Raw genomic sequence first — 56,374 nt, forward strand, 5'->3', positions numbered from 1 at the left:
TCCCGGGCTTTGCGGGTCTTCTGCGCGAACCGGGACACGATCAGGTTCCCGGCGCCGGGCAGCACCGCCTTCTCGAGCGCGGCCCGGTCCTCCGGGGTGAGCGTGAACGTCTGGTCGGCGAGCACGGTGGCGTGCCGGTAGCTGATCTGCCCGGYCTGCAACGCGGCGAACGTGTCCGGCAGGGTGTGRATGAGCGCCTGGCCGATCGCGATCTGCGTCTCCATGGTGCGTTCCGGMAYGCGCAGCGCGCAGGCGAGTTCGGTCACGAGTACTCGTCGGTTCGCCCAGCGCTGCCGCAGGGTCGACTCGGTGACCGGGAGCGTGGTCAGGTTCTCACTGAGCTGCCGCGCCCGGTCGATGGCGACGGCGGTCTCGGCGGCCAGCACGGCCTGCCTGCGGTGTAATTCGGCGACGAGATCGACCTGTTCGCCGAGACGATCCAACAACGGGTTCATACCTGAACTCTTCCAGGCACCACCGACATCGCACCGACACGAAAGGCCTGTTGACCGGGGGTTGTGGACAACTTTCCGACCCGGCGCCTGTGGAGGGCGGGTCGACGAGAGGGCCGAGTCTGAAGGCTGGGTCACGGGGTCTCGACAGGCTCGACCACCGTCGCGGCACGTGCCCGCGAAGCCGGCGCGGGCTATCCCGCTGGGCGCGCAGTAGAAACCGCGCCGATGGGGATACCACGCGCCCAGATCGGGTCGCGGCTTCAAGGTCAACTCACGGGGTCTCGACAGGCTCGACCACCGACCACCGAGCACCGATCCCTACGACGCGACAAACCTCGCATCGACCGACGCCGACACCTCGATTCGCTGCGGCGTCAGCGCGATCCCCGACCGGCCCGCACCGCTGTCCGCCATCATCATCGCCCCGCGAGCCAGAGGAACGGGCGCCGAACCGTGATCGCCCAGCATCCCGGGATCGGCGAGTGCGATGGCTCGCACTGTTTCCAGGCCCAGACTGCGCGCGAAGACCGTCGCCCGAGTGAGCGCATCCGTCACGGCCAGCGATTGCGCGTCTGCGAGAACTGCAGCCTTGCGCGCGGCGGTCAGCGACCACTCGATGCCGCCCACGGTGACGCTGTCGACGGCCGCGACGGCGTCCAACCAGTGGGCCATCACGTCGAAGTCGCTGAACCGAACGGTGAAGGTGATGGCGGCGTGAAAAACCAACGGAAGCTGTTTGCCTTCGTTGTTCCACGGGCGCTCGCTCCAGACCGAGACCGAGTCAGACGACCAGCGGCTGATCGGGCTCGACTGCGCTTCACTGAGTGCGACGACCATCGAGCGCACGGTTTCGGCGGCGCGAGTCGTGGCCTCGAAGACTGATTGCCGGTCGGGGCCGTCGAATCCGATACCCAGCTGCACAGTGGCGCGTTCGGGCGAGTACCAGGCGGCATCGTGCCCTTGTACCGTGATCACTGTCTCGTTCATGGCGCTCCAATCGGATCGATCGTGATGCACATTCTGACAGGCGGCTAGTGTCGGGAAGCTGCCTCCGCCGCATCCAAAATGACACCGACACCCATCTGAAAGATGTCGCGGTCCCGAAGCGACGCGAGTTGCTCACGAGACGCCGCCACCTCGGGAAACCGATTCTCGTCGACTATTCCGACGTCGCCCAGCCAGACCCCGTCCGGCTCTTCGCCATCRCTGGCGGCGTCGAGCCGAGCACTGGCCAGGGTGGCCCCCACCGACGTCAAGTAGTGCGAAAACACAGCATAAAACCGTACGGCATCGGTGCGATCGAGGCCGGCATCCCGAAAACCTTGCAGGAAGAATTCGACTCCCTCGATCTCGCCCGGCCCTCTGGTGATGAGCGTGCGCCCCTCCGCACCGACCGAGGGATAACGCTCACAGGCGTCCCAGTAGTGCTGAGCGGCCTCGCCCAATCGCTTCCGCCAGGGATCCCGTGCATTGGTGCGCTCGTTGACCTCGACGAGAAGACGATCGAACATCGCCTGAACCAGGTCGCGGCGAGTCGCAAAATGACGATAGAGCGCTGTCGGATCGGCGCCGAGTTTTGCGCCCAACGCCCGGATGGTGATCGGGGCTCCGGATGCCGCAATTTGCATCGCAACGGTCAGGATGACATTTCGATCCAGCTGGGGACGGGCACGTCCGCCGCCGACCGTGCTCTTCACTGCGGTCATCCACTACTCCCTGCGCCGTCGATTCGCTGCTGAACCGGCTCTTAGGCTAACCCAGTCCGCCTCGCTCGCGTGCCCACCCCACCCAATGTCAGCGCCGTTGACTTAAGCCCGATCCTGCCCCTAGTCTCGACCTCAGCGCACCGAGAGATCACTCACAGAAACTCGCTCGCAACGACTCCCCCGCCAGACGGCATCCTGATTGGAATCTACGTGGATCTTCACAGCATCACTGCCAGCACCGCCCGCTCCCTCCTTCTCAGCCGCGAATTGTCGCCGGTCGAGCTGCTTGATGCCGTTGTCAGCCGAACCGCGCAGGTCGAGCCGAAAATCAACGCGCTGACCGAGCAGATGCTGGACGAGGCCTACGCAGCGGCGCGTGAATCAGAAGCTCGGTTCGCCGGCGATCAGGCAAACCTTCGTCCGCTCGAAGGAATCCCACTGCTGCTCAAAGAGGAGCAGCCGATTGCGGGGCGTCTGAGCGAAGAAGGCTCATTGACCGAAAAGGGCAACATCGCTGACGTTACCCACCCGATCGTCGACCGCATCTTCGCAGCGGGAGCTGTCGTGCACGGCCGCACGACGACACCGGAGTTCTGCTGTGCGCCGTACACCCACAGCAAGCTGTGGGGAGTGACCCGCAACCCGTGGAACACCGAGCTGACACCGGGCGGCTCGTCGGGCGGCTCAGGCGCCGCTCTGGCTGCCGGAGAGACCATCTTGGCGACTGGTTCCGACATCGGTGGATCGATTCGCATCCCCGCGTCGTTCAATGGTCTCGTCGGCTTCAAACCGCCGTTTGGCCGCGTGCCCGGCATGGCGCCGTTCAACTCGGACACCTATTGCGCCGACGGCCCGATGGGCCGCAGCGTCGCCGACGTCGCCCTGCTGCAGAACGTGATTGCCGGCCCGCATTGGGGCGACCAGGCATCGCTTCGCCCCGCCTACGTTCTGCCCACCCCGAAGGCTGCGGCAGCAATCGGTATGCGCGTCGCACTCTGCGTCAACCTCGGTAACTTCGCGGTCGACCCGGTGGTCGAAGCGAACACCCGCGCTGCGGCTGACGCCCTCCGCTCGATGGGTGTGACGGTTGACGAGGTGACGCTGCCCTGGAAGACCGAAGAGCTCACCGAAATCGCCTGGGCCCACTTCGGTGCGATCATGGGGCCGTTCATCGAAGAAATCGCCGGCACACACCAAGACCTGCTCATGCCTTACACGCTCGACTTCGCCAAGAAGGCGGCGGCCGCGGGCTCCTACCCCGAGGGTCTCGCCGCGGAGACCGCCATGTACGAACCGCTCGGCCGGCTCTTCGAGAGCTACGACGCCCTCCTCTGCCCGACTGTCGCGGTGCAGGGAATGGCCGCCGACTTCGACAGCACCACGTCCTCCGTCATGATCGGCGACAAGACAGTGGGCTGGATCGAATCGGCAATGACCATCCCCTTCAACATCATCGGTCGCGTGCCCGTACTCAGCGTGCCGTCCGGGATCGCGCCGAACGGCGTGCCGACCGGCGTGCAGATCGTGGGCCGCACCTACGACGACGCCACGGTCTTCACGCTCGGCGCCGCACTCGAAGAGGCCCTGCAGCTATGGACCTCCGCCTCCTGGTGGCCCACGGTCTAGTCCCCGTCCTGCCCTGCCCCGCACCAACCTGAGGGAAGACGATTCGACGATGACCGAGCACTCCGCACCTTCACCGGTCGCATCCGTCGGCATCCCCAATCGGTTGGCCACGGGCACGCTGAGCACCGGCGACATCGTCTTCTTCGTTGTCGCCGCCGCCGCGCCGCTCATGGTCGTCGCGGGCGGCTCCCCGCTGGCATTTCTGATCGGGGGTATCGGCGCACCCGGCAGCTATGTCGTGGCTGGAATCGCCTATGTGCTCTTCGCGCTCGGATTCACCGCGATGGCCCAGCATCTGCCGAACACCGGTGCGTTCTACGCGTTTATCAAGCGCGGCCTCAGCCCATCCACCGGCATCGCCGCCGCGTGGGTGGCGCTGGCCTCGTACAGCCTGATCTGTTTCGGGTTCTATGGTGCGCTCGGCTTCTTTGCCGAATCCACGGTGAACAACCTGCTCGGGATCAGCGTGCCGTGGCCGATCTGGTCGCTGGCCGGGGTGCTCGTCGTCGGGTTCATCGGATACCGCCAGATCAACATCGGCGCGCGGGTGCTCGGCATCCTGATGGCTGCCGAGGTTCTCATCCTCGTCATCCTCGCCGTCGCGATCCTGATCGACGGCGGCCCGGAGGGGATGTCTGTGGCGCCATTCCTTCCGGCCAACGTCTTTGCCCCGGGGTCAGGCGCCATGTTTGTGCTGGCGCTCGGTGCATTTCTCGGCTTCGAGAGCACGGCGATCTACTCGGAGGAAGCGCGAGAACCGCGACGCTCGATCCCTCGTGCCACCTACATTTCCGTCGGCTTCCTCGCGTTGTTCTACGGATTCGCCACGTGGATCGCCACCGTGGGATTCGGCGCGAACGGCATCCTCACCGTGCTGGCCGGCGACGACTTCGGCACCATGTACTTCATGATGGCCAACAGCTATCTCGGCCACGCTGCTCAAATCGTCATGGAAGTGTTGATCGTCACGAGCGTGTTCGCCGCCATCATCGCCTTCCACAACGCGAGCACCCGGTACATGTTCGCATTGGGGCGCGAGCGCATCCTGCCCCGCCGGTTCGCGCTCACTCACCCCACCTACAAGTCGCCCTACATCGGCAGCCTGGTGATGAGCGCGTTTTCTGCGGTGGCGGTGATCGCCACCCTGGCCCTGGCCGGCGACCCCTACCTGCATCTGCTCCTCTGGACGAACGGTGTGGGAATCGTCGGCATCGTGCTCCTCCAGATCCTCTGTGCCTTCGCCATCATCCGTTTCTTCTGGGCGTCGCGTCGCGGTCACAGTGTGTTTCGCGTGGCCATCGCGCCCGCCGCCTCTGCGCTGCTGCTGAGCGGCGGGCTCTACCTCATGCTGGCCAATTTCGAGCTGCTCACCGGGTTGAGCGGATGGATCAATCTCGCCTTGGTGGCACCGCTGATCGTTCTCGGAGTGGTCGGCTTCTGCTACGGCTGGGTGACCAGGGCCGATCAGTCTGAGCTTGATGACGAAACGGAGACGGAACCCGTCAGCGGCTAGCCGTGGGCACCCCTGCTTGCCAAGCCCTGCTCCCTGCGCACCGGTCCCCGCGCCCCGCTCATCGCGACCGGTGCGCTCCGCTCACGCTCAGGCTGGCTCGTTCGTTCAGCTCGGCAGCAACGAAGCCGCCGGCAGCCTTGTAATCACGGGCGATCTGCTCACGCTCAGAATTCGGCACCACGGTTTCAATGTCGGCAAACCCGTCGGGTGCACGCTCGTAGGCCAGCTGCATCACGCGCTCCGGCCCCATCGAACGGTTGCTGCGGATCAGCGCCGTGGTGCGGGGGCGACGGATGTCCTCGTAGGCGGCGACCCCGTCAGCGAGCGTTGCTGCGTTGGCCAGCTCATAGGCGAGCGTGCGCGCGTCGATGATGGCCTGCGAGGCACCGTTCGACCCGATCGGGTACATCGGGTGGGCTGCGTCTCCGATCAGGGTTTGCGCTCCGAAGGTCCACTGGTCGAGGGGATCCCGATCGACCATGGGGTATTCGAGGATCTGTTCGGCCGTGTCGATGATCGTCGGAACGTCGAGCCAGTCGAACGTCCAGTCGGCGAAGCGGGCGGCAACCGCCGCCGGGTCGGCCGCGCGGTTCCAACTGCTGACCCCGGGGTTCGGCTCGTCGGAGCGATACTCGGCGATGAAGTTGATGCGCGCCCGGCCATCGTCACCCGGCAGCGACAGCGGGTAGGCGACGAACTTTTGGAAGGCATCCCCCGCCATGATCATGCTGCGGCCGTCGAGAAACGAGTCGACGACGGCCGTGCCGCGCCACAGAATGAGCCCATTCCAGATCGGTTCGCCCTGGTCGGGGTAGCGCTGCTTGCGCAGTTCGCTGTGGATGCCGTCGGCCCCGATCACGAGATCGGCCACCTCGCGCCGGGTCTCACCGGCGGCCGTCGTCACGCGCACACTCGCACCGTCGGCGCGGTCCTGCACATCGTCGATCGTCTCGCCGAGGCGCACGGAACCGGCCGGGAGGCGATCCGTCACGGCGTCGAGGAGCATCATCTGCAGCTCGCCGCGGTGCACCGAGTACTGCGGCCAGTGGTAACCGGCGGCGCGGCCACGAGGTTCGGCCCAGATTTCTTGGCCGTGCCGGTTGTAGTAGCGCAGCGAACTCGTCGCCACGCCCATTGCTTCCAGCTGATCGGCGAGCCCGAGCTCGGTCAATTCACGCACCGCATGCGGGAGCAGGTTGATCCCAACGCCGAACGGCCGGATCTCAGAGACCGCCTCGTGGATCCGGATGTCGGTGAAGCCCGCATCGTGGAGTGAGAGCGCGGTGGCGAGCCCGCCGATTCCGGCTCCGGCGATAATGATCGTCATCGATCAACCTTTCTGGGTGGTGCTGGTGGTGAGGTCGGCAGGACATCCTCGGCGAACGCGATGACCTGTCGTTCGACACGCTCGACGAGCCCGATGAATGCGGCTGCACGCTCCGGCGAAGCAATCCACTCGCGCTCGAGCTGCTCGAATCGATCGCGGGCACCCGGAACGCTCACTGCCCAGACGAACTCGCTTCGCTCAGCGATCGCATACGCGAAGTCGACGGTGAACCCCGCTCGTTCGCGGAGCGCCGGCATGGTGGCTGCCCACCAGGCTGCGAAAGCGTCGAGTTCTCCCCGGGTGATGGAGTAGCGACGAAGCTGAACGGTACGCATGAAATGCCACAGTACAACACCGCTGACATCGTTGCTGACTCGGGGCGACCCGGGCGGCAGACAGTTCGTCAGGAAGACTGTTCGTCAGCAACCACATCGGCTGAGTGCTGTCAGCAGCGTGCCACTCGCAGCGACCGAATCAGCGCGCCGAAGCGTCTTCGACGCGCGCAGCGACGGCGTGACTGGCGGCGATGTGGCCGTAGACGAGGCCCTGCCCGATCGTGGCTCCCGCGCCGGGGTAGCTTTCGCCGAAGACATTGGCGGCCGAGTTGCCGATCGCGTACAGGCCCGGAATCGGGGTGCCGTCGGCGGCGAGCGCCCGGCCATCGGCGTCGGCGGTGATGCCTCCGCAGGTGCCGAGGTCAGAAAGCACGATCTTGATTGCGTAGAGTCCAGTCGACTCGAGCGGGCGGAGATTCGGATTCGGCGTGATTGTGGGGTCGCCGTAGTAGCGGTTGTAGGCACTGTTTCCACGACCGAAGTCCTCATCGACCCCGGCCGCAGCGAGCTCGTTGAACCTCCGCGCACTCTCGCTGAGAACGCCGCGCTCCACCCCGATCTGCTGTGCGAGTTGCGCCCACGACGAGGCCCGTACCGCGATGCCGTTCTCGTACCAGTTCCTCGGAATGGCCATCCGCGGAAAGACCTGTCCGCCCAGCAGATAGCTGTTGCGGTAGGTCTGGTCGAAGATGAGCCACATGGTGCCGACCGGGCGTCCCTCACGCTCGCGCTCGAGCACGTGATGGCCGAACGACATGTAATCTTCCGCTTCGTTCAGAAACCGGTTACCCGTTGAATCGACCATGAACGAGCCCGGCAGCGAACGCTCAGCGAGCATCACGATCGGCTTCTCGCCTGGCAGCGGCGAGATCGCGGGGAACCACCACGCCTGCTCCATCAGAGCAACATCGGCACCGACCGACTGGGCGGCACGGATGGCGTCACCGGTGTTGCCGTCGCTGCCGAGGCTCCAGTTCTCCAGGGACTCCGACTGCACACTGCGCCGCAGTGCGAGGTCGTGGTCGAATCCGCCGGCGGCGAGAACTACCCCGCGCTTTGCCGTGATCGTGATTTCCTGGCCCCCACGAGTGACGACCGCACCGGTGACCGCGCCGGCATCGTCGACGACGAGCCGTTGCAGGCTCGTTTCCGTCCACACCGGGATGCCCGCCCGCACGACGCCGTCGAAGAGACCCGCGGCGAGCGCACGCCCGCCTGCTGCGTACTCCCGGCCGATGATCTTGCCGCCGATCCCCTGAATCGCGCGCTTGATCGCGACGCCGAAGCCGCGAATGGGCTTCTTAGCCATGAGATTCAACCACTTGTAGTCGGCGCCGGTCACCGGCATCGGCAGGGGTGCCTCCATGACCGCGGGCCGCAACCGACTGCGCTCCGAGCCGAGCTGCGCCACGTCGAACGGGCGGCACTCGCAACTGCGGCCGGCGGCCGAGCCGCCCGGCAGTTCGGGGTGATAGTCGGAGTAGCCCTCTGCCCACATGAACTGCATGCGGGTCGTGCGTTCGAGCATCCGGACGGTCTCCGAGCCGTGCTCCAGAAAACTCTCCCAGCGCGCCTGGGGGCCACTGCCATCCACGACCGCGGTCAGGTACTCGTGAGCCCGTTCGGGCGAGTCGTTCGCGCCGTCCTTGGCGAGCACCGGATTCGCGGGGATCCAGAATGCTCCACCGGATCGCGCCGTCGAACCACCGACGAGTTTTGTCTTCTCGATCACGAGCACGGTGGCGCCCTGCTCATGCGCGGACAGTGCTGCTGCGAGCCCGGTTCCCGATCCAACTACCAGCAGATCAATCGTCATGTTCTCGGTCATCGTCGACGCAGCTCCAATTCGTGGGCGGGCTATGGAGCCATCCTGCACGACGGGCACGTTATGCACAATAGGCACATCGTGCCACCTATGGAATCGGTCGTCCGGTCGCACCGCTCACGCGGACCGGGCGGTAAGTCCTCTACCCCTGTGCGCTTCGAACCAATTCAATGATCGTCCTGGCGATCGTTTGCGGACTGACTCGGGATCAACCCAGTTGCAGACGTAGACACGACCCCTGAACGAAACAGGCAGGTAAACTCCTAAGCCGCCAAATCTACGCCCGAATTAACGTCAGCGATCTGCAAACCGTCCTCGAAAATTGCGCCCATAACGACGCGCAGTTCTTTCTCGATAATCTCAGCATTCTCTCCGAGGTCGGCGACGTAGTTGTCGAGTGATTCGCAGGCAGAACGGTAGCTAATCGCCTGCTTGACCTTGTCCCGGGACTTCGAAGTGCTGGCGTAGTAATTCTCGATGGCACCCAGCGAGAGCACGTTAGTGCGTGACTCTCGCAACAGATCAATCAGCTGATCCCGCTTTGTCGCAATAACACCAGTCGCCGATTCCAGCACGGCAAGGCGGTCGTTCTTTCGTCGGAACGAGAAGAAGTGCCCAACCGCAACGTTTAAGGCCGCATATGAAGCCTCGGTGCCATCAAGCGCGAGTCGTGCTTCCTCGGCGGCTCCCCAGAGGGCACGTGCTTCTCCGCTATCGACCAAAGTCTTCGCATCGCCTTCTGTGATCTCGGTCGCATCTGCCAGTTCCGCGTCAACGAGCCGTAGAAGATCTTCACGAAGGACTTTCGCGCGATCATTCGGTTCGAGTTTGTCGAAGCCCCCGATCAAGGCGTCAAGGTCGCACACGACGTGGATTGGAATATCGAACTTACTGAAGAATGAACGGTAGCTTGCGATGTTTCCTTTGCCGTTAGTCCGAGCGAACGAAATATTCTTCTCGACGCTATCCCAGGCAGGGTCGAGCAGCTTGGCAAAATGAGGCAGCAGCAGAGCATCGCTGTCGCCCTCTACGAGCACTACCTGCTTCGCGAAGAAGCCAATGCTGTTGTTTTCGTGGCAGATGATCTGAAATGCGGTTTTCGTCGATAGATCGTCACCAATGACAATTGGATGTACCTCAGTAAACGGTGGCTTTGAGGTATCCGGCCGAACTTTGCGGAACTTCACAAACGACTGGGTAGCATCTGCATCGAAGAAGACCGGAGAATGCGTGGTGACCATGACTGGAAAATCATTGGAAAACACGTCCAGCGCCGAGAAGAGTTGTCGTTGCGCCCGTGGATACAGATAGAGCTCGGGCTCCTCAAACAGCAGCCAGTAGTGGCCGATGGCGCTACCAGAGCTACCGATCCCCGAGGCACGGAGGTTCGTGTATGCCCGCAGTATCGCAAATGCAACAGCCCTTTTCAGGCCATCACCCTTCGAGACAACAAGTCCGTCATGCCCATCATCAGCAGAAATCTCAGCAGATGAGAGGATCGTCTTCATCTTTGGCACAGGGACGGTGATTGTTAGGTTGACGTCCGGAAAGCTCTCCTGAACGAAGCTATTGATCATCGCCTCGACAGTACGAACTTCTTTGATGCGCTCGTCCACGACGACGCCATCTTCACCAATTACACGGCTCAACTGCTTTTGTATCGCCTTGAACTGCTCCTCGACCCCAGCAAACTGGTCTTGAACTTCCTCGAGCAGTAGACCGAGCAACTTCCCGAAGGTTGCGCTATCTGTAGTCTTAACTTCATCCGCGACATCCTTGACTGCCTCAATATAGATGGGCTCCGGCAAGAAGTTCTTGATGCCGGCGTCAAGTCCAGTACCAAGCGGCTCATCCCGAAATGTCTTGTGATCGTTTGGCATTGCAGCGACAAATTCGTCCCGAAGCGCGTTCACCTCTTTTTGCGTAGGTTTCGCCGATAGATTCTCACCCAACTCCGGCAGGAGCTCCAGCACAGCATTCCGAAGGGCAGCGCCTGCGTTGCCCTTCATAGTCGGGGCCAGCTTTTCGTCCGTCCAGCGATCCTCCGCCGGCCCAAGGCGGGAGATTAGTAGTTGTGACTTCGACACGGAACCTGCCTCGACCATCCTCACGAATCGCACGGAGCCATCAACAACGTCTGATTCGAAACTGGCGCGATGCTGATCATTCTCAATTCGAGCAAGGTCCGCAGCGTCGACATCATCAACACGAAGTTCAATTCGAATTGGCTTTGAGCTGTCGAAAAAGTCGGACAGAGCCGGCTTCTTACTCGAGCTCGGCAACAGCAAGAGGATCGCCTGCAATGCCGACGACTTGCCAGAGTTGTTTTCCCCGATTAGGCAACCAAATTGTGAAAGCGGGATCGTGACGTCCTTGAGTCCCCTGAAGTTCTGAATTCGCACGTCAACCAGTTTCAAATGCAACCCCCTTGTATTCACCTCATTGTGACAGACCCCACTTCCTACAAGCACTGGCAGAGCGACCATCGGGGGCGTCCATGGCCTTGCCCGGTGTCGCAGAGCTGCAGATTCAGAACCCAGACGAACGTTCTACCTGCTCGCTGCGACAACGGACGGGGCGCTGGCCACGCCCTTCACTCGTCTAGCGAAACCCAGTTCTCGTCCTCATCCCGATACTGCATCTGCCGCTTGTTCGCCGCGATTGCTGCAGGAATCGAGTCGATGGCGTGTTTTAGCACCTCGACCGAACCGGTTTCAATGTAGAACTTTGAGGTCGTTCCGTCGTTCTCGTCGGTGAATTCCATGCTCACTTTTGAAAGTGGTGGAGCCTTTCGTAGGAGTCGCTTCAGCGAGTCATAAACGAAGTTTGTAATCAAGCCGACCGCCACCGAGGTAAGTTGCGGCACGACCCACTGCAGGACAATGAGCGTGTCCGGCTCATAGGCAAATTGATAGAGGTGTCCCACACTTGCCGACTGATTGCTGGTGTTCAGCTCGGCGAACGCCGTGAGAAGGTCGTCCTTTGAGTACCAGTGCGCGTCCGCCACCAATTCAATTGCCGCTTCGCTCTCGCCTACGATCGTAGAAGTTACACTGATCGAGAACCCGCGCATCTGGTCGGCATTGTGCTTTTCCCACTCGCCATCGTCGATTTCCCAGATCGCGACTGCTTCTAGTTCTCCGTCTTCGCGTTCCCTGGTGTAGGCATCAATCACAGTTGCGTTGAATCGCAGTCGAGGATCGTGTCGGACCCCAAGCGGGATTCGGCCACTCTTCACCATGTCTGGGACCGACTCCACGAGTTGCCGGGATAGGGATACCCCTCCGTACGCTTCAACAGCCTGAGTGGTTACTAGCACTCCCTCTACGCGTACCATTTTCTTCCTCCAGCTAGTCGCACGTCATCGCTTCGTCGCTCACGTTACCGACTCTTCGCAACTTTCCTCGGAGCCTCAATAAAGCTGTATTGGAAACTGGGCAAACGCAAAGCCAATTCAACCAACGATGGAAATCGCGAGTGCGCAGACGCTGCGGCGGCGACCAACGACGACGATTTCTTAACGAGTACGGAAAATAGCTAAAAGTAGGCATGGACTTGGCCGATGGTTCCAGCAAACGTGGAAGTGTGCCCCTGGAGGGACTCGAACCCCCAACCTGCTCCTTAGGACGGAGTCGCTCTTCCATTGAGCTACAGAGGCTGACCCAGAAAGTTTAGCGGCTAATCCGGCACCGGGTCGTCAGACGCTGCGCTAGCTCGGCGGGTACAGATACAGCGGCACGTCGCCGATCGACACCGTGCGCGTGTGGTACGCGTGGCTGCCCATCCAGTTGTATTCCTCGAGCACGACGGTTCCGTCGCCGGGGATCGACTGCACATAGGCGACGTGGTTGTAGTTGAACCAGGCCACCGAGCCGACCACCGGCGTCGCGCTGGTCACCCAGCCGTGGCTCGCCCAGGCATCCGCCCAGCCTGAGGCGTTGCCGTTGCCCGGCGTCATCTTGCTCCAGGTCCACTGCCACGGGCTGCTGCCGGAACCGGCATCGCGGTTGAGGCGCCAGGCGACGAAGTCGACGCATTCGCGGTAGTAGTAGCCAAGCGGCGACAGTCCGCCGCCCTCGTTGTCGGTGGCCTCAAACGGCCACGGATAGTCGTCACCCTCGGCACGGATGCCACTGGTTGCGAACTCGGCGGCCGACGCACGCGCCGCAGCGGCAGCGCCCTCGCGGCGCAGTTCAGCGGAACGCTCGGCGAGCTCCTCGGCGGTGCTCGCCGAGAATCCGTCGCGCGAGACGACGGTGTGTGCCGCGGTCGCTGCCACGACGACGTCCTGCGCGTCGGCTTCGAGCTGTGCGTGAGCCGAGACCCCGGTAGCTGGCGCAGCCTGCGGGTCGAAGGCGTAGGCCGGCAAACCAGCGGTGAGAAAAAGTCCGGGGATGGCCATGATCGCGACCAGCACGGTGATCGGACTGCGCGAACGGGAACGGCGACGCGGGCTAGTGGACGGCGAGGCCTTCGCGGCGGGGGCCTGAGACGAGCGGGCCTGGGAAGGGGAGGCTTGACTAGCCGAGCGTCGACCGTGTGGCTGCGCTTTTACGACCCGCGGCTGAGCTTTCAGAGCGCTTGGCTTGGCCGGAACTTCAGCGTTGGGCGCGAGCGGTGCAACAACTTCGGCTGGCACGATGACGTCGAGGACGCGCGTCGTGGCGACATCCAGAATGCTGGTGGCAACATCCGTTCCGCTCGCGGTGACTTCCGCCGTGCTCGCCGAGGTGACATCCGCGATACTCGCCGTGGCGACATCCGTCGGCTCGACCGAGTCGGGCACGATCGCCGCCGCAGACTCGATGCTTTCGGCTGCCGCTTCTGCGGCTTCCCGCTGCGCACGCAGGGCACGCCGCGAGGGCAGGACGTCAGCGTTCTCGGGGGAACCGGACGGGCCGGAATCGATCACGTGACAATCCTCAACACTGGGTTAGCGGGCGGGCAACTCCCCCACCCTACGTGAGAATTTCACGAAAGTCGCCCCCACTTCCGGGGACGCTCAAGCTCCCCTTGAGGGTTACCCCAGTGCTCGAAACGGGGTGCGGATGGCGCCGCGCGGGTCGGGCGCCTCCGCGCGCGTTGGACCCAACCCGCGTCGCGGCGCCCGACCCGCGCGATGCCGCACGACACCGCGCACGGCGCTTAGCGCGCTAGGGCCTGTGCCTTGAGCGTCTCGAACTCCGTCTCGGTGATCGCACCGGAATCGAGGAGCTTTTTCGCCGACTCAATGTCGGATGTGGTGGTCGCGCGGGCCCCGACGGTGCCGATGTCCGCAGCTTGGCCGGCGGCGCGTCCTTGTGTCTCTGCGCCCCGCCGCCCCATCTTGCCGCCGCGGGCAATGAGGTAGACGAAGGCACCGAGGAAGGGCACCACCACCAGGAAGAGAACCCAGAGTGCCTTGCCGCCGCCGCCGAGTCCCGGGTCGCGGAACACATTGACGAAGACGATGACGAAGATCCAGATGCAGGTGAAGAAGATGTAGGCCCAAAAGAACGAGGCGAAGAGTTCCCCAATGCTCACGGTGCCCTACCTTTCGCGATGTGTGCCGTGTGTGCGGTTAGTCGGCGTCCGGCGTCGCGAACTCGCGGCCGTGCGCCGTGATGGCGTAGATGACAAGAACATCGATCGCGATGACGATGACGGACCACCAGGGTTGGGCCGGGACGAGAAGCATTTGACCGATAGCGCTGAGTGCGACGACGATCACAGCGACGATCCGGGCCCAGGTCGCGCCGAGGAACAACGCGATGCCTGCGAGTCCGAGCAGGAGACCGATGATCAGGTTCCACCAGCCCCAGCCGGTGACGTCGAAGGCGAACAGGCCGCCTTTCGCGACGACGTAGTACGAACTCGGTCCGATCAACGCAATGAGTCCCTGAATGACGCCGAAGACGCCGTTCATGATGAGAATGACACCGGCGAATCCGATCCAGCCGACCCAGCCCGTTGGTGCTTTGACATCGCTCACAGGGTTACCGCCAATCTCACTCTTTGGCTGCACCGACACTGTGCGTGGATGCCGCCGCCCCCGGGTATAACTCGCCCGTGTGCTGAGTATGTCGATCAGATCCCAACCCAGTCAATAGTCAATTGCGCCTCGGGGCGGCTGCGTTCCGCTCTGCACCGACCTTCGACAGTGCTTCACCCGAGCAGCATTCCATCCACCGCTTCGTCGGGTTTCGGATCGGGAAGACGACGCATCCGAAATCCGTTGAGCAGTCCGATCCCGCCCGCGAGGATCGGAATGAGGAGGGCGATCTGCAGGGCGATGGGTCGCGCGTCCGTATTGATCCTGATGATCTCCGCCTGGATCGCTTCCGGCTGGCCGACGAGGAGCTCGGCCAGGGCGGTGTTGGACATGAACTCGGCGTCTTCCTCCAGCACCTCGGCGACCTGCTGCTGCTCGTCGGCGGGGAGCACCTCACTGGCCATGGCCATGCTCGTGAAGATGAGAGAGAGTGACGCGAGCATGATCGCACCGGCGAAGGCGAGACCGAACGACAGACCGAACGAGCCGGCGGCCGAGTTCACCCCGGCGGCCTCGCTCACGCGCTCATTGGAGATCGGTGACAACGTGTAGGCATTCAACTGCGACACCAGCAGCCCCAGTCCCACTCCAGAGACAACCAACGGGCCGAGGAGCCACCAGCCGGAATCGGCCCGGGGGACGATGGGGATGAGGATCAGCAAGCCCGCCGTCAGGAGCACGAAACCCCAGAGGATCAGCGTTGCCGGGCGACGCCGGCCGACGCGCTTCCCGGCGAGCATCGCGACCCCGAACATGGTCAGCGACAGCGGCGCGATCGACAGGCCCGCCTGCAACGCGTTATAGCCGAGCACCATCTGCAGGTAGATGGGCAGCACAATCATGGTTCCGCCCAGTGCGATCTGCTGCATCATCTGTCCGGTGACGCCCAGCCGGAACATCTTGGACTGGAACAGGTCGGGGTCGATGAGGGTCGGCTTGTTCTGCCGCTTGCGTCGCACGAGCCAATACGCCAAGGCGCCGAGTCCGAAGATGCCGACGGCGAGCAGAATGCCGACGGCCTCGCCGCCCTCCTGCCAGACCAGGATGCCGATGACGATTCCGCCCATACCCAAGACGGACAGCAGCGCGCCGAGAGTGTCAACCTGACGGGGTCCGGTGTACGGCACGTCACGCACGAGCTTGATGCCGCTCAGAACGACGACGATGATCAGCGCCTCAAGTCCGAACGCGACCCTCCACGACAGGAAGGTCGTGATGAATCCACCGATCAACGGACCGACAGCGGCCGCGATCGCCGCCGACGCCCCAACCATCGCGTAAACCCGCGCCTGGTTCGCGCCCTCGAAATTGCCGTGGATGAGGGACTGCATGGCGGGCAGGAGCAGGGAGGCACCGAGCCCGCCGATCACCGCCCAGAAAATGATGATGGGCAGGAGCGACTGCGCCAGCATCATCGCCACGGCTCCCGTCGCGTAGCAGAGGAGGCCGATGACATACGCTCGCTTGCGCCCGATGAGGTCGCCGACCTTGCTGCCGATCAGGATGAACGCGGCCGACACCAGCGCTTCGAGCGCGATCGCCGACTGGATGCCACTGACGGTGGCATCGATATCTTTCACGACAGCGGAGATCGAGACGTTCATGATCGACGTGTCGACCACGAGCACGAACATCGCCATCGCCAACAACAGCGCCAGCTTGCCGTTGAACGGGGTGCTTTCACCTGACCCGGGTGCGCTCACGGAGGCCTCCCTTCCGATCAACGGACGTTGTCGTAGTAGAAACGTAGACCCAACCCGGCGGAATGTCATTCATCCGTGTCGTCAGCCAGCAGCATCCGCCCGAGCGACGCGCCCCGAATGAGAATCAGGCCGCCGGCGCCAAGTACTCGCCCCACTGCGGCATCGGGCTCTCCACGCCGCGCACGACCCAGTTGCCGCCGTGCGGTGCCGCGGGGTTGAAGCGCATCCCCCAGCCCATCTCGGCCGGCGTCAGGTTGCTCTTGATGTTGTTGCAGCGCAGGCAGCAGGCCACCAGGTTGTCCCAGGTGTCCCGTCCGCCCCGCGACCGCGGCAGCACGTGGTCGATCGTCGTGGCCGACTTACCGCAATAGCAGCACCGGTGGTCGTCGCGGCGCAGCACGCCCCGCCGGCTGACCGGCGAGATCCGCGAGCGCGGAAGGCGCACGTACCGCGTGAGCAGAATCACGCTCGGCCGCTCCCAGGCTCCGGAGGCGGCGAAAACCGGATGCCCCCGATCGCTTTCGACGACCGTCGCTTTGTTGTTCATAACCAGAATCAGTGCCCGCTTGAATGACACCACGGCGAGGGGCTCGTACCCCGCGTTGAGAACCAGTGTGCGCATGCGCTCCCTTTCGAAAACGGCTGGACGGCTTCCAGCCATTCGAACTGCTATCTACGGTGTGATGCGATACGAAGTGAGCAGGCAAACAAAAAAGGGCGCTGTCACAATGACAACGCCCCCGGGGCCACGGTGTGGCTCTGGTCTATTTGACTGCTGTGCCGCCGCGCGAAGCAGCCGCGCTGATCCATGGTGTGGATCGTGCGTTGCTCGCTCATTGGCTCTCCCGATCTTTCGATCTTCCGCAAAACATCAGGGCATCAGGTTAACTCACAATTGGCGCGTCACGAAGTCGTGGCGCGCCAATCAAGAGGGCTGTTACCGAATGTTCAGACTCACGTCGTCACATCCTGATGCCTATATGCCGAGGCGAACGATGTAGTAGTCGCTGGTCCAAATCGGCTGGATGCGCACGGACGCTCCCTCATAGGGCGCGTGCAGGATGTTGCCGTTGCCGGCATAGAACCCGTCGTGGCCATCCATGATCACCAAGTCGCCCGGACGAGCGTCGGCCTCGGAGATGCGCACGCCCGCTGCTCCCTGACCCGTCGACGAGTGCGGCAGGCTGATGCCGAACTGCGCGTAGACATACATGACGAAGCCGGAGCAGTCGAAGCCGGCCGGGGTGGCACCGCCGTAGACGTAGGGCACGCCCTGGTACTGCGAGGCCACGCTGAAGACCGAGCCGAGATCGTAGTTCGGGTACGACGGGTTCGCGAGGAAATCGGAGACCGACGGACCGGAGTAAGAGGCTGCGTACGAGGTCATCGCGGCGGCAGCGCTCTGTCGGCGTGCTTCGGCGGCAGCGGCTTCCACTGCGGCAGCCGACGCTGCGGCAAGCTCGGCTTCGGTGGTCGCCGTGAATCCGTCGCGGGCGACCGTGACACTGGCCGCCTTCGCATCGACAGTGACGTTCTGAGCTGCAGCCTGGCTGAGCTCCGTCGACGCTGTGGTGCCGAACTGGGTTTCGTTGCTGCCCGGCGCGAATGCGTAGGCGGGGAGCGCCATGGTGGCGACGAGGCCGCCGGCCAGGGTCATCACAACGAGATTGCCGAGGCTTCCGCGTCGCCTCGAGAGGCGAGGGCGAGCCTTCTGGGGCGCAGCATTCGTAGTCGCTGCCGCGCGGGTGGTGTCGGGTTTTTCAGTTATCGCTGTTCCACGTCGGGACAGGTTTTTACCTAATTCAGCCAAAGTTGTAACCTCCGGCGCCTCTGCAACACTAGGTAGTTGCCCCGTCCAATGCGCTAATCGCGTGTGTTTCCGAGATTCAAGAGACGGGCCGAGGAGGCGTCTTGATTCGGGTCCTTTGACCGGCTTCTGGTCTGTGGGACATCCAAGAGGCTACGGGAGCTACACCGATTTGTCACGTTCATGGGCTAAATCGCTCACGGAATGGTAACGAATTGACACCAATTCGGGGGCCGAAGGCGACTGGCTAGACCGTTTCAGGGGTTGTTACGAAGATGTGACTTGCCATCTCATTGGGCAGTTCCAGCCCCTCGCCGAAGCCGTCAACCTGCACCAGCACGTAGGAGCCCGCTGCCGAGAACACGCCCGTCGCACCGGGGAGAACTCCCGACTGCTTGAGCTGGGCTAGAAGTTCCGATTCGAACTGCACGGGTTCGCCCATGCGACGGATGACCGCGGTCACGGGGCCATCTGCCGCCGCGACGACACTGACCACGTTGGTGACGCCGCTCATGAATGCCGACGCAGCAGGCTGCCCGAGCTCTTCGAGACCCGGAATCGGGTTGCCATAGGGAGATTCGGTCGGGTGGCCAAGAATCTCAAGAATCTTGCGTTCGACCTTCTCGCTCATCACGTGCTCCCAGCGGCAAGCCTCGTCGTGAACGAACTCCCACTCGAGGCCGATGATGTCGCTGAGGAGTCGCTCGGCGAGACGGTGCTTGCGCATCACGTGCACCGCTTTGCTGCGGCCCGCCTCTGTCAGCTCAAGGTGGCGGTCGCCGGAGACCACGACGAGGCCGTCGCGCTCCATACGTGCAACGGTCTGTGACACGGTCGGACCCGAGTGTCCCAGGCGCTCTGAAATGCGAGCGCGCAGAGGAATGATGTTCTCTTCCTCGAGATCGAGAATTGTACGCAGGTACATTTCAGTCGTATCAATGAGGTCTGTCATCCCCAACCTCCAGCTTTGTTAAGTCCACGCATACCCGATAGCGCAACGTATCAAGCTTAGCCGCCGCGTGTGGGCAACTAGAATCGCGGTATGCCGGATCTGACCATTCCCTCTGAACTGCTGCCCATCGACGGACGATTTGGCTGCGGCCCGTCCAAAGTTCGTCCCGAGCAGCTTCGCCACCTGACCGAATTCGGTGCCAGCATCCTCGGCACCTCACACCGTCAGGCGCCGGTCAAAGACCTCGTCGGACGCGTGCGCACCGGTCTCTCCGACCTGTTCCGCGCCCCCGAAGGCTACGAAGTCATCATCGGCAACGGCGGGTCGACCGCGTTCTGGGATGCCGCAGCCTTCTCCCTGATCGAACGACGCAGCCAGAACCTCGTCTTCGGCGAGTTCGGCGGCAAGTTCGCCGCAGCGGCCAAGACGCCGTTCCTCGAAGCTCCCGACGTCATCAACGCCCCGGCCGGCTCGCGCAGCGAGTTCGTCGTGACCCCCGGCGTCGACGTCTACGCCTGGCCGCAGAACGAAACCTCGACGGGCGTCATGGCGCCGATCACCCGGGTGGCCGGCGACGAGGGCGCTCTGACCGTCATCGACGCGACGAGCGCCGCCGCCGGAATCGACTTCGACGCAGCCCAGGCGGATGTCTATTACTTCGCCCCGCAGAAGAACCTCGCCTCCGATGGCGGGCTCTGGTTCGCGCTCTTCTCCCCCGCCGCCATCGAGCGGGTCATGCGCATCGCGGCCAGCGGACGGTACATTCCGGAGTTCCTCAGCCTCAAGAACGCCATCGACAACTCACGCCTCAACCAGACGCTGAACACACCGGCACTGTCCACGCTGCTGCTGCTCGAAAACCAGCTTGACTGGATCAACGGCAACGGCGGACTCGCCTGGGCGTCGGCTCGCACGCAGGAGTCCTCGTCGATCCTCTACGACTGGGCCGAGCGCGTCGACTACGCGACCCCCTACGTGAGCGAGAAGGCCCACCGTTCGCAGGTCGTCGTCACGATCGACTTCAACGAGAGCATCGACGCCGCAGCGATCGCGAAGACGCTTCGCGCCAACGGCATCGTCGACACCGAGCCCTACCGCAAGCTCGGCCGCAACCAGTTGCGCGTTGCAACGTTCACCGCGATCGACCCGTCAGATGTGCGAAAGCTCGTCGGCTCGATCGAATACGTCGTCGACCAGCTGGGTCGTTAGGCAGATCGGGACGCCTCATGCGCTTGTGGTTGAAAGACAGCGAGAGACGTCCCGATCCCCTGCCCGCGCGTACTGACGCGCGCAAGGCTTACTTCGCCGGCACGGTGGCCTGGCTTGTCGCCGCCGCGATCGTATTCAGCGTGCGCACCGAACTCGACGCCGCAGGGCTCGGCTGGTGGCTGTGGTGCACCCTGATCGGTTTGGGACTCGGACTAGCCGGGCTGGCCTGGGTTCAGTTCCGTCGACGATAGTTCGGCTTCACTGAAATCGATTCCGTCGAGAGCGTCGTCACCATCGTCGTCGAAGTCGTCGTGATCGAGAGCGTCCTCATCGAGGGCGTCGTCCGCGTCATCGTCGTCGTCGTCGTCGTGACTTTCGTCGTCGAAGTCATCAGATTCGTCAGAATCCTCGTTCTCAGAGTCGTCGTCAGCATCATCGTCGTCTGCATCGTCATCGGCGCCTTCCAGCGCCTCCTGCGCGGCGGCCAGCTCCTGCGCGGTGCGGTGCTCGGCCAGTCGGTCAGACCACGGCACCCATTCCGGCGCGAGCAATGCGTCGTTGCCGGGCATCAGCTCGGTCTCCAGCACCGTCGGAGCGGCATCCTGATCGATGCGCGACAGCGTCACCGTCCAGTGCCAGCCCGGGTAACCGGTCAGCAGGCAGTCGAACAGCAACGACAGAACATGCTCGTCTTCGACGATGTGGCCGACGGGCTCGCCGATCGTGTCGGCCGGCGTGATCTGGGTCAGCGCGGCGCGCGCGACATCGACGGCGGCAAGAAGTGCCTCGTCGGCAACGATCGATGCCTGTTCGTCATCACGCATCGAGTTCCTCGGCAACCTTGCGCAGCATCGCTGCGATCGTGCGGCTGTGCGCGCTGTCGGGGTAGCGACCGCGGCGCAGGTTCGCGCCGATGCCGTCAAGCAGCTTGACGAGGTCTTCGACGATGATCGCCATGTCGTCGGCCGGCTTGCGGCTCATCTTGGCCAGGCTCGGCGGTGCTTCGAGCACACGCACAGACAGAGCCTGAGCGCCGCGCTTTCCGTCGGCGATTCCGAACTCCAGTTTCGAGCCCGCTTTGACGGTCACTCCCGCAGGAAGCGCGGATGCGTGAAGGAAAACTTCCTGGCCGTCATCAGAACTGATGAAACCAAAACCCTTTTCCTCGTCGTAAAACTTGACTTTGCCGGTGGGCATGTGAACCTCGCTGAAATTCGGGCGCGCTGAAATGCACGTCTTCTTGACCCAGCTTATTCGCCTTCCGCGGCTCTGTGCCCGTTATCCTTGGACTGTGACCAATCAACCCCCGCCGAGTCCGCAACGGATCGACCGCATCATGGCCTACATGGTTGCGGGTGTGGTCGGTGTGTCGATCCTCGCCTTCTTCGCCATGATCGCCGGTACCGCCGCAGGCGTCGGAGCCAACGACGGCTTCAGCCAGGGAGTGTGGCCGTTCGTCATCATGCTTCCACTGTTCGGTCTCCCCCTCGGCTTCGTGTTGATCATCGCTCTCCTGGTGATCAGCACTGTTCGCCGCAGCCGCCACACTCGAGCGAACAAAAACTAACGGCCATGCTCACGCTCGCGTCGCGTCTTCGTGCATTGGATGACGCGGCGTTGCGCCGTGCCATCGAGGCCCGCATGGTCTCCCCCACCGGTATCAAAGACTTCTTCGACCTGGCCGAGGCGCTTCTCGATCCCGTCGCCATCCAGAACGCGCTCGCCCATCTCGACCGTTCGACACTCGCGGTGCTCGCCATCGCCGGCGAGGCTCCCGTGTCCGATGACGGCGCGAGCGAGGAGTCGGCCGGCGCTGCGCTGGCAGGCCCCGTGATGGCTGCCGCCGACCACGCCGACGCCACCGCCTTCGCCCCGACGACAGCCGAGATCGCCGCCCGACTCAGCATTCTCGGCGAGCGAGCGATTCCGGTCGTCCAGGTCGAGGCGGCCGCCACCCAACTCGACTCCCTACTGTTGGCGATCTATTCCGACGGACGCCTGAAACCGTATGACGCGGTGAGCGCCCACCTGGCGAGCTGGCCGGCGCAGGGGTTGCCGAGTGCGCTGATGCTCGCTTCCGTCGCGGCACCGCCATCATTCGCCCCGCCCACCGACACCGATACCGCGTTCACCACAAATCTGGCCGCCGAGCGCGCGTTCACCGCGGTATCGTCACTCGCCGAACTGGTCAGCGAGATCTCCCGCGAGCCTGTGCACGAGCTCAGTCGCGGCGGGCTCGGACTGCCCGACACCAAGCGTCTGGCGGCAGCGGCCGCCGTCGAGGTCGAAGCCGTTCCGACCCTGGTCGCTCTCACCGCACGCGCCGAACTCATCGCCAAAGAGCTGGGCTATTGGCGTCAAACTGAACTCGGCGAGGCATGGCTCATGGGCAGCACCGCCCACCGCTGGTCGACCCTGGCCGCCTCGTGGCGTGCGTCGTTGCCGACCGACGTGCTCGACATCCTTCCCGCTCAGGCCGGTGTCTTCTGGGACGGCGAGTTGCGCGACTTCCTCGGCTGGCTCTACCCAGCCGGCGGAACCTGGCTCGACGACCGCGTCACCGCCGTGCAGGCGGAGGCCGAGTTCATCGGAATCACCGCGCATCACACCACCAGTGCCGCCGGCGGCGCCGTGCTCGCCGGCGCATTCGATGAAGCAGTCGCCATCATGGAGGGCTCGCTGCCGGCCGAGGTCGGCGCCGTCTACCTGCAGCACGATCTTTCAATCGTGTCGCCCGGCCCCCTGGCCCCGTCGATCGACGCCCGCTTGCGCGCGCTGGCCGATGTCGAGAGCCGCGAACTGGCCTCGAGCTACCGCATCACCGCCGCATCGGTGAATCGTGCGCTTGCCGGCGGCGAGACCGCCGAAACGCTTCTGGAATTCTTGCGCTCCATCTCGCTGACCGGCATCCCCCAGCCGCTCGACTACCTCATTCGAGAATCGGCGTCCCGCTACGGTCGCGTTCGGGTGCTGCCGGCCTCGGCCGGCGACGCCCCGGTGCAATCTGTCGTGCGCTCGGATGATCCGGCACTGCTCGGCACTATCGAGGTCGACCAGACGCTGACGCCGCTCGGGCTCCATCGCATCAGCTCCGACCGCCTGGGCAGCAGGTTTCCCGTCGATGTCGTGTTCTGGGCGTTGAGCGATTCCCGTTATCCGGTCGCTGCCGAGAACGAGGCGGGCGAGATTGTTCATGTGCGCCGGATTCCGCTCGCGCAGAAGGCCCCCGTCGTCGCCTCCGACCCGGCGGTCGACCTGGTCGAGCGCTTGCGTACGAGTGACGGTGGTGAGGGCAAGGCCGCCGGGGCATGGCTGGCCCGCCAACTCGATGCGGCAATCAGAACGAAGCAGACGATAACCGTGAGCATCGCCATGCCCGGCGGGGTTGTCGTCGACTACCTGCTCGAACCGGCCAGCGTCGGCGGCGGGCGCTTTCGCGCCAGAGATCGACGCGCAGACATCGAGCGCACGCTCCCGATTTCGAGCATCGTCAGCATTTCGCCGGCACCTTAACCCCGAGCCCCGCGTCGGGCCTCTCGCCGAGCGCGCGGCAATTCGCGCGCCCTGCCTCCGTCACGCCTGCGGCGGGCGTAGGATTGACCGCTATGTCTGACGGACCACTGATCGTCCAAAGCGACCGCACCGTGTTGCTCGAAGTTGCACACCCGCTCGCTGAAGACGCACGCCATGATCTCGCCATTTTCGCCGAGCTGGAACGCGCGCCAGAGCACATCCACACCTACCGGATCACCCGGCTCGGCCTGTGGAACGCACGCGCTGCCGGGCATGACGCGGCAGACATGCTGGCGACGCTCGAGAAGTACTCCAAGTTCGCGATTCCCCAGACGGTGTCGGTCGATATCACCGAGACCGTCGGCCGGTACGGCCGGCTGGTGATCGATCGGGATCCCGAGGGCGCATTGATTCTGCGCAGCACCGATCAGGCGGTGCTCACCGAAATTTCGGGAGCCAAGCGGATCGCCCCGCTGTTGATCGGGCATCCGACACCCGACTCGTACCTCGTCGAGGCGTGGGCACGCGGACAGCTCAAGCAGGAGCTCGTCAAGATCGGCTGGCCGGCCGAGGACTTAGCCGGTTACACTCCGGGCACCCCGCATCCGATCGACCTGGTCGAAGACGGCTGGGCCTTGCGTGACTATCAGAACAAGGCCGTCTCGAACTTCTTCGAGGGAGGCTCCGGCGTTGTCGTGCTGCCGTGCGGTGCCGGAAAGACCCTCGTCGGCGCCGGTGCGATGGCGACGGCGAAAACCAACACCTTGATCCTGGTGACGAACACTGTTTCGGCCCGGCAGTGGCGCGATGAGCTGCTCAAGCGCACCACCCTGACCCCCGACGAGATCGGCGAGTATTCGGGTCAGGTGAAAGAGGTCAAGCCGGTCACGATCGCGACCTATCAAATCTTGACGGCGAAGCGCAAAGGCGAATACGCCCACCTGGCCCTGCTCGATGCGATGGACTGGGGGCTCGTCGTCTATGACGAAGTGCACCTGCTTCCGGCGCCCGTATTCAAGCTCACCGCCGAGCTGCAGGCCCGGCGTCGCCTTGGCCTCACCGCCACTCTCGTGCGCGAAGACGGCCGGGAAGGCGACGTGTTCAGCCTGATCGGGCCGAAGCGCTTCGATGCTCCGTGGAAGGAGATCGAGGCCCAGGGCTTCATCTCCCCGGCGGCCTGCTACGAGGTACGCATCGACCTGCCGCAATCCGAACGGCTGAGCTACGCGGCGGCGGCCGATGACGAGCGCTACCGGCTCGCCGCAACAGCGCCGGCGAAGTTGGATGTCGTCAAGCGCCTGGTCGCAAACCACCCGGGTGAGCGCATCCTGGTGATCGGGCAGTACCTCGACCAGATCGACGAACTGGCCGAGGCGCTGGGCGCCCCCAAGCTGACCGGATCGACGCCCGTCGACGAACGCGAGCGCCTGTTCCAGGCGTTCCGGGTCGGTGAGGTGGAGGTGCTCGTCGTGTCGAAGGTGGCCAATTTCTCGGTCGACCTGCCCGAAGCGACGGTGGCCATCCAGGTGTCGGGATCCTTCGGTTCTCGACAGGAGGAGGCGCAGCGTCTCGGGCGTCTGCTGCGCCCGAAGGAGTCGGGCCTCACCGCCAACTTCTACACGCTCGTCGCGCGCGACACCGTCGATCAGGACTTCGCCCAGAACCGGCAGCGATTCTTGGCCGAGCAGGGCTACAGCTACACGATTCTCGACGCGCACAGTCTCGCCGAGGTCTAGCGACCCGTCTCGCCGCGGGCTCGACCACCGAAGCCGCCCGACAGCTGGACGGTCGGGTGCCCTTTTTTGCTAATGAACTTCAGGCTCATATGACCCTGAAGTTCATTAGCGAAAAAAGCTAACCCGCCTCACCGCAGTGTGCACCGGTGGTCGAGCCTGTCGAGCGATGTACTGAGCCTGTCGAAGTGACCTCCGTCGGCCAATCCTCAAACGCGACCGAACGACCCGAGATCGCCTCACCAGATCTCGACAAGCTCGATCAACGCGCAGCTCGATCAACGGGCAGCCCGATCAACGCGGCTCCTCGATCAACGAGACGGCTAGCGCGCCCGGGCGTACCGCAGAAAGAGCATGTCTCCGGCGGCGAACGAGTGCAGCAGGCGCATCGGCCGCGGCGTGGGCGCGGCGCTCACCGCGATGCGTCCGGCCGGGCCGCCGTCGAGCGCCGGGCTGAGGCTCAGGCAGAGTTCATCGACGCAATCGGCGGCGATCAGGTCGCCGAAGAGGTGCGGACCGCCCTCGCAGAGCACCTGGCGTAGTCCCCGTTCGGTGAGTTCGGCCAGCATCAGCCGGGGATCCACCGTGTGCTCTCCCGCGATCACGAGGTCGGCGACCTCGGCGAGCGCCGCCCGCCGTTCCGCAGGAGCCGCCGCGTGAGTGACCACGAGTGGCCGGGTCACCGCCTCCGCGAAGAACGGATGCCCCGGGTCGATCTCGAGCCGCGCTGAGACTATCGCGAGCGCGGGCTGCTCGGGCAATCCCTGCGAGACCCGCCAGGCCGCATCCGCCGCTTCGAGTCTCACACTGCCGTAGCCCTCGGCACGCACTGTGCCGGCGCCGACCAGGATCACGTCGGTCAGCATCCGCAGGGTGTCGAAGACCTTCTTGTCGTCGGCGTTGTTCAGCCCGCCGCTCAACCCGTCACGCGTTGCCGCGCCGTCGAGCGTGGCAATGAAGTTCATCCGCACGCTCGGTGTCGTCCGGTCGGCAATCCGGTAGTTCTCGAGCAGTTCGTCGCGGTTCAGCATGGGAAGCGATTTACGTCTGGTTGTGGCGCAGGTAGGCCGGCTCGCGAAAACCGAGAATCGCCTCCGTCATCCGCACCGCGTCGACGGCGGCGCGCACATTGTGCATACGAACGATGCGGGCACCTTGAAGAATGCACACGACGGCTGCAGCGATCGACCCATCGACCCGCTCGCCGCGCTCCCGGTCGAGTGTCTCGCCGATGAAGTCCTTGTTCGACACCGCGGCCAGCACGGGCAGCCCGATGTCGGCGATCTCCCCCAGCCGACGGGTGAGCTCAAGCGAGTGGAGCGTGTTCTTGTTGAGGTCGTGGCCGGGATCGATCACGATGCGTTCGAGCGGCACTCCGCGGGAGACGGCGAGGTCGACACGCTGCCGCAGAAACGCGGCCACCTCGGTGACGACGTCGTCGTAGTGCGGCGCCGGGTACGGCATCCGCGGCTTGGCCAGGCTGTGGGTGATCACGAGTGTTGCCTCGCTGTCGGCGACGACGTCGGCCATCGCCGGGTCGTGCACGCCCGTCGTGTCGTTGATCACCTGGGCCCCGGCTGCAATGCCGGCCCGGGCGACCTCCGGGTGAAAAGTGTCGACCGAGATGATGGCCCCGGCGTCCCGCAGTCCCTCGATCACCGGCACCACCCGGTCGATCTCCTCGCTGACAGGGATCGCCGGACCCGGCGCGAACTTCGCCCCGCCGATGTCCACCCAGTCGGCTCCATCGAGAACCGCTTGGCGAGCGGATGCGACCGCAGCGTCGAGCGCGAACGTGGCGCCCTGGTCGTAGAAAGAGTCGGGGGTGCGGTTGATGATGGCCATCACCGCCACCTCGCGGGAGAAGTCGAAGACTCGCCCTCCGATGGTGCGCTGCGGGTGGATCAGGTCGGGAAGCACGATTCCCGACGTGGTGACTGCACTGGTCAAACCCTGCTCCTAACCGGTCGGGGAGGCCAATTGGTCCTCCAGTGCAATGCTCTCATCCGCCAGGCGTTCGGGGTCGACCTGCACGCCGGTTCTGATGAAACGTTGAACTGTCTCATTGACGTCCCACACGTTCACGTTCATCCCGGCGACCACCCGCCCGTCGGCGATCCAGAAGGCGATGAATTCCCGAGCGGCAGTGTCGCCGCGGAACACCACCTGGGCGTTCTGGGCCAGCTCGCCGTAGCCCGAATACTCCATGCCGAGGTCGAACTGGTCGGTGTAGAAGTAGGGAATCTCGTCGTAGCTGACGACGGCGCCGGCCATCGACCGGCCGGCTTCGCGTCCGGCGTTCTCGGCGTTGGCCCAGTGTTCGATCCGCAACGGATGCCCGAGCACCGGGTGAAACACGCTGGCCACATCGCCGACGGCGTAAATGTCGGGATCGAGAGTGCGGAAGGAAGCGTCGACGACGATTCCGTTCGCGACGGCCAGACCGGCATCCTGCGCCAGCGCCACGTTCGGAACCGCGCCGATCCCGACCACGACCACCTCGGCCGGCACGACCTCGCCGGAGTCGAGCTGCACCCCGGTGACGCCGTTCGAATCGCCGAGCAGGGCGCTCACCCCGGTCTCCATCCGCACGGTGACGCCGTTGTCGCGGTGGAGCCGGCCGAAGACCGCTCCCGCCTCGTCGCCGATCGCCACGTTCAGCGGCACGGTTTCCCGGCCGAGCACCGTGACCGTGTTGTCGTAGCCGCGGGCGGCCGAGGCCACTTCGAGGCCGATCCAACCGGCGCCGACAATCACGACGTTCCGGAGCCCAGGCTCCAGCCATTCGCGCAGATGCGTCGACTCCCCGATCGTGCGCAGGTGATGCACCCCGATCAGATCGGCGCCCGGCCCGGGAAACCGCCGCGAGGCGGCACCCGTCGCGAGCAACAGCTTGTCGTAGTGAAGCGTCTGGCCATCGTCAAGGGTGAGTTCGTGACTGGCCGGCGACAGTTTCACCGCGGTGCGCCCCGGCACCAGCTCAATTCTCTGTTCGGCGTACCACTCGCCCGGATGCACCAGGGGGCCGTCCTGCTCCATCGCCCCGGTGAGGTACTCCTTCGACAGGGGCGGCCGGATATAGGGCAGCGAGTCTTCGGAACCGATGAGCATGATGCGCCCGGCGAAGCCTTCGCCCCGCATCCCTTCGGCGGCGCGAGCACCGGAGAGCCCGGCGCCCACGATGATGAATGTCTGATCGGTGCTCATACGGAGTCTCTTCTCTCTGACCAGGGTTGTTCAGGTGCGCAATCAGGTGGGCAATGAGCTGCGCAATCAGGCGCGTAGTCCGCAGAGGGCGAAGAACTCGTCCCTGGTGCGCTGATCATCACGGATGGAACCGTGCACCGCGCTGGTGGTCGTGCGACTTCCCGACACCTGAGCGCCGCGCAGCGACATGCAGAGATGCTCGGCCTCGATCACGACCCCGACGCCGCGCGGCGCCAGCTCGCTCTGCAACCAGTCGGCCACCTGCTTGGTCAGGCGCTCCTGCACCTGCAGGTCACGGGCGAAGAACTCCAGCACACGGGCGAATTTCGACAGACCGAGGATGCGGTCCCCGGGCAGGTAGCCGATGTGCGCGACCCCTTGGAACGGCAACAGGTGATGCTCGCAGAGGGAGTGGAACGGGATGTCCCGCACCACGACGAGCTCGTCGTACCCCTCGTCGTTCGGAAAAGTGGTCAGAGCAAAGTCCTGCGGCGTGAGCATCTCGATGAAGGCGTCGGCCACCCGCCGTGGGGTTTCGGCCAGGTGCGGATTGCCGGTGTCGCGCCCGAGAGCGGCGAGCAAGTCGGCGACGGCCGCCGCCGCTTTCACGCGGTCGATCGTGCTCATTGATTCGACCCGGTGCAGTGGCGACGGATGACGCCCACCACCGGGAGGCTTCACTGGCTGTTCTGCGAGTGTCATGAGGGACCTTTCCGCGCTGATATCTCGACGCTAGATCCGCAGAACTCTTTTGTCAAGATCCATGCTTTTTAGAGTAGTATTCAGTCATGAACCACTCAGCACCCGCCGACTCAGAATCGGTCGGCGGCCCGGCAGCGCTCTCTGCGCGCGTGGCGGCGGTCAGCGCGCTGTCCGATCCGGCGCGGCGCACGCTTTTCGATCTGGTCTCCCGCAGCGCCGAGTCGATCACCCGCGACGCCGCCGCCGAAGCGACAGGGCTTTCGCGCAGCACCACGGCATTTCACCTGGACCGCCTCGCCGAACTCGGCCTCGTCGAGGTGGAGTACAAGCGCCTGAGCGGGCGCAGCGGGCCCGGCGCCGGGCGCCCGGCGAAGCTCTACCGTCGCGCCGCAACGGAGCTCACCGTCTCGGTGCCGGAGCGTCACTACGACCTGGTCGGCGATGTGCTCGCGAGTGCGATCGAGCTGTCCGGCTCATCCGGCCAACCGGTTCACGATGCCCTCCGCAGTGTCGCCCAGGCCAAGGGCAGTCAGGCCGGCCGGGAAGCGACGTCACTGCCGGAAGCGCTTGAACAGAATGGTTTCGAGCCGTGCGCCGACGGCGACGACCTGATCTTCGGCAACTGCCCGTTCCACCGCCTGGCGCAGGATCACACCGATATCGTCTGCGCCCTCAACTTTGAATTCGTCACCGGCCTGGCCGCCGGTGCGGGCGACGACGCGCACACCGTGCTGAGTGATCCGGGGGCCGGGCGCTGCTGTGTTCGCATCAGCCCTCGCACAGCGGGCGCATAGCTGCCGCAGTGGGGTGCCCCAGGCACTCCCAGCTAAGTTTCAGCTAACGCGCAGATACTGTGGTCATGACTGATGGCCCCCGCATTCTCATTGTCGACGACGAGCCCAACATCCGGGATCTTCTCACCACAAGCCTCCGCTTCGCCGGTTTCGCCGTGCGTGCGGTCGGCAACGGCGCACAGGCAATCTCCGCTGTGCTGGAAGAAGAGCCCGACCTCATCATCCTCGACGTTATGCTGCCTGACATGAACGGTTTCGGCGTGACCAAGCGCCTGCGTTCGGCCGGTTACACGGCCCCCATCCTGTTCCTCACGGCGAAGGACGACACGGAAGACAAGATCACCGGTCTCACCGTCGGTGGCGATGACTATGTCACCAAGCCGTTCAGCCTCGACGAGATCGTCGCTCGCATCAAGGCGATCCTGCGACGCACCATGCAGGCCGACGAAGATGCCGTCATCCGCGCCGGCGAACTCACCATGGATCAGGACACCCACGAGGTACTCGTCGGCGACGTTCCGATTGAGCTCTCCCCCACCGAGTTCAAGCTGTTGCGCTACCTGATGCTGAACCCCAACCGGGTTCTGTCGAAGGCGCAGATTCTCGATCACGTCTGGGAGTACGACTTCAACGGCGACGCCGGAATCGTCGAGTCCTACATCTCATACCTGCGCCGCAAGGTCGACGCGCACTCGAGCGAGCCGCTGATTCAGACCAAGCGTGGCTTCGGGTACATGCTCAAGGCAACCAAGGCATAGTCCCAGAATCCACTCCTAAACTGGGGGCCTGATGCACGAGTCACTCACCCAGCGGTGGAACCGCGTTTCCCTCCGCTCAAAAATCACCGGCGTGACCGTGCTGATGCTGACGCTTGGACTTCTCGTCTCTGGCATCGGCACCATGGTGATGCTGCGTCAAAATGTCACCCAGCAGGTGGATGCGCAGCTGCAGAGCGAGGCGCAGACCGCGCTCACTTCGACGACGGCCGGCGCTCTCACGCAAGACAGCGCCGACGGCGTCGCGTCGGACTACTACGTGGCCTTGTACGACGAGAGCGGCGTGCTGCGGTACCACACCTGGCATGACCGGCCGAAGTCTGAACTGCCCGAGGTCACCATTCCGATGGACCTGCAGTCCGTCAATGAACTCGACGGCGCCATCCTGACCCTGCACAACGAGGCGCACGACACCACGTTCCACGCTGTCGCCGTGCCCTTTGTGATCAGCCCGCAGGGAACCTACGGAACCCTGCTCATGGCCGTCTCGCTCAAACCGACCGACAACACGATGGCCACGTACCTGACCATCTTTCTCGGCTTCGGGCTCGGCGTCGTCATCGTCGGCGCGCTGCTGACCCGACTGCTCGTCACGACCACCTTCGCGCCGTTGCGGGAGGTGGAGCGCACCGCTGCGGCTATCGCCGATGGTGACTTCAGCCAACGACTCGGTGGCGCAACCCCGAACACCGAAGTCGGCCGGCTCAACAGATCCCTGAACACCATGCTCAGTCGAATCGATCGGGCCTTCAAAGATCGAGCGCGCACCATCGACCAAATGCGACGATTCGTCGGCGACGCCAGCCACGAGCTCCGCACTCCCCTCGTCTCCGTGCGCGGCTATGCCGAGCTCTATCGCATGGGCGCACTGCAGACCCCCGAAGAGGTCGCGCAGGCGATGGAACGCATCGAAAAAGAAGCGATCCGAATGGGTGGCCTCGTCGAGGACCTGCTTGAGTTGGCGCGCCTCGATGAAGCGAAACCGCTGAAATTGGCTCCTGTCGATCTCATGCCATTGGCCCGCGACGCAGCGCTCGATGCGATGGCGCAGTCGCCCGGCCGTGTGGTCACCGTTGTCACGGCGACCCCGACCGAATTCGTCGACACCGTCGAGATGGATGCGATCGATCTGGCGCATTCCACCGGCGAGGTGATGCCGCTCAACTCTGTGAAGCCGGCCGCATCCGTCGCACCGAGCCCGGCGAAGTCACCAGCGGGGCGAGCGCAGTCCGCAGCGGGGAAAGCCCAGTCCGCAGCAGGGAAATCCCAGTCCGCAGCAACGCGCGCTCAGATTGCGGCTCCACCAACCGGAGCGATCTCGTTCGGCGCCACTCTCGCCCGGCTGCGCACCCGTAAGCCGCGCAAGGTCGATGGCCCGGTTGCTCTGGCCTCACCGTCTGTTGAACCCGAGCAGCCGGCTGTCCCCGCGGTGATCATGGCCGAGGAGAACAAGATCCGTCAGGTGATCACCAACCTGATGGGCAACGCCTTGCGGTTCACCTCGCCCGACAGTCCGATCGAACTCGAGGTTGCCGTCGACCGTCGCAACCAGCGCGCGTCGGTGGCCGTGATCGACCACGGTGAAGGTATCCCCCCGCAGATTCGCGAGAAGATCTTCCAGCGCTTCTGGCGTGCCGACACCTCCCGCGCCCGGGAGACCGGTGGCAGCGGTCTCGGCCTGGCGATCGTCGCCTCCATCGTGGCCGGCCACAACGGAACCGTCGAGGTGCTCGAGACTCCGGGCGGCGGCGCCACCTTCCGGATCTGGTTCCCGTTGGCCGATTCACCGAACGCCCCGCGCCCACTGATGACCACCCCGCGCGACTAGCGGAACCGTCCTCCCCCGCGCACCGCTGGTGGGACTGTGCACGGATGCATCCACGCGGCATCCATGCCTCCTCGCCCTCGCCGTAGCCTGACCCGCATCCCGCATTCCGCGAGAGACGACAGGAGCATCATGACTCGGTATCAGGTAGACAGTGAGGCCGTCCTCGGAACGACGACGGCGGTGCGCGGTTCGATTGTGCGCATTCAGGGCGAGGTCAGCGGGCTGCTCGCCCAGCTCACCAACCTGGAGGCGTCGTGGTCGGGCCAGGCCGCGACGGCGTTTCAGGGGGTGGTCGCCGAGTGGCGGTCGACTCAGAGCCTCGTCGAGCAGAGCTTGGAGTCGATCAACCACGCGTTGACCGTGGCCGGGCAGCAGTACGCCGAGATCGAGCAGGCGAATGCGCGGCTCTTCGGGCGGTGACGTGGTTCTCGTGCGCACTTGCTCTCGATAGAAGCTTCAGTGATTCAGCCTGCTGCTGCCTTGAGGTTCGAAACGATTGTGGCGCCGATCTCAAGAATTCGGTCGCGAGCTTGCGTTTTGTCGGGGATGATCTCGGAGGTGTTCGGTCGTTCGATGATCACCTGGACCCAGTTCCCCTGCGTGGTGAGGTCCAGGATGCACTCGCGGTTGTCTTTCTGACACCTCAACGACGCGACGTTCGAGTCGTCGATCCCCGCAACGGCGACGTCAACGGCTTCGCCCGACAGCTTGTTTTGCGCGGCCACTTCCGTGGCCAGCCAGGAACCGTTCGGCATTGCGTGAACAGAGCCGACCACCGCATCGACAGTGGGGAAGGGTGAACTCACATTTGCGCGAGTTGAGCACCTTCATCCCGAACATTGTCATTCCGCGGTGCGGGCCGTCCCAGGCGGATCCGACTCCCACCTCGGCGATCCCGGTCAATTCCTGGGCCTGTGCTTCCGTGATGAATGATTCGCAGGCTTCGGGCAGCGGAACGCTCGGGGAGATCGGCGCCCAGGCCGCGGGAAGCGCGCTCTCACCGAGCAGGGAGGCAGTGATGGTGTCCGTGACCGGCTGGATCAACGCTTCGAGCTCCTCGAGCGATTTGTCGCCGCCGTCGTCGATTCGGGTGGACTCAAACTCAACCCAGTAGCCGTTGATACGACCCTCGAAGTAGCACGATGGGGTGTCCCTGCCGTCATCGGTGGACCAGCACCAGGTCCGAAGACCGTCGGGGGTAACCACAGTATTGTCCGCCACGTAGCCGTGGCCATATCTAGCCCAGTCGTCGTCCGAGATGGGCATCACCACCAGTGAAGCCCCGCTGAAGCCGGGATTCGGATCCCTCCAGCCGGGCGTCGGCATGTTGCCCCAGCTGCAGAACAGTGCGCCGGCATTCAACGGAACCGCGGTTAGTGGCGAGCTGAAATTAATGTCCGTGAGCGTCGAAAGAGCTGCGGCCCCGGGCGCGAGGATCTGCGCGACAGCTGCTGAGGGTATTGCCTCGTCACAGGTGAGGGACATGCGCGGCTCTGGCCTGTCGATCACGGTCTCGGCCGTTGGGACCGGTGCCGGATCCCCGGTCGAAGCCGGCGGCGCCGAAGCCCGTGGCGTCGACGGTGTCGCTGAGCATCCGGCCACCCCACAGACGATCAGGATGGCTAAAGCTGTCAGAATCCCCGCGTTCTTCCCCACCTGCACAGCTAACGTTCACACTCCGACCGAATGATCGCTCTAGTCTTCGGCCAGCGCATTGGCCAAGTTCAGCAGGAGCGCCGCTGGATCGCCTTGCTCGACAGTCCCGGTGGACATGCTCAGTGACACCCAGGTTCCGCGCAAGTTCATCTCAAGCGCAGCCATGCTCGGGTTGACAGCGTTACGCATCACGAATGCGGAACCAGATTCCAGCCCGGAGATCTCAACCGCCTCGAACAGATCGGAGAGAACCGCCTGATCCCGGGCAGCAGCGAACCGGTTACCCGACTCCGGCAGCGTGAGGATCCTGCCGCTCCGCCCACCACCTTCGGACGCGATTCCACACACCAGACCGCGTGCGCTCACAATTTCACCGAGCTCCACATTGCTGGGAGAGAGGTAGAAGCCGGTGGTGAAGGATGCACCGGGCAGGTTGAGCGCATCAGCGATGGTTTCGGGACTCGCGAATTCCTCGCAGCTCGAAGGCCACGACTCAGCCGAAGCCGGCCAGACCGGATCCGCGCTCGGCGCCAACGCCGTCACTGCTGCAATGACCGAGTCGAAGACCGGCTGCGCAGCAGGGCGTGCTCCCTCTGCCATGCTGTCAGCTCCCCAGATCGTGGCTTCCATCCAGTACTCATCCACGATGCCACGCACGGCGCAGCCCTCAGGCTCACAGTAACCGACCGGAGCACCCATCGGGGAGCCATCAAGTTCGATGCTCCTCCGTTCGTCAATGGCGACAGCGCGAGGAACAACATCGACGATCACCGCTCTGATCTCGTCGCCCTCGCCCGCCCCCCACACGCACAAGAGCGAGCCAGAATTCTCGGCCGCTGCCGACCCAAACCCGCTTGTGCCGAGGCCACTGGGAAACGTGTAGTCCAGTGCCAGCGGCTCTCCGAAAACCGCATCAATCGTCGGCTGCGGCACAACCTGCTCGCAGGTCGTCGGCACGAGTTGAACGGGCCAGGCCGCCTCGACGACGGGCTCGGCAGTCGGAGTCGGCGCGACCGTGGCTGCTCGTGTCGTCTCTGCCTCAGGCGGCACTACCGCGCATCCGGCCACCCCACAGACCATCACGATCGCCAAAGCTGTCAGAATCCCCGCGTTCTTCCCCATAGTCACAGGCTAGTGCCGGCCAAACCGCTGCCTTTACACAGCTGCAGTCGATTGGGTAACGAAGTGCGCCAGTCGGCAGAACCGCAGATACAACGACGCTGGGCGCCTCCCGAAGGAGACGCCCAGCGAATGGAACAGGTGAAGCAGATAGCTCGGACTTAGAAGTCCATGCCGCCGGACGGGTCGCCCATCGGAGCAGCGTTCTTCTCCGGCTTGTCAGCGACAACGGCCTCGGTGGTGAGGAACAGACCAGCGATCGACGATGCGTTGAGCAGCGCGGAGCGGGTGACCTTCACCGGGTCATTGATGCCGGCAGCGATCATGTCAACGTACTCACCGGTCGCGGCGTTGAGGCCGTGTCCGACGGGCAGGTTGCGCACCTTGTCTGCAACAACGCCCGGCTCCATGCCGGCGTTGAGTGCGATCTGCTTGAGCGGAGCGTCGATGGCAACGCGCACGATGTTCGCGCCGGTTGCCTCGTCGCCGACGAGGTCAAGGATTGCCTTGCTCTCGAATGCGGTCTTGCCAGCCTGGATGAGTGCAACGCCACCACCGGCGACGATGCCCTCTTCGACAGCTGCCTTCGCGTTACGAACGGCGTCCTCGATGCGGTGCTTGCGCTCCTTGAGCTCAACCTCCGTCGCGGCGCCGGCCTTGATGACAGCAACGCCACCGGCGAGCTTGGCGAGACGCTCCTGGAGCTTCTCACGGTCGTAGTCGCTGTCGGTGTTCTCGATCTCGGAACGGATCTGAGCAACGCGACCGGCGATGGCGTCGACGTCGCCGGCGCCTTCAACGATGGTGGTCTCGTCCTTGGTGATGACGACCTTGCGGGCGTTACCGAGCAGGTCGAGGGTGACGTTCTCAAGCTTGAGGCCGACCTCCTCGGAGATGACCTGTGCGCCAGTGAGGATCGCGATGTCCTGCAGCTGCGCCTTGCGACGGTCGCCGAAGCCGGGAGCCTTCACGGCGACCGACTTGAAGATGCCGCGGATCTTGTTCACAACGAGCGTGGCCAGAGCCTCGCCGTCGACGTCTTCGGCGATGATGAGGAGCTGCTTGCCGCTCTGGATGACCTTGTCAACGATCGGCAGGAGGTCCTTGATGTTCGAGACCTTGGAGTTGACGATCAGGATGTAGGGGTCTTCGAAGACCGCTTCCTGACGGTCGGGGTCGGTCACGAAGTAGGCCGACAGGAAGCCCTTGTCGAAGCGCATGCCCTCGGTGAGCTCAAGCTCGGTGCCGAACGTGTTCGACTCCTCAACGGTGACAACACCTTCCTTGCCGACCTTGTCGATCGCCTCAGCGATGATCGCGCCAATTTCGGCGTCGCCGGCCGAGATGGATGCCGTGGCAGCGATCTCTTCCTTGGTTTCGATTTCCTTGGCGCTGGCGATGAGCTCGGCGATGACTGCTGCAGTCGCCTTCTCGATGCCGCGCTTGAGGCTGATCGGGTCGGCGCCGGCTGCGACGTTGCGCAGTCCTTCGCGAACCAGGGCCTGGGCGAGAACGGTAGCGGTGGTGGTGCCATCGCCAGCGACGTCGTCGGTCTTCTTAGCGACCTCCTTGACGAGCTCGGCACCGATCTTTTCGTAGGGGTCGTCGAGCTCGATCTCCTTGGCGATGGAAACGCCATCGTTGGTGATCGTGGGGGCGCCCCACTTCTTCTCCAGCACGACGTTGCGTCCACGCGGGCCGAGGGTGACCTTGACCGTGTCAGCGAGGATGTTCAGGCCGCGCTCCAGGCCGCGACGGGCCTCTTCATTGAAAGCGATGATCTTTGCCATGTGTGTTTCTCGTCCCTCCCGGACGTTCCAAAACTGTGACGGATTAGCACTCAAACGGAGAGAGTGCCAAGTCGATTCTGGCACTCTGGGGTCGAGAGTGCAAGTAAAGGGCGGCGGGTTACGGTACGAGCTCGACCGAACCGGTCTCGGTCGGAACCAGCTCGATCCAGGTGTTTCCGGCGGCGAGAGTAATCAGCGCACCGTTGTCGGCGACCAGGCGGATCAGCGAGCCGGGCGCATCCTTCGACCAGGTGGCGTGCACGGTCTTCCCCCCGGTCGACACCCAYGCTTCGCCGGAACCCACCATGATCGTCTTCGGCACCTCGCCATAGGTCCAGTCGATCCCGACCCGGAGCACGAGCACGTTTGTCGCCTTCAGCGGATTTCCCGCGCCGTCGAGGTCAGGAGCGCCCTCTTGCGAACGCAGATAGCTGACGCTCGCGGCGTCCCAACTCCAGCTCGGCCAACGGGCATCCGAGAACCGGCTGTTAATGGTGGTGGTCGGTGTGCCGGCGACCACCGCCGAGGCTTCCGCTGGTGTTTTTGCGTAGTCGAACTGTTGGACGGGCGGTGCGAGTTCCGGATGCAGCGCGATGAGCTCTGTCGCTTTGACGACGACGTCGTGCGGGGAGTCTTTCTCGTCGATCCGATAGAACAGGCCGGCCTCGTCGTAGTCGAAGATGGCGTTGACGACGGGGGTGGCTTGCATCATCTCGATGAACCGCTCCTGGCCGCCCGAGTACGCCAYGATTCCGCCGAACGGGGTGATGATGTCAGGGTCCATCGGGCGAATCGATCGCACCGGACCGACGAGCTCTGGAATGTCGGACTGCCACAGTGCGACGTAACGGGTCAGTCCGCCTTCGACGAGTTCTTCGAAAACGATGTCGGTGCGTTCCAGGCCGATCTGCGGACGCGCATCCTCGTGGTTGTCAATCTTCGCCGACAGCGCGGGCGAGGCGACACTGCCTGGCAGACGCGGAGTTCCGCGCAGCGGCGACAATTCGACCACCGGCTCGGGAGTCGGGGTGGCGGTCGGCACGGGTTTGGGCGTGCGGGTCGACACCGGTGCCGGGGCGGCGCACGCGGCAAGCAGCAAGAGGGGAAGCACCAAAGCGACGCCCCATCCGATGCGACGGCGTTGCGTATGGGCAGGAGAGGAGGAGGGGCGCATCCGACAAACACTAGCGCCGCCCGGCGAACCGGACGGCGCTAGACGGGGGCGCGCCCCGAAATTGATCCTTTAGGCGGGTCGCACCGATTCGGCCTGGGGCCCCTTCGCCCCGGTGCCGACATCGAACACGACCTGCTGACCCTCTTCGAGAACCTTGTATCCGTTCATGTCGATGGCGGAGTAGTGCACGAAGACGTCCTGCCCTCCCCCGTCGACAGTGATGAAGCCGAAGCCCTTTTCAGCGTTGAACCACTTCACGGTTCCGTTCGCCATCTGTTACTCCCGATTGCTGTGTTTCCGTCAGCACCTGCCTCTTGACCGTGCCGGGCCGGCCGCAGTGTCTGCGTTCACTCTGCCGGGGCGGCTTGCCTCAGTGTGAGACAGGTCAGCACCGGCAGAAATGGGCGACCAAGACCAGATACTAGCGAAATGACGCCAGAAGAGAAGGGGTTTGACGAAGCATTTTTTCTGACTGGAATGCAGAATTTACACAGCGTTCATCGGGTCGGATGTCCCCCGTTTGGGATCAACCGATCACCAGGGAACTCCCGATTGGGTTATCCGTCGGACGCGACGTAGTCGTTTCCGACGACGACGGTCAGCGAGTCAGTCCCGCTCGAAAAGGCGTCAGAAAGCTGTATTTGCGCGCCAGGAAGCGACGCCGCGATGCCGAGCGCCGCGGCCTCGAGCGACGCATCGGCGTAGTAGACCGTGGTGACCGGCACGTCTTCGCTGTCGGCGTCACCGGTGTCGTCAATGGTCCAGCCGGCGGAAGTCAGGGTGTCAGCGACAGCGGCGGCCACCCCTGTACCGGGGGTACCGTTCAGCACCGTCACGCTCAGATTCGGGTCGACGGTGGGCACCGGGGCCGGCGGCGGCGTGTCGGCCGGCGGCTCGGCAGCGGGACTTTCCGTCGGCTTCGGGGTCTCCGTCGGAGTCGCCGACGCCGTGGGAGCCTGGCTGGAGGCTGCCCCCGGCAAGGCGAAGTTGAGCTTGTCGTTTTGCACGAACAGCACGGCGACGCCGGCACCGACGAGCAGCACCGTCGCACCGAACGCCCAGGCCAGCACGATCCAGCCGCGGCCCTTCTTGCCAGGTCCCCGGTGCGCGCCGACACGGTCAACGGAATGCGGAATGGAATCGAATCGATCGTTCGGTGTGTTGCGAGGCATCGTCAGTCTGTTCGGTCCTTGTTCGGCAGATCATTCGATCGTGAGTAGTCAGGGGTCTGGAGAGTTCGACGCGCTCGGGCTTCCGAGCGAGCGTCACGCATCCGTTGAAGTCGTTTGATCAGCATGGGGTCGTGGGCCAGAGCGAGTGGTGAGTCGATCAGTGCGCCCAACAATTGATAGTAGCGGGCGGCCGAAAGCGAGAACTCGGCACGAATCGCCTGTTCTTTCGCGCCGACATGCTCCGACCATCGGCCTTCGAAAGCCAGAATTGCGAGGTCGCGATCAGACAAGCCCGGTTCGGTAGATGCGGGCATCGCGTCGGTGTCGGGTTCTCTCTCCACCTGTTTGCCCTCTCTCTTTTGTCGTGCGGATGTGAGGTGCCAGTGCGTCGAAATCGACACGGCTCTCTCCTTCGCCATCCTATGCGGAGCGGCCTGATTGTTCCCCGAACCCGCCACCGGTGCCGGCGACCGCGAGATGGGCTGCACGGAATGTAGTGCGGGCGCCCGGAGTTTAGTCTTGAGGGAGAGTGAGTCGCTCAAGTCGCGACTTGCAAGTGAAAGGACACAGCATGAGCTACGACGTCACGAAGTCTGAAGAGCAATGGCGCGAAGAGCTGGGCGACGAGAAGTTTGCGGTGTTGCGTCAGGCCGGAACCGAGCGCGCCTGGACCGGCGACTTGTTGGACGAAGGCCGTGCAGGAATCTACACCTGTGGAGCCTGCAACGCCGAGCTGTTCAAGAGCGGCACCAAGTTCGATTCCCACTGCGGCTGGCCGAGCTTCTACGAGTCGGTGCGACCGGAGGCGGTCGAGCTGATTGAAGATGACTCGCTCGGCATGAAGCGCACCGAGGTGCGCTGTGCGAACTGCGGCTCCCACTTGGGTCACGTTTTCGACGACGGTTTCGGCACGCCGACCGGCGACCGGTATTGCATGAACTCGATCTCCCTGAACTTCTCCCCGGAAGAGCCAGGCGAGGCGCCCGAGGCATCCGAGTAGTCCGATGTCACAGGTTCTCAAAGCGGTTGCAGAGCGACGGTCATACTCCCGGGTGAGCACGGCTGCCCCGAGTCATGCCGAGCTGCTTCCGCTCGTTGAGGCCGCGGCGAGGGTGGCCGACCATGGGGCATTGCGTCCGTGGCGGCTGATCGAGTTGCGCGGCGCGGCGCGTGAGCGCCTCGGCGACGCATTGGTTGCGGCGTCCGGCAAAAAGGGCGAGCGCGACAAGGGTCAGGCGGCCAAGCCCCTCCGTGCCGAATTATTGATCGCCGTGGTGGCGAGTCGTCGGAGCAGCAGCAAAGTGCCGAAATGGGAGCAGGATGCGACAGCGGCCGGGGTCGCCCACATGCTGAGCCTGCTGCTCGATGACGCCGGCTGGGGCGTCTTCTGGCGCACCGGCCCACTCACGCGCGCAACCCGGGTGCGCAAAATGCACAAGCTTGCCGACACTGAGGAGTTGCTCGGCTGGCTCTACGTCGGCGGGGTGCCCGACAACGCGAAGGCGGGCAAGCGGCTGAAGATCGACCCCGAGAGGTATCTCTCGGCGCTGTAGCCAAGTCGCGATCGGAGTCGGCGACGCCGACCGGCGCCGCGAGTGTGTGCAGGAGAATGCTGTCACGCGGGTTGAAAACCGCCGCGCTGGTTGAGTTCAGCGCGCGTGGTGGTTTTCGACCCGCGCGAGGTTAGTTCAGGATGCTCGCGCGGAGCGACGACGGATGCCCACGATGAGCACCGCGACGAGGGCGAGCACGGTTCCGCCGATCGTGGCGAACGCCACCGGCTGAGCGCTTGTCGGCGCGAGAAGGTCGAGCGCGAGGGCAGAGAGCAGTTGTCCTGCGACGATTCCGAGGCCCAGCACGAGCACGCCGGTCGTGCGCACGATGATCGCGCTGCCCGCGATGAAAATGCAGCCGAGCGCTCCCCCGATGTAGAGCCGGGGGTCACTCGGCAAACTCGTCGGCATTCCGACGAGCACAACGTGCACGAGCAAACCGAGCAGCAGCACAATCGTTCCGAAGACGAAGTTCAGAAATGTCGCCGTCAGCGCGCTGCCGGCTGCGACCCGCACCCGGCCGTTGACGGCCTGCTGCCAGCCCTGACCGAGTCCGGCGACCAGCGGCATCCACAACAGCCAGAACGGCACCCCGCCGCTGATCTGGCCGGACACGGCCCAAGCGACAGCGACCAGGGTGAGTGCCGCGCCGATCACGCGGGGCGCGGTGAGCGGATGGTGACCGCCGGGGCCGACACCGAAGCGGTCCATCGCGAGACCGCTGACGGTCTGGCCGGCGACGACCGAGACAGTAAAGAGCGCAACGCCGAGCAGCGAGGCGGTGAGGCTCTGCGAGAGCACATAGAACGCGCCGGCGGTTCCGCCGAGGACGTGCCACCACGATAGCGAGCGCATGGTCAGCGCCTGACGCACACGGCCGAGTCCCTGCCGACCCGGAGACCAGAACAGCATCACCACGCTGAGGATGACCAGGCCGCTTCCGAATGAAATCACTGCCGCGGTGAATCCATCGCCGATCTCGCGGCCGAGCTCACCGTTGATGCGCGACTGGATGGCGTTCATCGCACCGAAGCAGATGGCGACGGCCATGGCCACCCACATCGGGATACCGCGGTGTGGCGTTGAACTTATCGAGGGAACATCCAGGGCTGTATTGGTGTGGGTCACCAGTCGATCCTACGAGCAGCATGACCACCCCACTCCGAATTGTTGCGCGGGGGCCCGATCTACGCGCAATCGGTGCATTTTGTGCACGATTCCATCAAGATTGCTGCGGCTGGCCCCCAATGTGGGCACGGGGGCTACCGCTCGCGTTACCCGGAGCGGCAGGATACGAGGCACGCCCATCTACCGGTGGGCGCATTTCTTGCCCCGCGGGCCATCCTCTCGGGGCATTGGGAGGGAGAGGTATGTCAGAAAAGACCACACAGGCGCGTCGACGCGCTATTGCAATCATCCCCGTGCTTGCACTCGCCGCCGCAGCACTTGTGGCAGCGGACGCGACGGAGACGAAGGCAGTCGCGAGTTCAGTCGCCGCGCCGGCGAGCACCACGTCCGACTACTACATCAACTACGTCGAACCGCGTGCCGAGGATTCATTCGGAATCGACGTCGAAGCCACGCCCGGCAGTGCTGCCCGGCGGAGCATGGAAACGGCAATGACCAAGGCCGATGCACTCGACCGCAAGTTCAGCACAGGTAATCCGGTCGCCGCTCGCCAATTGGCAAAGCTTGAAGCCACGTCAGTGAAGACAGGCAAGAGTCCCAAGTCACTCCGGAACAACTACAAGGGGTCGAAGACGACCCAGCAGGCAAAACTCCTGACGATCCTGGTCGAGTTCAACGAGAACGCGAACGACGACTTCACCGGCTTGCAGGTTCCGACTGCGTACGGCGCAACCGACTGCATGCTGGGCGACGTGCAGAATGGGCCGGTCCACAACACGATTCCGAACCCGGCCACCCTCGAGCGCGCGGACAACAACTCGATGTGGGTGCCCAATTTCTCGTCAGCGCACTACAACAAGATGTTGTTCAGCGACAGCGGGATTACCGACCGGGTGCGCACTGATCTCACCGGTCCGGACGGCAAGCCGGGTTTCGATATCTCGGGCTACACCATGAAGAAGATGTATGAGGAGATGTCGCGCGGCGCTTACACTGTCACCGGATCTGCGACGCCCTGGGTGAGCGTTGCCCACTCCGAGGCCTACTACGGCGCAAGTCTCTGCCAGAAGAACGCCGACGGCGTCTACGAGGCCGGCGCAATTCAAGATATGCAGGGGCACCCCGACAACCCGCTCGGTGCCGGCCAACTCCCGATTGACGCGGTCGCCGCTCTTTCAGCAGCACAGCCGAGCTTCCCCTGGGCCGATTACGACATCGAAGACCAGGGCGACCTCGACGGCGATGGCAACGTCAACGAACCCGACGGCGTCATCGACCACGTGGTGCTCGTGCACGCGGGCGAGGACAAGTCAGGCGGCGGCGGAGCGCAGGGCACCTCGGCGATCTGGGCGCACTCGTCTGCGGTTGCCGGAGGCGCGGCCATCCCGGGCACCACGTTGAAGCTGTCGAACTACATCGTGCAGCCTGAGGACTCGGGCGTCGGGGTGTTCGCTCACGAATACGGCCATGACCTCGGCCTGCCCGACCTCTATGACACGTCAGGCGCCGGTGACTCCGATGTCGACTTCTGGGATCTCATGTCATCAGGCTCGCACTCGGGTCCGATCTTCCAGTCGATGCCCACACACATGGGCCTCTGGGACAAATGGGTGCTCGGCTGGGCAGATCCCGAGGTGCTCAATCCCGGTGACAAGACCAAGACCATCAAGGTGGGCCAAAGCTCCCGCCCGATGAAGGGATCGGCCGACGGCGTCAAGATCAACCTCCCCGACAAGGTCATCACACTCGCGACACCGCATTCCGGTGCGAAGGCGTGGTACACCGGCGCCGACCAGAACTGGGCGGACATCCGTCTCACCCGCTCGCTCGGCGTTGTACCGGCCGACGCGAAGTTCTGGATGTGGAACAACTACGTGCTGGAGCAGGACTGGGACTTTGGCTTCGTCGAGGTCTCGACCGACCAAGGAGCGACGTGGACCGAACAGAAGGTCTCTGACGAGACGGGCGCTGTCGTATCAACTCCCGACGACTATGCCGATCCCAACGGCAACCTGGCCACGTTCGGCAACAAGAAGCACGGCCTCACCGGATCGAGCGATGGCTGGAAGCACGAATACGTCGACCTCTCCGGTTTCGCCGGCCAGAACGTGAGCGTGCGTCTGCGTACTGCGACCGATGCCGCCTTCCAGGAGCGCGGCTGGTTCGCTGACGACTTCGCTCTCACCGGTGGTTCAACCACGCTCTGGAGCGATGACGTTGAGGCCGGCGACGCCGGCTGGACTCACGACGTGGCGAGCTTCGCCACGACGACGGGTCCCGGATGGCGCATCGATACCGGCACAGCGATTCAGGCGCAGTACTACCTCGTCGAGTGGCGCAACGCCGACGGCTTCGACAAGGGTCTGAACTACGCCTATGACACCGTGTACAGCGCGGATGCGTGGAAGGTCGACAAGTTCAAGTACAACGCCCCCGGAGCCCTCGTCTGGTATCGCGATACCACCTACGGTGACGCCAACATGATCACGGCCAACGTCTCGTCGTTGCCGAGCGAGGGGGCCAAGGGCGGACTGCTCATCGTCGACAGCCACTTCGACCCGCTGCGCCGCACCGGCGAAGCTGCGGTCGTCGATCCGTCGACCTTGAACAACATGCCGTCTCGCGTGCAGTCCTCGAATGCCGCATTCGGGCTTCAGGGAACCTATCCGTTCACAGAATGCATCACTGATGAGGCATTCACGGAGTACTGCACCGACGTTCCGGCGCAGCCCCCGGTGAGCACCTTCACCGATGATCAGGGTTGGGTGCCCGGAATGGAACTTCTCGACGACGGGCGCCTGTTCTACCGGGACATCGACGCGTCGGTGGTCGTTCCGTCGATGGGCAATGCCAGATACAGCACCCGGCTGGTCGACTCGGCCGGCAATCTGCTGCCGGAGTACGACGGCGTTGACGCCGGCGTGGGCCCGTTCGGCAACGGCAGCCCCGCCACGTCGGGAGTGGGCTACGGCACCACGGTCACGGTGAAGAAAGCCTTCCCCGACAACACCGCGGCGCTGATCACGGTGACACCACCGCGCGTCGGCTGATCCAGCACGGCAACAAGTGAGGCGCCGACCCACAGGGTCGGCGCCCGAAACGGGTTCCCGGTGAACCGGCCCCGTCGGCGTCAGCTCGTCGGCGTCAGCTCGTGAGAACCTGCTGTGCCGTGCCCGACGGTGCTGCCACCCGCACGATCTCGACCCAGCGGTCTGCGACCGTTGACCAGATCTGGCGCAGTTCGGTCTCGCTCTGACGCATGGGCTCAATCACCTGCTCCGGGGTGAGCCCGGCTTCGTGCAGATCTTCGCTGTCCTGGCGGGCCCATTCTTCGGCGGTTGCGGCGAGCGCTTCCAGGTGGAACTGCAGGCCCCACGCCGACTCCCCCACGCGGAACGCCTGGTTCGGGCACCGCGTGCTGCTGCAGAGCGAGGTCGACCCGGCCGGGAGCTCGTGCACTTCGAGCGAGTGCCACTGCATGGCCTGCAGCTCGGTCGGCAGGTCGTGCAGCAGCGGGTCTTCCGAGGCGTTGGCGGTGAGCGACAACTCGCTGAGCCCGATCTCCGCACCCTTACGCACTCCGGCAACGACCCCGCCGGCCACGACGGCGAGCAGCTGGGCACCGAGGCAGATGCCGAGGAACGGGGTCGATGTCGCCAGGCTGTCGGCGATCAGGGCGCGCACCTGGGGCAGCCACGCCGCATCCGTGTCGTCGGTCGGCCCGGGCGTTCCGCCCAAGACGACGACTCCGGCATACCCGTCGGCTGTCAGCGGAATGTCGCGGCCCGCTTCGGGCCCGACAACGTCCATCTCGATGCCCGCGGCCCGGATGCGTTCTCCCACCAGGCCGATTCCGGCATTCGCCTCATGCTCGACGACCAAGATCTTCGTCATAGTCACAGCCTTCCCGCTTCAATGATCTTCTTCAAGAACGCACGAGTGCGTTCCTCTTGGGGTGCGCCGAAGATCTGCTCCGGCGGCCCCTGCTCCAGAATGACGCCCTCGTGCACATAGGCAACGGTGTCGGCCACTTCCTTGGCAAAGGACATCTCGTGGGTCGCCATCAAGATGGTCAGCCCGTCGGAGGCCAGATCCCGCACAATGTTGAGCACCTCGGCCACCAGCTCCGGGTCAAGCGCCGAGGTGATCTCGTCGAGCAGGAGCACATCGGGGTTCATCGCGAGTGCGCGCACGATGGCAACACGCTGCTGCTGTCCACCCGACAGCTGATCGGGATAGGCGCCGGCCTTGCTGGCCAGACCGATCCGGTCGAGCAGCGCGAGGGCCTGCGCTTCGGCATCCACCTTGCTCATGCCCAGAACACGGATGGGCGACAGTGTCACGTTGTCGAGCACGCTCATGTGCGGAAACAGGTTGAAGCTTTGAAAGACAATGCCGATTTTGCGCCGGAGGGCGTTGACGTCGACTCCCTCGCCGGAGACGACGTCGCCGTCCAGGCGGATGTCGCCCTGGTCGATCTCTTCGAGGGCGTTGACGCAGCGCAGCAGCGTGGACTTGCCGCAGCCCGACGCGCCGATCAGGCAAACGACCTGGTGCCGGTCGACGTGCAGGTCGATCCCGCGGAGCACCTGGTTCTGGTCATAGGACTTGGTGATGGAGTTCAGTTCGAGAAAAGCCACGATTACCCCTTGTTCCGCTGCCGGCGAGCGTCGCGCTCCAGAAGCCTGTCGACGAATCGGGTCTGCGGGATGGTGATGATGATGAACAGGATGGCGACAACCGTCACCGACGACAGGTTGAAGTAGTTGCTGGAGTAGATCTTTGCCTGGGTGAAGGCGTCGACCGTGCCGATGATCGTGACGAGCGCCGTGTCTTTCTGCAGCCCGATGAAGTCGTTCAACAGCGGAGGCGTCACTCGCCGCAGAGCCTGCGGAACGACGACGAATCGCATCGTTTTTCCGTAGGAGAGCCCGAGCGAACGCGCGGCAGAGACCTGCGACCAGTGGATTCCGTCGATGCCGGACCGGTACACCTCGGCGACGTAGGCGCCGTAGGTGAGCGTCAGTGCGAGCACTGCAGACCACATCGGTCCGAGTTCGCTGAAGAGAGGAACACCCGCCAGCGGCAGGCCGAACCCGACCAGGTAGATCACGATGATCGACGGCACGGCGCGGAACACGTCGACGTAGGCCGTCGCCAGCCAGCGGAGCGGACGCCCCGCCTTTCCGGGAGCCAAACGGGCGAGTGCGATGACCAGCGCCCAGATCAGCACCAGGATCTCAGCGAGTACCGCGATCTTGATGTTCTCGCCAAACGCGATCGTCACATCCGCGAAGCTCTTCGCCATGAAGCTCGCGTCGAAGAACGTGCTCTGCACCGCGTGGTCGTTGGCCAGCAGGAAGAGTGTGAAGGTGGCGATGAAGATGATCGGAAGGCATGAGCCGATTGCGACCCAGGCCGACTGACCGGCGCGCGAACGGTAGGTGCGCGCTTCGACGATATTGTCTTCGGCGAGCGCGCCGGTGCTTCGCGCCTGCTGTTTGGTTCCCTGCACCAACGGAACGAAGGTGCCGAGCGCGAGCAGGACGACGATGACCGTTGCGAGTCCGAGAGTGATCCTCCAGACACCTGTTTCGGCGACGGTGACCGTCAGCCAGGCGGCATAGCTCGACAAGATCACGGTGAGCGCGGACAGCAGGTATCCGACGAGCAGGAGCGACCGCGCCGAGCCGACCGGCGCGGGTCGCGCAGCCCGAAGAGGATGCGCGACCCGAACTACATCTGTGCTCACTTGAGGTGCCACACAGGAATGCTGGCCGGGTCGACGCCGTAGGCGTCGGCGAGGTAGGCGGCACTGAGCTTGTCCAGGGTGCCGTCGGCCTTGAGGTCGGCCAGAATCTTGTTGATCGTGCCGAGGTTCGGGGAACCCTTCGCCATCATGATCCCGTAGGCCTCATCGGTCTCGATCTGGCCAACGACCTCAAGCTTGCCGCCCGACTTCGATGCGGCGCCCAGCACGATGCTGAGGTCCTGAATTCCGGCGTCGATGGTGCCGGCTGCAACGGCCGCCTGCTGCTCAGGATCGCCGGGGAAGACCGACGGTGCGGTTGTGGGCTTGAGCGTGTCGGTGACCAGGATCTGGCCGACCGTTCCCTGCTTGATGCCGATCGTGCTGTCGGCCAGGTTATCTTCGGTCACGTCGGCACCGGTCTTGACGAGCACTCCCGCCGTCGACTGGAAGTACGGGTCAGAGAAGTCCATGACCTTTTTGCGCTCGTCGGTGATGGTGATCTGGTTGAGCGAGAGGTCCATGTCCCCGGACTTGCCGGCGACGAGTCCGTCGAACGACGCCATCTGCAGCTTGACGTTGTCGATTCCCGCGCGGTGGGCGATGTTCACCAGCAGGCAGAAGTCGAAGCCGCTGCGGATGTCTTCGACGGTGTCGCCGTTGTACCAAGCGGGGCTCGGCAGGTCGGCTTTCATGAGAAGCGTGTTCTTCGTCAGGGTCTCAAGCGAGTACTCGCCTTTGGTGCCGGTGACCTCGCAGTCGCCATAGGAAGCGGGGTTTCCGTTCGCCTGGACTTCGCTCTCCGCCGTCGCGCCACAGCCGGTGAACAGCAGTGTCGTTGCGAGTGCGGCGGGAACGAGAAGTAGCGCTTTATGCCTCATTGCATGATTCCTCTCTGAAAACCTAAATCGTTTTAGGCGTACCGGTAGTATTCAGATCATCGGGTGCCGCGTCAAGTTCAGGTACGGATCGATAACAAGGCGTGGGGCGCAAGGAAGCGGGAGCCGTGGTTGGTGCAGTGGGAGCGGTAGTGGGCAAGAAGGTCGGCATCAAGCACGTTGCCGAGGCGGCGGGGGTCTCGCCGGCAACGGTCTCGCAGGTGTACAACCACAAGGGCGAGGTCGCGGCCGCAACGCGTGAGCACGTGTTGGAAGTCGGCTCCCAATTGGGGTACCAACCAAATGCGCTCGGGCAAGCATTGCGCTCCGGCCGGTCGCGTGTGATTGGCGTCGTGGTGAGCTACCGCGACTCTGCCGTCTGGAAACAGACCTACATGCCCTACTACCGCAACATCATCGCCGGCGCAGCGATCGAAGCGGTCGACCACGGTTATTCGATTTCGGCTGCGCCGAGCACTGAACACGGGCTCGTCGAGACCCGGCTGCCGCTCGACGGCGTGATCGTCGTCGACCCGGTTCCCGGTGATCCGGTTGTCGAGCAGTGCATCGCCCAGGGCCTCGCGGTGGTCATCGACGGCGGCTACGAAACCACCGACGCTTCTGCGCGTCTGATCACCGTTCGGTCAGACATGGACGAGGCGATCCCGAAGGTTTTGGCCCATCTGCAGGCTGAGTCGTCGGCATCCGTCTTCACTCCCGCGCTGTTCATCGGCCCCCGGATCGACACCTACACGGCCGACACGCTGCACGCCTATCAGGAGTGGTGTCAGGCCAACGGATGCGCCGAGATCGTGACGCGTCTCGCCCCCGGCCACTCGCCGCGCGACGCCGCCCGCGAACTGCTCACCCGCGAGTCGAACGCGGTGACCGCCGTGCATTGCTTGAACGAGACGTATTGTGCGGCCGTGCTCGAGGCAGCGGACGAGCTCGGCATCGTGGTGCCTGACCAGCTGCAGGTCTCGGTCACCGGGAATGCGACGGCGGTGGGAGCCGAGACACGTGTGGCGTTTCTGAACCTTGACCCCGTCGACACGGGGGCGCGGTGCGCGCGTGCACTCATCGCGCTGCTCGAAGGTCAGCCGGTTGAGGACATCGTGGAGACCGTGACGCTGATTCCGGCCCGGCGGCTCGCGCGCGGCTGAGCGCGGTGCACCGCCTATTTGTCCTTGCCGATTCACCGACGCCAAAAACATCACAGATCGACGAATTCGCCCCAAAGCATCAAGCTTCGTGCCGATCGTCAGCCGACGTGATGTCTTCATCCATGAGGGGATGCTATTCCGGGGCTAAAGGTATGGGTCCCATGCAGCGAACTTAGTTGAAAGCTGCTGCACTGCCGCGTCGAAGTCGAACGTGAGCTTCCAGCACCCTTCCGCGTCAGGATTCCCGTTGCACGCATCCGACCATGCTGTGCCGGCGGCAGCGGCAGCATCCGCAAGTGATTGGGTCTGAGCGTAAAGGCTCGCGATCTCATCTGGTGTCTCGCCGAGATATGCGGTTGCCTTCGGGGCCGTCGGAATCTTCAAGCTAGTCGACACTGTTTGCGTGACATAAGTGCCCGCCGACTGCTGCATACCGCACGTAAGGTCTGATTGAGTGACCACGCAGTTACCTTCGTCCCACTTTGTCTTCCAGTCAGCAAGGGTCGCCGACTGCTCGGCAACCACATACGCCCACTGAGCAACCGCCGACGTCGCGACCGCTGGGGTCGGAGTGGGTGTGACTGTCGGCGGCGCCGATGCCGCAACTGCACATCCCGCGAATGCGAATGCAATCAGCGGCGCGACGATCAGGAGTCTCTTCATGGGATGAGACTAGCGGCCACGCGGGACACGACGGGATGCGCGAAAACGCCCCACATCCCAGTCGGGAGTAGGGCGTTACAGGGCCGGCCACGGGACTTGAACCCGTAACCCCCACTTTACAAGAGTGGTGCGCTACCAATTGCGCCAGGCCGGCATGAGGCGAGCCTCGGTCTTTATCCTAAATGGTCAGGCGGCTCGCGCGAAAATCGGCAGGGCATCCGTCAGCCAATACCGCAAATGTCACCGAATGCCGCACGATATGTGCGGTGTTCGGTGACAGATGCGCAATACAGACGGTTTTCGGTGACAGTAACCCTCCGAGGGCGGCGTTGCACCAACGGGTTTTGCAGCCAGTTGCCGTGCGTTAGCCAGCAGCCGGAGCAGGCGTCGGAGTCGGCGTGGCCGTTGAGGTCGAGTAGGTCTCCCCCGCGGCCTGCAACACGAATGCCGCAAACTCCTTCGGGTCAGTCAGCGAACCAACGTACTGCTTGCCGTTCACGAGCACGGTCGGGGTGCCCTTGATCGCCTTGAGGTCGGTGTTGGGCAGCGGGCCGGTGACGGCGCGCGTTGTCGCAGCGTCCACCCACGAGGTGAAGGTGCGATCGGTGATGCACTTCTCGATCGGCGCGAGGCCTGACGTCACACCGGCCTTCTTGACGACGGCCACCAGCTCTCCATCGCTGCGACCGGCCGAGCCCTCCTTGGGCTGGTCGACGAACATCGCCGAGTTGAACTCGAAGAAGGAGTCCGGCGAATAGTTCGCCACACATGCTGCGGCGTTGGCCGCGCGCAGGGAGTACTCGGTTCCGGCCGACTTGCGGGTCAACAAGGCGACGGGGTGAATCTCGACCGTCGCGGCGCCCGACTCGACGAGCTTCGCGATCTGCTTGCTGTTGGTCTTCTCGAAGTCACCGCAGAGAGGGCAGAGGTAGTCGAGGTAGATGCGAATGTCGGTGACGGTACCTGTGGCATCCGGCTTCGACGGAATCGGCTTGGCCTCCGGGCTGAGCGCCGGGGTCGTGACGACCTTCATGCCCTCGCCGATCAGGATGCCGTCGCTCGCCATGTTCGCCGGTCCGGGACCGACGGGGCGGATGGAGGTAACGATGACAACTGCGATGAGGCCAACGATTGCGATAGCGGCAAGGGCGATTCCGCCCTGCAGGAAGACCCGGTTTCGACGGTCCTTCTTCTTCTGATCCTCTCGAAGCTGCTTCGCCTTGTGTCGTGCAGCGTCGCGTCGCTGGCTTTTGGAGAGGCGATCGTCGCCTGGTCCGCCGATTGTCATTAATACTCGTTCCGGTACGTTTGATGCACGCAAACTCTATGCAAATGCTCTCAAATAGTAGGTTGCTTGTCTGGGAAAGGACCACACGGTTCCCGAACGGGGGGTGCCTGTAAGCAGAACGTCTGCGCTCATCTGCGCGGTAAGGAATCTGCTCCGCGCATGTCATACTGAGTTCGATCACGCGCGCTCACGGGTGCCGCGATCAATAAATCCCATCACTAAGGATCGTCCGGCACGTACCTGCCGGTGAAGGAGAATATAGAAACATGGCTACTGTCACTTTTGACAAGGCAACCCGCCTCTACCCGGGTTCCACTCGCCCGGCCGTCGACAAGCTCGACCTCGACGTTGCCGATGGTGAATTCCTCGTTCTCGTCGGCCCGTCCGGCTGCGGAAAGTCCACCTCCCTGCGCATGCTCGCCGGCCTCGAAGAGGTCAACGACGGCAACATCTTCATCGGTGAGCGCAACGTGACGGATGTCCCCCCGAAGGACCGCGACATCGCCATGGTCTTCCAGAACTACGCTCTGTACCCGCACATGACGGTTGCCGAGAACATGGGCTTCGCCCTCAAGATCGCCGGCGTCAACAAGGACGAGCGTGCCGCTCGCGTTCTTGAAGCCGCCAAGATGCTTGACCTCGAGCCGTACCTCGGCCGCAAGCCCAAGGCTCTCTCCGGTGGACAGCGTCAGCGCGTCGCCATGGGCCGCGCAATCGTGCGTCAGCCGCAGGTGTTCCTCATGGACGAGCCGCTGTCGAACCTCGACGCCAAGCTGCGCGTTCAGACCCGCACCCAGATCGCTTCGACGGTTCGCCGTCTCGGCGTCACCACCGTCTACGTCACCCACGACCAGACCGAGGCGCTCACCATGGGCGACCGCATCGCCGTGCTGAAGGATGGCCTGCTGCAGCAGGTCGGCACCCCGCGCGACCTCTACGCCAAGCCGAACAACGTTTTCGTTGCCGGCTTCATCGGCAGCCCGGCCATGAACCTGTTCCTGGCCGACGCTGTTGACGGTGGCGTCAAGTTCGGCACCTCGACGGTTCCGGTTGCCCGCGAGACCCTCGCCGGCGCATCCGGCAAGCAGGTCACGATCGGTGTTCGCCCCGAAGACATTCACGTGTCCTCGACCCCGGGCGAAGGCCTCGAGATCGACGTCGACCTGGTCGAAGAGCTCGGTGCTGACGGTTACCTCTACGGTCACTCCACCATCGCCGGCAAGCGCACCGACATCGTCGCACGCGTCGACGGCCGTGTTCACCCGTCGGCCGGCGACAAGGTCTACCTGACCCCGACGCCGAACCACGTGCACCTCTTCGATGCAGAGAACGGCCTGCGTCTCGGCGGAGCGGTCACCGACTAAGACTGAACCGTGAAGGGCCCGGTCACCGAGAGGTGACCGGGCCCTTTCTTTTTTGGTCAGCCACGTCGGCTCACTCGCTCAGTCGGCCAACGCGCGAGCCGTTTCGACGAGGTCGGTGAGCGCCTCCAGGTTGATGTCCTCGAATCGCTTGAAGCTCAGGCTGCTGGCCCCGACCTTCGACGCGCCAACCGATTCCGCGAACCGACGACCCACATAGTCGCCGTCCTCGACCGCGTTGACGTAGAGACTGAGATAGTTCTTCTGCTGAGCCAGACCGATCAGAAACCATTCGACCTCTGCTCCGCGGGGGCGCTTCTGCACCAGGTCGCCGTAGCCGATGATCTGCTGTTCGGTGCCGCCCCAGAACACCCCTTCCCAGAGGGTGCGGGAGAGTCCGCTCATCAGCGGATGGATGAGCAGGTCCAGCGCGCGCATCGCCTCCCCCTGCGCTCCGTCGAGCCCCTCCAAGAACTCGTCGACACTGGTCGTTGACCGATGCATGGCATCCTCCCTGTCGTGAGCTTCTGCCTCGCGAGTCACTCGGGCAGCAAGCCGAGTGCCCGCACCGCGTTCTGCTCGTCGAGCAGATCGGCGACCGAGGCATCGATGCGTGCGCGCGAGAATTCGTTGATGGCGAGGCCCTGCACAATCTGCCAGGCGCCGTCGACGGCGCGCACCGGGAACGACGAAATGAGTCCGGCCGGAACCCCGTATGACCCGTCGGAGACCACCGCCGCCGACGTCCAACTCTCGCCGGTGCCGTTCACCCAGTCGAAAACATGGTCGATCGTCGCATTCGCCGCCGACGCCACCGAGGAGGCGCCGCGCACCGCAATGATCTCCGCACCGCGCTGGGCCACCCGCGGAATGAACTCGTCGCTCAACCAGCGCTCGTCGACCAGATCGATGATCGGCGTGCGACCGGCGCGCGCGTGAAACACGTCGGGGTACTGCGTGGCCGAGTGGTTTCCCCAGATCGTGACATCGCGGATGGAGTGCACCGGCGCCTCGAGATGCGCCGCCAGCAGGCCGAGCGCCCGGTTCTGATCGAGTCGGGTGAGGGCGGTGAACCGTTCGGACGGAACATCCGGTGCGTGCGCCGCGGCGATCAGCGCGTTCGTGTTCGCGGGATTCCCCACCACGACCACCCGGATGTCTCGCGCCGCGCCGGCGTTGATCGCGGCCCCCTGAGGACCGAAGATCCGACCGTTGGCTTCGAGCAGGTCGCGGCGTTCCATGCCGGGTCCCCGCGGGCGTGCGCCGACCAGCAACCCGACGTTGGTTCCGTCGAAGGCCCGCGTGGCGTCATCCGTCACCTCAACTGAGTGCAGCAGCGGGAAGGCGCCGTCCTGCAGCTCGAGCGCCGCGCCCTCGGCAGCTGCCATCCCCGCGGGGATCTCCAGCAGGTTCAACCTGACCGGCACGTCGGAACCGAGCAACTGGCCTGATGCAATGCGAAAGAGAAGCGCGTAGCCGATCTGGCCACCCGCTCCGGTCACGGTGACGGTCATGGGTGTCGAACGTGGCTGTAGGTTCACGGTGCCAGCCTAATCCTGACCTCGGCTGTGCCTCAGTCTCTCTCGACCTGGCTGGCGCCGGTAGGCTCGAGCTATGAGCGGTTCTCTCAATATTCTTTCGGCAACGGCCGACCCGGCGCTGCTCGATCTTCCCTGGCATTTGCCCCTGGACGCCTGGCCGAACCAGAACATCGCAGCTCTGCCCAAGGGCATCTCGCGGCACCTCGTGCGGTTCGCCCACCTCAGCGGTCGCGTCGTCGCGATCAAAGAGACGACGAGCGAAATGGCCAAGGGCGAGTACGACATGTTGCGTCGGCTGCAGGGCCTCGATCTCCCCTGCGTCGAGCCGCTGGCCGTGATCACCAACCGCACCGACGAAGATGGCGCTCCGCTCAAGTCGGTGCTCGTCACGCGGCACCTCAAGTTCTCGCTGCCCTACCGCGCGCTGTATTCGCAGACGCTGCGCCCCGACACCGCCACTCGCCTGGTCGATGCCCTCGCCGTACTGCTCGTGCGCGTGCACATGGTCGGCCTGTTCTGGGGCGATGTGTCGCTGTCGAACACGCTGTTCCGCCGCGATGCCGGTGCCTTCGCCGCGTATCTGGTGGATGCCGAGACCGGCCAGCTCTACCCCGGCGGGCTCTCCAACGGGCAGCGTGAGAACGACCTCGAGATCGCGCGCGTGAACATCGCCGGTGAACTGATGGACCTCGAAGCCGGCGGCCGCGTCGCCGACGAGCTCGACCCCATCCGGATCAGCAACGGCATCGTCGCCGCCTACCGTTCGCTCTGGAAGGAGCTCACCGGCTCCGAGTCGTTCGCCAGCTCCGAACGCTGGCGCATCACCGAGCGCGTCGAACGCCTCAACCACCTCGGTTTCGACATCGAAGAACTCGGCATCAAGACCGACGAAAGCGGCACGACCGTGCGCATCCAGCCGAAGGTCGTCGACGCCGGGCACCACCAGCGCCGCCTGTTGCGCCTGACCGGGCTCGACGCCGAAGAGAACCAGGCGCGGCGCCTGCTCAACGACCTCGATTCGTACACAGCCAGCTACGGCAACCCCGACGCCGACGAAGAGATGGTCGCCCACGAGTGGCTCGTGCGCGTGTTCGAAC

Annotated in this window: 54 protein-coding genes, 2 tRNA genes and 1 pseudogene (1 of these 57 cut by a window edge); 17 read left to right on the top strand and 40 right to left on the bottom strand. The window is 64.2% G+C overall.

What is annotated here, in order from left to right; all coding sequences use genetic code 11:
* From AB4Y63_RS09250 to AB4Y63_RS09260, 3 genes and pseudogenes are all read right to left on the bottom strand, one after another.
* Positions 1 to 455: pseudogene (locus AB4Y63_RS09250) on the bottom strand (hypothetical protein); the annotation flags it as partial.
* A gap of 318 nt (positions 456 to 773) precedes the next feature.
* Positions 774 to 1,442, bottom strand: coding sequence for an SIMPL domain-containing protein (locus tag AB4Y63_RS09255; RefSeq protein ID WP_441790766.1), 669 nt, complete (start codon positions 1,440 to 1,442; stop codon positions 774 to 776).
* A 44-nt stretch (positions 1,443 to 1,486) separates the two neighbouring features.
* The gene (locus AB4Y63_RS09260) at positions 1,487 to 2,161 is read right to left on the bottom strand and encodes a TetR/AcrR family transcriptional regulator (protein ID WP_441790767.1); all 675 of its coding nucleotides are present in this window, start codon (positions 2,159 to 2,161) and stop codon (positions 1,487 to 1,489) included.
* A gap of 210 nt (positions 2,162 to 2,371) precedes the next feature.
* On the opposite strand from AB4Y63_RS09260, the gene AB4Y63_RS09265 reads away from it, so the two are divergent.
* Together AB4Y63_RS09265 and AB4Y63_RS09270 are read left to right on the top strand one after the other, a co-directional pair.
* Positions 2,372 to 3,787: an amidase gene (locus AB4Y63_RS09265; protein WP_441790768.1), complete on the top strand. Its 1,416-nt coding sequence runs from the start codon at positions 2,372 to 2,374 to the stop codon at positions 3,785 to 3,787.
* A 49-nt stretch (positions 3,788 to 3,836) separates the two neighbouring features.
* Positions 3,837 to 5,300 (top strand): APC family permease, encoded by a 1,464-nt coding sequence (locus tag AB4Y63_RS09270; RefSeq protein ID WP_441790769.1) that lies wholly within the window; start codon positions 3,837 to 3,839, stop codon positions 5,298 to 5,300.
* Between the two features lie 58 nt (positions 5,301 to 5,358).
* Here AB4Y63_RS09270 and AB4Y63_RS09275 read toward each other — a convergent pair whose 3' ends face one another.
* The 13 genes from AB4Y63_RS09275 to AB4Y63_RS09335 all read right to left on the bottom strand — a co-directional run bounded on the left by AB4Y63_RS09275 (position 5,359) and on the right by AB4Y63_RS09335 (position 19,280).
* Entirely contained in the window at positions 5,359 to 6,627 is a 1,269-nt protein-coding gene (locus AB4Y63_RS09275) for a flavin-dependent oxidoreductase (RefSeq protein WP_441790770.1), read from the bottom strand.
* Positions 6,624 to 6,962 (bottom strand): hypothetical protein, encoded by a 339-nt coding sequence (locus tag AB4Y63_RS09280; protein WP_441790771.1) that lies wholly within the window; start codon positions 6,960 to 6,962, stop codon positions 6,624 to 6,626. Before AB4Y63_RS09280 ends, AB4Y63_RS09275 begins: the two co-directional genes overlap by 4 nt.
* A 139-nt stretch (positions 6,963 to 7,101) precedes the next feature.
* Entirely contained in the window at positions 7,102 to 8,865 is a 1,764-nt protein-coding gene (locus AB4Y63_RS09285) for a 3-ketosteroid-delta-1-dehydrogenase (RefSeq protein WP_441790772.1), read from the bottom strand.
* Between the two features lie 185 nt (positions 8,866 to 9,050).
* The gene (locus AB4Y63_RS09290; RefSeq protein WP_441790773.1) at positions 9,051 to 11,189 is read right to left on the bottom strand and encodes an ATP-dependent nuclease; all 2,139 of its coding nucleotides are present in this window, start codon (positions 11,187 to 11,189) and stop codon (positions 9,051 to 9,053) included.
* Between the two features lie 191 nt (positions 11,190 to 11,380).
* The gene (locus tag AB4Y63_RS09295; RefSeq protein ID WP_441790774.1) at positions 11,381 to 11,962 is read right to left on the bottom strand and encodes a hypothetical protein; all 582 of its coding nucleotides are present in this window, start codon (positions 11,960 to 11,962) and stop codon (positions 11,381 to 11,383) included.
* 411 nt (positions 11,963 to 12,373) lie between these two features.
* A tRNA-Arg gene (locus AB4Y63_RS09300) sits at positions 12,374 to 12,445 on the bottom strand.
* Positions 12,446 to 12,496: 51 nt separating this feature from the next.
* Positions 12,497 to 13,699: a CHAP domain-containing protein gene (locus tag AB4Y63_RS09305; RefSeq protein ID WP_441790775.1), complete on the bottom strand. Its 1,203-nt coding sequence runs from the start codon at positions 13,697 to 13,699 to the stop codon at positions 12,497 to 12,499.
* A 233-nt stretch (positions 13,700 to 13,932) separates the two neighbouring features.
* A complete protein-coding gene (locus AB4Y63_RS09310; protein ID WP_441790776.1) occupies positions 13,933 to 14,310 on the bottom strand; it encodes an SHOCT domain-containing protein in 378 nt (125 codons plus the stop codon).
* A 37-nt stretch (positions 14,311 to 14,347) separates the two neighbouring features.
* The gene (locus AB4Y63_RS09315) at positions 14,348 to 14,758 is read right to left on the bottom strand and encodes a DUF7144 family membrane protein (protein WP_441790777.1); all 411 of its coding nucleotides are present in this window, start codon (positions 14,756 to 14,758) and stop codon (positions 14,348 to 14,350) included.
* A gap of 173 nt (positions 14,759 to 14,931) precedes the next feature.
* Positions 14,932 to 16,458 (bottom strand): MFS transporter, encoded by a 1,527-nt coding sequence (locus AB4Y63_RS09320; protein ID WP_441790986.1) that lies wholly within the window; start codon positions 16,456 to 16,458, stop codon positions 14,932 to 14,934.
* Positions 16,459 to 16,645: 187 nt separating this feature from the next.
* Entirely contained in the window at positions 16,646 to 17,143 is a 498-nt protein-coding gene (locus tag AB4Y63_RS09325) for an HNH endonuclease (protein ID WP_441790778.1), read from the bottom strand.
* Positions 17,144 to 17,497: 354 nt separating this feature from the next.
* Positions 17,498 to 18,178, bottom strand: coding sequence for a C40 family peptidase (locus tag AB4Y63_RS09330; protein WP_441790779.1), 681 nt, complete (start codon positions 18,176 to 18,178; stop codon positions 17,498 to 17,500).
* 397 nt (positions 18,179 to 18,575) lie between these two features.
* The gene (locus AB4Y63_RS09335; protein WP_441790780.1) at positions 18,576 to 19,280 is read right to left on the bottom strand and encodes a metal-dependent transcriptional regulator; all 705 of its coding nucleotides are present in this window, start codon (positions 19,278 to 19,280) and stop codon (positions 18,576 to 18,578) included.
* Between the two features lie 90 nt (positions 19,281 to 19,370).
* Here AB4Y63_RS09335 and serC point away from each other — a divergent pair, with 90 nt between their 5' ends.
* Positions 19,371 to 20,489, top strand: a complete 1,119-nt coding sequence (gene serC, locus AB4Y63_RS09340) for a phosphoserine transaminase (protein ID WP_441790781.1) — start codon at positions 19,371 to 19,373, stop codon at positions 20,487 to 20,489.
* Between the two features lie 17 nt (positions 20,490 to 20,506).
* On the top strand, positions 20,507 to 20,740 hold the full coding sequence (locus AB4Y63_RS09345; RefSeq protein ID WP_441790782.1) for a DUF2530 domain-containing protein: 234 nt from the start codon (positions 20,507 to 20,509) through the stop codon (positions 20,738 to 20,740).
* Here the strand turns inward: AB4Y63_RS09345 and AB4Y63_RS09350 are convergent.
* Positions 20,702 to 21,313, bottom strand: a complete 612-nt coding sequence (locus AB4Y63_RS09350) for a DUF3027 domain-containing protein (protein ID WP_441790783.1) — start codon at positions 21,311 to 21,313, stop codon at positions 20,702 to 20,704. The genes AB4Y63_RS09345 and AB4Y63_RS09350 overlap by 39 nt on opposite strands.
* Positions 21,306 to 21,686 carry a cold-shock protein gene (locus AB4Y63_RS09355; protein ID WP_345068926.1) on the bottom strand — a complete coding sequence of 127 codons (381 nt, stop codon included), beginning with the start codon at positions 21,684 to 21,686 and terminating at the stop codon, positions 21,306 to 21,308. The genes AB4Y63_RS09350 and AB4Y63_RS09355 overlap by 8 nt, the downstream gene beginning before the upstream one ends.
* A 94-nt stretch (positions 21,687 to 21,780) precedes the next feature.
* Here AB4Y63_RS09355 and AB4Y63_RS09360 point away from each other — a divergent pair, with 94 nt between their 5' ends.
* From AB4Y63_RS09360 to AB4Y63_RS09370, 3 genes are all read left to right on the top strand, one after another.
* Complete coding sequence (locus tag AB4Y63_RS09360; protein ID WP_441790784.1) at positions 21,781 to 22,056, top strand: hypothetical protein; 276 nt, start codon at positions 21,781 to 21,783, stop codon at positions 22,054 to 22,056.
* Positions 22,057 to 22,061: 5 nt separating this feature from the next.
* Positions 22,062 to 24,002, top strand: coding sequence for a helicase-associated domain-containing protein (locus AB4Y63_RS09365; protein WP_441790785.1), 1,941 nt, complete (start codon positions 22,062 to 22,064; stop codon positions 24,000 to 24,002).
* A gap of 92 nt (positions 24,003 to 24,094) precedes the next feature.
* Positions 24,095 to 25,738 (top strand): DNA repair helicase XPB, encoded by a 1,644-nt coding sequence (locus tag AB4Y63_RS09370; protein ID WP_441790786.1) that lies wholly within the window; start codon positions 24,095 to 24,097, stop codon positions 25,736 to 25,738.
* A gap of 320 nt (positions 25,739 to 26,058) precedes the next feature.
* Here the strand turns inward: AB4Y63_RS09370 and AB4Y63_RS09375 are convergent, their stop codons facing one another.
* The 4 genes from AB4Y63_RS09375 to folE form a co-directional block, all read right to left on the bottom strand.
* A complete protein-coding gene (locus tag AB4Y63_RS09375) occupies positions 26,059 to 26,766 on the bottom strand; it encodes a pyrimidine reductase family protein (protein WP_441790787.1) in 708 nt (235 codons plus the stop codon).
* 10 nt (positions 26,767 to 26,776) lie between these two features.
* Positions 26,777 to 27,685 carry a dihydropteroate synthase gene (folP, locus tag AB4Y63_RS09380; protein ID WP_441790788.1) on the bottom strand — a complete coding sequence of 303 codons (909 nt, stop codon included), beginning with the start codon at positions 27,683 to 27,685 and terminating at the stop codon, positions 26,777 to 26,779.
* A 9-nt stretch (positions 27,686 to 27,694) separates the two neighbouring features.
* Positions 27,695 to 28,942 carry an NAD(P)/FAD-dependent oxidoreductase gene (locus tag AB4Y63_RS09385; protein WP_441790789.1) on the bottom strand — a complete coding sequence of 416 codons (1,248 nt, stop codon included), beginning with the start codon at positions 28,940 to 28,942 and terminating at the stop codon, positions 27,695 to 27,697.
* Positions 28,943 to 29,008: 66 nt separating this feature from the next.
* Positions 29,009 to 29,644, bottom strand: coding sequence for a GTP cyclohydrolase I FolE (folE, locus tag AB4Y63_RS09390; protein WP_441790790.1), 636 nt, complete (start codon positions 29,642 to 29,644; stop codon positions 29,009 to 29,011).
* A gap of 86 nt (positions 29,645 to 29,730) precedes the next feature.
* Here folE and AB4Y63_RS09395 point away from each other — a divergent pair, with 86 nt between their 5' ends.
* From AB4Y63_RS09395 to AB4Y63_RS09410, 4 genes are all read left to right on the top strand, one after another.
* On the top strand, positions 29,731 to 30,438 hold the full coding sequence (locus tag AB4Y63_RS09395) for a helix-turn-helix transcriptional regulator (protein WP_441790791.1): 708 nt from the start codon (positions 29,731 to 29,733) through the stop codon (positions 30,436 to 30,438).
* A 65-nt stretch (positions 30,439 to 30,503) separates the two neighbouring features.
* Positions 30,504 to 31,196, top strand: coding sequence for a response regulator transcription factor (locus AB4Y63_RS09400; RefSeq protein ID WP_441790792.1), 693 nt, complete (start codon positions 30,504 to 30,506; stop codon positions 31,194 to 31,196).
* A gap of 31 nt (positions 31,197 to 31,227) precedes the next feature.
* Positions 31,228 to 33,042 (top strand): ATP-binding protein, encoded by a 1,815-nt coding sequence (locus AB4Y63_RS09405; protein ID WP_441790793.1) that lies wholly within the window; start codon positions 31,228 to 31,230, stop codon positions 33,040 to 33,042.
* Positions 33,043 to 33,171: 129 nt separating this feature from the next.
* Complete coding sequence (locus tag AB4Y63_RS09410; RefSeq protein WP_441790794.1) at positions 33,172 to 33,462, top strand: WXG100 family type VII secretion target; 291 nt, start codon at positions 33,172 to 33,174, stop codon at positions 33,460 to 33,462.
* 44 nt (positions 33,463 to 33,506) lie between these two features.
* On the opposite strand, the gene AB4Y63_RS09415 is transcribed toward AB4Y63_RS09410, so the two are convergent.
* From AB4Y63_RS09415 to AB4Y63_RS09450, 8 genes are all read right to left on the bottom strand, one after another.
* Positions 33,507 to 33,767, bottom strand: coding sequence for a hypothetical protein (locus tag AB4Y63_RS09415; protein WP_441790795.1), 261 nt, complete (start codon positions 33,765 to 33,767; stop codon positions 33,507 to 33,509).
* Positions 33,730 to 34,551 carry a hypothetical protein gene (locus AB4Y63_RS09420; RefSeq protein WP_441790796.1) on the bottom strand — a complete coding sequence of 274 codons (822 nt, stop codon included), beginning with the start codon at positions 34,549 to 34,551 and terminating at the stop codon, positions 33,730 to 33,732. The genes AB4Y63_RS09415 and AB4Y63_RS09420 overlap by 38 nt, the downstream gene beginning before the upstream one ends.
* 186 nt (positions 34,552 to 34,737) lie before the next feature.
* Positions 34,738 to 35,820, bottom strand: coding sequence for a hypothetical protein (locus AB4Y63_RS09425; protein WP_441790797.1), 1,083 nt, complete (start codon positions 35,818 to 35,820; stop codon positions 34,738 to 34,740).
* Between the two features lie 158 nt (positions 35,821 to 35,978).
* Positions 35,979 to 37,607, bottom strand: coding sequence for a chaperonin GroEL (groL, locus tag AB4Y63_RS09430; protein WP_441790798.1), 1,629 nt, complete (start codon positions 37,605 to 37,607; stop codon positions 35,979 to 35,981).
* A gap of 118 nt (positions 37,608 to 37,725) precedes the next feature.
* Complete coding sequence (locus AB4Y63_RS09435) at positions 37,726 to 38,781, bottom strand: DUF3048 domain-containing protein (protein ID WP_441790799.1); 1,056 nt, start codon at positions 38,779 to 38,781, stop codon at positions 37,726 to 37,728.
* Between the two features lie 69 nt (positions 38,782 to 38,850).
* Positions 38,851 to 39,054, bottom strand: a complete 204-nt coding sequence (locus AB4Y63_RS09440; RefSeq protein WP_441790800.1) for a cold-shock protein — start codon at positions 39,052 to 39,054, stop codon at positions 38,851 to 38,853.
* A 284-nt stretch (positions 39,055 to 39,338) separates the two neighbouring features.
* Entirely contained in the window at positions 39,339 to 39,953 is a 615-nt protein-coding gene (locus AB4Y63_RS09445) for a LytR C-terminal domain-containing protein (protein WP_441790801.1), read from the bottom strand.
* 2 nt (positions 39,954 to 39,955) lie between these two features.
* Entirely contained in the window at positions 39,956 to 40,267 is a 312-nt protein-coding gene (locus AB4Y63_RS09450; RefSeq protein WP_441790802.1) for a DUF3263 domain-containing protein, read from the bottom strand.
* Positions 40,268 to 40,524: 257 nt separating this feature from the next.
* Between AB4Y63_RS09450 and msrB the strand changes: the two genes are divergently transcribed.
* Both msrB and AB4Y63_RS09460 read left to right on the top strand, forming a co-directional pair.
* Entirely contained in the window at positions 40,525 to 40,953 is a 429-nt protein-coding gene (msrB, locus tag AB4Y63_RS09455; RefSeq protein ID WP_441790803.1) for a peptide-methionine (R)-S-oxide reductase MsrB, read from the top strand.
* A 4-nt stretch (positions 40,954 to 40,957) separates the two neighbouring features.
* The gene (locus AB4Y63_RS09460; protein ID WP_441790804.1) at positions 40,958 to 41,506 is read left to right on the top strand and encodes a nitroreductase family protein; all 549 of its coding nucleotides are present in this window, start codon (positions 40,958 to 40,960) and stop codon (positions 41,504 to 41,506) included.
* 135 nt (positions 41,507 to 41,641) lie between these two features.
* Here AB4Y63_RS09460 and AB4Y63_RS09465 read toward each other — a convergent pair whose 3' ends face one another.
* Entirely contained in the window at positions 41,642 to 42,634 is a 993-nt protein-coding gene (locus AB4Y63_RS09465; RefSeq protein WP_441790805.1) for a DMT family transporter, read from the bottom strand.
* A 242-nt stretch (positions 42,635 to 42,876) separates the two neighbouring features.
* Between AB4Y63_RS09465 and AB4Y63_RS09470 the strand changes: the two genes are divergently transcribed.
* A complete protein-coding gene (locus tag AB4Y63_RS09470) occupies positions 42,877 to 45,684 on the top strand; it encodes an immune inhibitor A domain-containing protein (RefSeq protein ID WP_441790806.1) in 2,808 nt (935 codons plus the stop codon).
* A 94-nt stretch (positions 45,685 to 45,778) separates the two neighbouring features.
* On the opposite strand, the gene AB4Y63_RS09475 is transcribed toward AB4Y63_RS09470, so the two are convergent.
* The 4 genes from AB4Y63_RS09475 to AB4Y63_RS09490 are packed head-to-tail and all read right to left on the bottom strand — an operon-like array spanning position 45,779 to position 49,264.
* A complete protein-coding gene (locus AB4Y63_RS09475; RefSeq protein WP_441790807.1) occupies positions 45,779 to 46,528 on the bottom strand; it encodes a type 1 glutamine amidotransferase in 750 nt (249 codons plus the stop codon).
* 2 nt (positions 46,529 to 46,530) lie between these two features.
* Positions 46,531 to 47,277, bottom strand: a complete 747-nt coding sequence (locus AB4Y63_RS09480) for an amino acid ABC transporter ATP-binding protein (RefSeq protein ID WP_441790987.1) — start codon at positions 47,275 to 47,277, stop codon at positions 46,531 to 46,533.
* Positions 47,277 to 48,386 carry an amino acid ABC transporter permease gene (locus tag AB4Y63_RS09485; RefSeq protein WP_441790808.1) on the bottom strand — a complete coding sequence of 370 codons (1,110 nt, stop codon included), beginning with the start codon at positions 48,384 to 48,386 and terminating at the stop codon, positions 47,277 to 47,279. The genes AB4Y63_RS09480 and AB4Y63_RS09485 overlap by 1 nt, the downstream gene beginning before the upstream one ends.
* Positions 48,383 to 49,264: an ABC transporter substrate-binding protein gene (locus AB4Y63_RS09490; protein WP_441790809.1), complete on the bottom strand. Its 882-nt coding sequence runs from the start codon at positions 49,262 to 49,264 to the stop codon at positions 48,383 to 48,385. Before AB4Y63_RS09490 ends, AB4Y63_RS09485 begins: the two co-directional genes overlap by 4 nt.
* A 125-nt stretch (positions 49,265 to 49,389) precedes the next feature.
* On the opposite strand from AB4Y63_RS09490, the gene AB4Y63_RS09495 reads away from it, so the two are divergent.
* Positions 49,390 to 50,424 carry a LacI family DNA-binding transcriptional regulator gene (locus AB4Y63_RS09495; protein WP_441790810.1) on the top strand — a complete coding sequence of 345 codons (1,035 nt, stop codon included), beginning with the start codon at positions 49,390 to 49,392 and terminating at the stop codon, positions 50,422 to 50,424.
* 144 nt (positions 50,425 to 50,568) lie between these two features.
* Here the strand turns inward: AB4Y63_RS09495 and AB4Y63_RS09500 are convergent, their stop codons facing one another.
* The 3 genes from AB4Y63_RS09500 to AB4Y63_RS09510 form a co-directional block, all read right to left on the bottom strand.
* Positions 50,569 to 51,087, bottom strand: a complete 519-nt coding sequence (locus AB4Y63_RS09500; protein ID WP_441790811.1) for a hypothetical protein — start codon at positions 51,085 to 51,087, stop codon at positions 50,569 to 50,571.
* Between the two features lie 81 nt (positions 51,088 to 51,168).
* Positions 51,169 to 51,241, bottom strand: a tRNA-Thr gene (locus AB4Y63_RS09505).
* A 210-nt stretch (positions 51,242 to 51,451) separates the two neighbouring features.
* Positions 51,452 to 52,375, bottom strand: coding sequence for a DsbA family protein (locus AB4Y63_RS09510; RefSeq protein ID WP_441790812.1), 924 nt, complete (start codon positions 52,373 to 52,375; stop codon positions 51,452 to 51,454).
* Positions 52,376 to 52,641: 266 nt separating this feature from the next.
* Between AB4Y63_RS09510 and AB4Y63_RS09515 the strand changes: the two genes are divergently transcribed.
* Positions 52,642 to 53,739: an ABC transporter ATP-binding protein gene (locus AB4Y63_RS09515; RefSeq protein ID WP_441790813.1), complete on the top strand. Its 1,098-nt coding sequence runs from the start codon at positions 52,642 to 52,644 to the stop codon at positions 53,737 to 53,739.
* Positions 53,740 to 53,817: 78 nt separating this feature from the next.
* Here the strand turns inward: AB4Y63_RS09515 and AB4Y63_RS09520 are convergent, their stop codons facing one another.
* Both AB4Y63_RS09520 and AB4Y63_RS09525 read right to left on the bottom strand, forming a co-directional pair.
* Positions 53,818 to 54,240 (bottom strand): hypothetical protein, encoded by a 423-nt coding sequence (locus tag AB4Y63_RS09520; protein ID WP_441790814.1) that lies wholly within the window; start codon positions 54,238 to 54,240, stop codon positions 53,818 to 53,820.
* Between the two features lie 35 nt (positions 54,241 to 54,275).
* Positions 54,276 to 55,250: a malate dehydrogenase gene (locus AB4Y63_RS09525; RefSeq protein WP_441790988.1), complete on the bottom strand. Its 975-nt coding sequence runs from the start codon at positions 55,248 to 55,250 to the stop codon at positions 54,276 to 54,278.
* 100 nt (positions 55,251 to 55,350) lie between these two features.
* Here AB4Y63_RS09525 and AB4Y63_RS09530 point away from each other — a divergent pair, with 100 nt between their 5' ends.
* On the top strand, positions 55,351 to 56,374 hold the 5' portion of the coding sequence (locus tag AB4Y63_RS09530; RefSeq protein ID WP_441790815.1) for a DUF4032 domain-containing protein. It continues 269 nt past the right edge of the window; 1,024 of the gene's 1,293 nt are visible here — the first part of the coding sequence; the start codon lies at positions 55,351 to 55,353; its stop codon lies off the right edge, out of view.

The organism is Leifsonia sp. YAF41, assembly GCF_052113185.1.
Taxonomy (GTDB): domain Bacteria; phylum Actinomycetota; class Actinomycetes; order Actinomycetales; family Microbacteriaceae; genus Cryobacterium.

Excerpts from the sequence above, each read along its gene's own strand:
- AB4Y63_RS09410 (WP_441790794.1), top strand. The coding sequence starts at position 33,172 with ATGACTCGGTATCAGGTAGACAGTGAGGCCGTCCTCGGAACGACGACG.
- AB4Y63_RS09395 (WP_441790791.1), top strand. The coding sequence starts at position 29,731 with ATGAACCACTCAGCACCCGCCGACTCAGAATCGGTCGGCGGCCCGGCA.
- AB4Y63_RS09280 (WP_441790771.1), bottom strand. The coding sequence starts at position 6,962 with ATGCGTACCGTTCAGCTTCGTCGCTACTCCATCACCCGGGGAGAACTC.
- AB4Y63_RS09400 (WP_441790792.1), top strand. The coding sequence starts at position 30,504 with ATGACTGATGGCCCCCGCATTCTCATTGTCGACGACGAGCCCAACATC.
- groL (WP_441790798.1), bottom strand. The coding sequence starts at position 37,607 with ATGGCAAAGATCATCGCTTTCAATGAAGAGGCCCGTCGCGGCCTGGAG.
- msrB (WP_441790803.1), top strand. The coding sequence starts at position 40,525 with ATGAGCTACGACGTCACGAAGTCTGAAGAGCAATGGCGCGAAGAGCTG.
- AB4Y63_RS09355 (WP_345068926.1), bottom strand. The coding sequence starts at position 21,686 with ATGCCCACCGGCAAAGTCAAGTTTTACGACGAGGAAAAGGGTTTTGGT.
- AB4Y63_RS09255 (WP_441790766.1), bottom strand. The coding sequence starts at position 1,442 with ATGAACGAGACAGTGATCACGGTACAAGGGCACGATGCCGCCTGGTAC.
- AB4Y63_RS09330 (WP_441790779.1), bottom strand. The coding sequence starts at position 18,178 with ATGACCCTGGCCGGCGGCCTCGTCGCCACCATGGCGCTCCCCGCCTAC.
- AB4Y63_RS09510 (WP_441790812.1), bottom strand. The coding sequence starts at position 52,375 with ATGACAATCGGCGGACCAGGCGACGATCGCCTCTCCAAAAGCCAGCGA.
- AB4Y63_RS09490 (WP_441790809.1), bottom strand. The coding sequence starts at position 49,264 with ATGAGGCATAAAGCGCTACTTCTCGTTCCCGCCGCACTCGCAACGACA.
- AB4Y63_RS09320 (WP_441790986.1), bottom strand. The coding sequence starts at position 16,458 with ATGGCGATGTTCGTGCTCGTGGTCGACACGTCGATCATGAACGTCTCG.
- AB4Y63_RS09370 (WP_441790786.1), top strand. The coding sequence starts at position 24,095 with ATGTCTGACGGACCACTGATCGTCCAAAGCGACCGCACCGTGTTGCTC.
- AB4Y63_RS09385 (WP_441790789.1), bottom strand. The coding sequence starts at position 28,942 with ATGAGCACCGATCAGACATTCATCATCGTGGGCGCCGGGCTCTCCGGT.
- AB4Y63_RS09270 (WP_441790769.1), top strand. The coding sequence starts at position 3,837 with ATGACCGAGCACTCCGCACCTTCACCGGTCGCATCCGTCGGCATCCCC.
- folE (WP_441790790.1), bottom strand. The coding sequence starts at position 29,644 with ATGACACTCGCAGAACAGCCAGTGAAGCCTCCCGGTGGTGGGCGTCAT.
- AB4Y63_RS09450 (WP_441790802.1), bottom strand. The coding sequence starts at position 40,267 with ATGCCCGCATCTACCGAACCGGGCTTGTCTGATCGCGACCTCGCAATT.
- AB4Y63_RS09460 (WP_441790804.1), top strand. The coding sequence starts at position 40,958 with ATGTCACAGGTTCTCAAAGCGGTTGCAGAGCGACGGTCATACTCCCGG.
- AB4Y63_RS09520 (WP_441790814.1), bottom strand. The coding sequence starts at position 54,240 with ATGCATCGGTCAACGACCAGTGTCGACGAGTTCTTGGAGGGGCTCGAC.
- AB4Y63_RS09350 (WP_441790783.1), bottom strand. The coding sequence starts at position 21,313 with ATGCGTGATGACGAACAGGCATCGATCGTTGCCGACGAGGCACTTCTT.
- AB4Y63_RS09440 (WP_441790800.1), bottom strand. The coding sequence starts at position 39,054 with ATGGCGAACGGAACCGTGAAGTGGTTCAACGCTGAAAAGGGCTTCGGC.
- AB4Y63_RS09405 (WP_441790793.1), top strand. The coding sequence starts at position 31,228 with ATGCACGAGTCACTCACCCAGCGGTGGAACCGCGTTTCCCTCCGCTCA.
- AB4Y63_RS09365 (WP_441790785.1), top strand. The coding sequence starts at position 22,062 with ATGCTCACGCTCGCGTCGCGTCTTCGTGCATTGGATGACGCGGCGTTG.
- AB4Y63_RS09445 (WP_441790801.1), bottom strand. The coding sequence starts at position 39,953 with ATGCCTCGCAACACACCGAACGATCGATTCGATTCCATTCCGCATTCC.
- AB4Y63_RS09345 (WP_441790782.1), top strand. The coding sequence starts at position 20,507 with ATGCGCTTGTGGTTGAAAGACAGCGAGAGACGTCCCGATCCCCTGCCC.
- AB4Y63_RS09325 (WP_441790778.1), bottom strand. The coding sequence starts at position 17,143 with ATGCGCACACTGGTTCTCAACGCGGGGTACGAGCCCCTCGCCGTGGTG.
- serC (WP_441790781.1), top strand. The coding sequence starts at position 19,371 with ATGCCGGATCTGACCATTCCCTCTGAACTGCTGCCCATCGACGGACGA.
- AB4Y63_RS09275 (WP_441790770.1), bottom strand. The coding sequence starts at position 6,627 with ATGACGATCATTATCGCCGGAGCCGGAATCGGCGGGCTCGCCACCGCG.
- AB4Y63_RS09470 (WP_441790806.1), top strand. The coding sequence starts at position 42,877 with ATGTCAGAAAAGACCACACAGGCGCGTCGACGCGCTATTGCAATCATC.
- AB4Y63_RS09375 (WP_441790787.1), bottom strand. The coding sequence starts at position 26,766 with ATGCTGAACCGCGACGAACTGCTCGAGAACTACCGGATTGCCGACCGG.
- AB4Y63_RS09475 (WP_441790807.1), bottom strand. The coding sequence starts at position 46,528 with ATGACGAAGATCTTGGTCGTCGAGCATGAGGCGAATGCCGGAATCGGC.
- AB4Y63_RS09500 (WP_441790811.1), bottom strand. The coding sequence starts at position 51,087 with ATGAAGAGACTCCTGATCGTCGCGCCGCTGATTGCATTCGCATTCGCG.
- AB4Y63_RS09335 (WP_441790780.1), bottom strand. The coding sequence starts at position 19,280 with ATGACAGACCTCATTGATACGACTGAAATGTACCTGCGTACAATTCTC.
- AB4Y63_RS09425 (WP_441790797.1), bottom strand. The coding sequence starts at position 35,820 with ATGGGGAAGAACGCGGGGATTCTGACAGCTTTGGCGATCGTGATGGTC.
- AB4Y63_RS09525 (WP_441790988.1), bottom strand. The coding sequence starts at position 55,250 with ATGACCGTCACCGTGACCGGAGCGGGTGGCCAGATCGGCTACGCGCTT.
- AB4Y63_RS09515 (WP_441790813.1), top strand. The coding sequence starts at position 52,642 with ATGGCTACTGTCACTTTTGACAAGGCAACCCGCCTCTACCCGGGTTCC.